Annotated in this window: 47 protein-coding genes, 1 tRNA gene and 1 pseudogene (1 of these 49 only partly in view); 13 read left to right on the top strand and 36 right to left on the bottom strand. The window is 75.3% G+C overall.

All coding sequences use genetic code 11. From position 1 onward, the window contains the following. The 7 genes from kynU to ACFW6A_RS06235 form a co-directional block, all read right to left on the bottom strand. Positions 1–403, bottom strand: partial view of a kynureninase gene (kynU, locus tag ACFW6A_RS06265; RefSeq protein WP_386639022.1) — the start only. The gene continues 833 nt to the left of window position 1, outside the view; 403 of the gene's 1,236 nt are visible here — the first part of the coding sequence; it begins with the start codon at positions 401–403; its stop codon lies beyond the left edge, outside the window. Continuing rightward, a complete protein-coding gene (locus tag ACFW6A_RS06260) occupies positions 397–1,422 on the bottom strand; it encodes an amidohydrolase family protein (protein WP_351847516.1) in 1,026 nt (341 codons plus the stop codon). The genes kynU and ACFW6A_RS06260 overlap by 7 nt, the downstream gene beginning before the upstream one ends. Then, positions 1,419–1,991 (bottom strand): 3-hydroxyanthranilate 3,4-dioxygenase, encoded by a 573-nt coding sequence (locus ACFW6A_RS06255; RefSeq protein WP_386639018.1) that lies wholly within the window; start codon positions 1,989–1,991, stop codon positions 1,419–1,421. The genes ACFW6A_RS06260 and ACFW6A_RS06255 overlap by 4 nt, the downstream gene beginning before the upstream one ends. Then, the gene (locus ACFW6A_RS06250) at positions 1,988–2,407 is read right to left on the bottom strand and encodes a RidA family protein (protein ID WP_351847521.1); all 420 of its coding nucleotides are present in this window, start codon (positions 2,405–2,407) and stop codon (positions 1,988–1,990) included. The genes ACFW6A_RS06255 and ACFW6A_RS06250 overlap by 4 nt, the downstream gene beginning before the upstream one ends. Continuing rightward, complete coding sequence (locus ACFW6A_RS06245; RefSeq protein WP_386484524.1) at positions 2,404–3,180, bottom strand: 2-keto-4-pentenoate hydratase; 777 nt, start codon at positions 3,178–3,180, stop codon at positions 2,404–2,406. The genes ACFW6A_RS06250 and ACFW6A_RS06245 overlap by 4 nt, the downstream gene beginning before the upstream one ends. Next, entirely contained in the window at positions 3,177–3,971 is a 795-nt protein-coding gene (locus tag ACFW6A_RS06240) for a 2-keto-4-pentenoate hydratase (protein WP_386639127.1), read from the bottom strand. Before ACFW6A_RS06240 ends, ACFW6A_RS06245 begins: the two co-directional genes overlap by 4 nt. A gap of 116 nt (positions 3,972–4,087) precedes the next feature. Further along, positions 4,088–5,503 (bottom strand): 2-hydroxymuconic semialdehyde dehydrogenase, encoded by a 1,416-nt coding sequence (locus tag ACFW6A_RS06235; protein ID WP_386639015.1) that lies wholly within the window; start codon positions 5,501–5,503, stop codon positions 4,088–4,090. Positions 5,504–5,699: 196 nt separating this feature from the next. Here ACFW6A_RS06235 and ACFW6A_RS06230 point away from each other — a divergent pair, with 196 nt between their 5' ends. Continuing rightward, a complete protein-coding gene (locus tag ACFW6A_RS06230; protein ID WP_351849767.1) occupies positions 5,700–6,668 on the top strand; it encodes a LysR substrate-binding domain-containing protein in 969 nt (322 codons plus the stop codon). On the opposite strand, the gene ACFW6A_RS06225 is transcribed toward ACFW6A_RS06230, so the two are convergent. After that, a complete protein-coding gene (locus ACFW6A_RS06225; protein ID WP_386639124.1) occupies positions 6,637–8,256 on the bottom strand; it encodes an acyl-CoA dehydrogenase family protein in 1,620 nt (539 codons plus the stop codon). The two genes, ACFW6A_RS06230 and ACFW6A_RS06225, sit on opposite strands and share 32 nt — an antisense overlap. Positions 8,257–8,463: 207 nt before the next feature. Next, on the bottom strand, positions 8,464–9,072 hold the full coding sequence (locus ACFW6A_RS06220) for a TetR/AcrR family transcriptional regulator (protein ID WP_386639012.1): 609 nt from the start codon (positions 9,070–9,072) through the stop codon (positions 8,464–8,466). A gap of 184 nt (positions 9,073–9,256) precedes the next feature. Here ACFW6A_RS06220 and ACFW6A_RS06215 point away from each other — a divergent pair, with 184 nt between their 5' ends. Next, entirely contained in the window at positions 9,257–10,210 is a 954-nt protein-coding gene (locus tag ACFW6A_RS06215) for a hypothetical protein (RefSeq protein ID WP_386639009.1), read from the top strand. Here the strand turns inward: ACFW6A_RS06215 and ACFW6A_RS06210 are convergent. Beyond that, entirely contained in the window at positions 10,200–11,669 is a 1,470-nt protein-coding gene (locus ACFW6A_RS06210) for a cellulose binding domain-containing protein (RefSeq protein ID WP_386639006.1), read from the bottom strand. The two genes, ACFW6A_RS06215 and ACFW6A_RS06210, sit on opposite strands and share 11 nt — an antisense overlap. A 545-nt stretch (positions 11,670–12,214) precedes the next feature. On the opposite strand from ACFW6A_RS06210, the gene ACFW6A_RS06205 reads away from it, so the two are divergent. Beyond that, positions 12,215–12,868, top strand: a complete 654-nt coding sequence (locus ACFW6A_RS06205; RefSeq protein WP_386639003.1) for a 1,4-alpha-glucan branching protein — start codon at positions 12,215–12,217, stop codon at positions 12,866–12,868. A gap of 21 nt (positions 12,869–12,889) precedes the next feature. On the opposite strand, the gene ACFW6A_RS06200 is transcribed toward ACFW6A_RS06205, so the two are convergent. The 7 genes from ACFW6A_RS06200 to ACFW6A_RS06170 form a co-directional block, all read right to left on the bottom strand. Then, positions 12,890–15,865 carry an AAA family ATPase gene (locus tag ACFW6A_RS06200; protein ID WP_386639000.1) on the bottom strand — a complete coding sequence of 992 codons (2,976 nt, stop codon included), beginning with the start codon at positions 15,863–15,865 and terminating at the stop codon, positions 12,890–12,892. Between the two features lie 210 nt (positions 15,866–16,075). Next, entirely contained in the window at positions 16,076–17,770 is a 1,695-nt protein-coding gene (locus ACFW6A_RS06195; RefSeq protein ID WP_386639122.1) for a S8 family serine peptidase, read from the bottom strand. Between the two features lie 662 nt (positions 17,771–18,432). Continuing rightward, complete coding sequence (locus ACFW6A_RS06190; protein WP_386638997.1) at positions 18,433–19,299, bottom strand: GNAT family N-acetyltransferase; 867 nt, start codon at positions 19,297–19,299, stop codon at positions 18,433–18,435. Between the two features lie 314 nt (positions 19,300–19,613). After that, positions 19,614–20,513 (bottom strand): hypothetical protein, encoded by a 900-nt coding sequence (locus ACFW6A_RS06185; RefSeq protein ID WP_386638994.1) that lies wholly within the window; start codon positions 20,511–20,513, stop codon positions 19,614–19,616. After that, positions 20,510–21,520 carry an SPFH domain-containing protein gene (locus tag ACFW6A_RS06180; RefSeq protein ID WP_386638991.1) on the bottom strand — a complete coding sequence of 337 codons (1,011 nt, stop codon included), beginning with the start codon at positions 21,518–21,520 and terminating at the stop codon, positions 20,510–20,512. Before ACFW6A_RS06180 ends, ACFW6A_RS06185 begins: the two co-directional genes overlap by 4 nt. Positions 21,521–21,720: 200 nt before the next feature. After that, the gene (locus tag ACFW6A_RS06175; RefSeq protein ID WP_351849754.1) at positions 21,721–22,872 is read right to left on the bottom strand and encodes a DMT family transporter; all 1,152 of its coding nucleotides are present in this window, start codon (positions 22,870–22,872) and stop codon (positions 21,721–21,723) included. After that, a complete protein-coding gene (locus ACFW6A_RS06170; RefSeq protein WP_386638988.1) occupies positions 22,869–23,753 on the bottom strand; it encodes a phosphatase PAP2 family protein in 885 nt (294 codons plus the stop codon). Before ACFW6A_RS06170 ends, ACFW6A_RS06175 begins: the two co-directional genes overlap by 4 nt. Positions 23,754–23,940: 187 nt before the next feature. Here ACFW6A_RS06170 and ACFW6A_RS06165 point away from each other — a divergent pair, with 187 nt between their 5' ends. Together ACFW6A_RS06165 and ACFW6A_RS06160 are read left to right on the top strand one after the other, a co-directional pair. Then, the gene (locus ACFW6A_RS06165) at positions 23,941–24,543 is read left to right on the top strand and encodes a TetR/AcrR family transcriptional regulator (protein WP_351849750.1); all 603 of its coding nucleotides are present in this window, start codon (positions 23,941–23,943) and stop codon (positions 24,541–24,543) included. A gap of 29 nt (positions 24,544–24,572) precedes the next feature. Beyond that, entirely contained in the window at positions 24,573–24,935 is a 363-nt protein-coding gene (locus tag ACFW6A_RS06160) for a DUF488 domain-containing protein (protein ID WP_386638985.1), read from the top strand. A 67-nt stretch (positions 24,936–25,002) separates the two neighbouring features. Here ACFW6A_RS06160 and ACFW6A_RS06155 read toward each other — a convergent pair whose 3' ends face one another. After that, the gene (locus tag ACFW6A_RS06155) at positions 25,003–25,518 is read right to left on the bottom strand and encodes a DUF309 domain-containing protein (protein WP_386638982.1); all 516 of its coding nucleotides are present in this window, start codon (positions 25,516–25,518) and stop codon (positions 25,003–25,005) included. 105 nt (positions 25,519–25,623) lie between these two features. On the opposite strand from ACFW6A_RS06155, the gene ACFW6A_RS06150 reads away from it, so the two are divergent. After that, positions 25,624–25,697: transfer RNA gene (locus ACFW6A_RS06150), tRNA-Pro, on the top strand. A gap of 308 nt (positions 25,698–26,005) precedes the next feature. On the opposite strand, the gene ACFW6A_RS06145 is transcribed toward ACFW6A_RS06150, so the two are convergent. Next, a complete protein-coding gene (locus ACFW6A_RS06145) occupies positions 26,006–26,968 on the bottom strand; it encodes a glycoside hydrolase family 16 protein (RefSeq protein WP_351849745.1) in 963 nt (320 codons plus the stop codon). Positions 26,969–27,357: 389 nt separating this feature from the next. On the opposite strand from ACFW6A_RS06145, the gene ACFW6A_RS06140 reads away from it, so the two are divergent. The 3 genes from ACFW6A_RS06140 to ACFW6A_RS06130 all read left to right on the top strand — a co-directional run bounded on the left by ACFW6A_RS06140 (position 27,358) and on the right by ACFW6A_RS06130 (position 31,178). Then, a complete protein-coding gene (locus ACFW6A_RS06140; RefSeq protein WP_351849743.1) occupies positions 27,358–27,594 on the top strand; it encodes a hypothetical protein in 237 nt (78 codons plus the stop codon). A 234-nt stretch (positions 27,595–27,828) separates the two neighbouring features. Continuing rightward, complete coding sequence (locus tag ACFW6A_RS06135) at positions 27,829–29,904, top strand: glycosyltransferase (RefSeq protein ID WP_351849771.1); 2,076 nt, start codon at positions 27,829–27,831, stop codon at positions 29,902–29,904. 2 nt (positions 29,905–29,906) lie between these two features. After that, positions 29,907–31,178 carry an acyltransferase family protein gene (locus ACFW6A_RS06130; protein ID WP_351849741.1) on the top strand — a complete coding sequence of 424 codons (1,272 nt, stop codon included), beginning with the start codon at positions 29,907–29,909 and terminating at the stop codon, positions 31,176–31,178. A 62-nt stretch (positions 31,179–31,240) separates the two neighbouring features. On the opposite strand, the gene ACFW6A_RS06125 is transcribed toward ACFW6A_RS06130, so the two are convergent. Together ACFW6A_RS06125 and ACFW6A_RS06120 are read right to left on the bottom strand one after the other, a co-directional pair. Then, the gene (locus ACFW6A_RS06125) at positions 31,241–32,956 is read right to left on the bottom strand and encodes an ABC transporter ATP-binding protein (protein WP_386638977.1); all 1,716 of its coding nucleotides are present in this window, start codon (positions 32,954–32,956) and stop codon (positions 31,241–31,243) included. Further along, complete coding sequence (locus ACFW6A_RS06120) at positions 32,953–34,788, bottom strand: ABC transporter ATP-binding protein (RefSeq protein WP_386638974.1); 1,836 nt, start codon at positions 34,786–34,788, stop codon at positions 32,953–32,955. The genes ACFW6A_RS06125 and ACFW6A_RS06120 overlap by 4 nt, the downstream gene beginning before the upstream one ends. 149 nt (positions 34,789–34,937) lie before the next feature. Between ACFW6A_RS06120 and ACFW6A_RS06115 the strand changes: the two genes are divergently transcribed. Genes ACFW6A_RS06115 through ACFW6A_RS06105 form a run of 3 tightly spaced genes read left to right on the top strand, consistent with a single transcriptional unit; the run spans position 34,938 to position 38,052 of the window. Further along, positions 34,938–35,624, top strand: a complete 687-nt coding sequence (locus tag ACFW6A_RS06115; protein WP_386478325.1) for a TetR/AcrR family transcriptional regulator — start codon at positions 34,938–34,940, stop codon at positions 35,622–35,624. Positions 35,625–35,668: 44 nt separating this feature from the next. After that, entirely contained in the window at positions 35,669–37,360 is a 1,692-nt protein-coding gene (locus tag ACFW6A_RS06110; protein WP_386638969.1) for a serine protease, read from the top strand. A gap of 59 nt (positions 37,361–37,419) precedes the next feature. Then, positions 37,420–38,052 carry a HutD family protein gene (locus ACFW6A_RS06105; RefSeq protein WP_386638967.1) on the top strand — a complete coding sequence of 211 codons (633 nt, stop codon included), beginning with the start codon at positions 37,420–37,422 and terminating at the stop codon, positions 38,050–38,052. Here ACFW6A_RS06105 and ACFW6A_RS06100 read toward each other — a convergent pair. Continuing rightward, a complete protein-coding gene (locus ACFW6A_RS06100) occupies positions 38,007–39,305 on the bottom strand; it encodes an ATP-grasp domain-containing protein (RefSeq protein ID WP_351849731.1) in 1,299 nt (432 codons plus the stop codon). The genes ACFW6A_RS06105 and ACFW6A_RS06100 overlap by 46 nt on opposite strands. 155 nt (positions 39,306–39,460) lie before the next feature. After that, a complete protein-coding gene (locus ACFW6A_RS06095; RefSeq protein WP_351849729.1) occupies positions 39,461–40,672 on the bottom strand; it encodes a pyridoxal phosphate-dependent aminotransferase in 1,212 nt (403 codons plus the stop codon). 100 nt (positions 40,673–40,772) lie between these two features. Between ACFW6A_RS06095 and ACFW6A_RS06090 the strand changes: the two are divergent. Then, positions 40,773–41,126, top strand: a pseudogene (locus ACFW6A_RS06090) (winged helix-turn-helix transcriptional regulator); the annotation flags it as partial. A 95-nt stretch (positions 41,127–41,221) separates the two neighbouring features. On the opposite strand, the gene ectB reads toward ACFW6A_RS06090, so the two are convergent. From ectB to ACFW6A_RS06025, 13 genes are all read right to left on the bottom strand, one after another. Further along, on the bottom strand, positions 41,222–42,472 hold the full coding sequence (gene ectB, locus ACFW6A_RS06085) for a diaminobutyrate--2-oxoglutarate transaminase (protein WP_351849726.1): 1,251 nt from the start codon (positions 42,470–42,472) through the stop codon (positions 41,222–41,224). 82 nt (positions 42,473–42,554) lie between these two features. After that, complete coding sequence (locus tag ACFW6A_RS06080; RefSeq protein WP_386638963.1) at positions 42,555–43,721, bottom strand: amino acid:polyamine antiporter; 1,167 nt, start codon at positions 43,719–43,721, stop codon at positions 42,555–42,557. Continuing rightward, positions 43,718–45,001, bottom strand: a complete 1,284-nt coding sequence (locus ACFW6A_RS06075) for a SidA/IucD/PvdA family monooxygenase (RefSeq protein WP_351849723.1) — start codon at positions 44,999–45,001, stop codon at positions 43,718–43,720. Before ACFW6A_RS06075 ends, ACFW6A_RS06080 begins: the two co-directional genes overlap by 4 nt. 97 nt (positions 45,002–45,098) lie before the next feature. Then, a complete protein-coding gene (locus ACFW6A_RS06070; protein WP_351849721.1) occupies positions 45,099–46,286 on the bottom strand; it encodes an FAD-dependent oxidoreductase in 1,188 nt (395 codons plus the stop codon). Then, positions 46,283–48,259, bottom strand: coding sequence for a class I tRNA ligase family protein (locus ACFW6A_RS06065; protein ID WP_351849719.1), 1,977 nt, complete (start codon positions 48,257–48,259; stop codon positions 46,283–46,285). Before ACFW6A_RS06065 ends, ACFW6A_RS06070 begins: the two co-directional genes overlap by 4 nt. A 44-nt stretch (positions 48,260–48,303) precedes the next feature. After that, on the bottom strand, positions 48,304–48,855 hold the full coding sequence (locus ACFW6A_RS06060; protein WP_351849717.1) for a DUF3291 domain-containing protein: 552 nt from the start codon (positions 48,853–48,855) through the stop codon (positions 48,304–48,306). A gap of 203 nt (positions 48,856–49,058) precedes the next feature. After that, on the bottom strand, positions 49,059–50,315 hold the full coding sequence (locus ACFW6A_RS06055) for an NAD(P)/FAD-dependent oxidoreductase (RefSeq protein ID WP_386638958.1): 1,257 nt from the start codon (positions 50,313–50,315) through the stop codon (positions 49,059–49,061). Between the two features lie 68 nt (positions 50,316–50,383). Beyond that, positions 50,384–51,094 carry a rhodanese-like domain-containing protein gene (locus ACFW6A_RS06050; RefSeq protein ID WP_351849714.1) on the bottom strand — a complete coding sequence of 237 codons (711 nt, stop codon included), beginning with the start codon at positions 51,092–51,094 and terminating at the stop codon, positions 50,384–50,386. Further along, complete coding sequence (locus tag ACFW6A_RS06045) at positions 51,085–52,719, bottom strand: AMP-binding protein (protein WP_386638955.1); 1,635 nt, start codon at positions 52,717–52,719, stop codon at positions 51,085–51,087. Before ACFW6A_RS06045 ends, ACFW6A_RS06050 begins: the two co-directional genes overlap by 10 nt. Next, positions 52,716–53,633: an alpha/beta hydrolase fold domain-containing protein gene (locus ACFW6A_RS06040; RefSeq protein WP_351849710.1), complete on the bottom strand. Its 918-nt coding sequence runs from the start codon at positions 53,631–53,633 to the stop codon at positions 52,716–52,718. The genes ACFW6A_RS06045 and ACFW6A_RS06040 overlap by 4 nt, the downstream gene beginning before the upstream one ends. Then, positions 53,626–55,266 carry an amino acid adenylation domain-containing protein gene (locus tag ACFW6A_RS06035; protein WP_386638951.1) on the bottom strand — a complete coding sequence of 547 codons (1,641 nt, stop codon included), beginning with the start codon at positions 55,264–55,266 and terminating at the stop codon, positions 53,626–53,628. The genes ACFW6A_RS06040 and ACFW6A_RS06035 overlap by 8 nt, the downstream gene beginning before the upstream one ends. Continuing rightward, a complete protein-coding gene (locus ACFW6A_RS06030; RefSeq protein WP_386638948.1) occupies positions 55,263–55,742 on the bottom strand; it encodes a GNAT family N-acetyltransferase in 480 nt (159 codons plus the stop codon). Before ACFW6A_RS06030 ends, ACFW6A_RS06035 begins: the two co-directional genes overlap by 4 nt. Further along, positions 55,733–56,209 (bottom strand): hypothetical protein, encoded by a 477-nt coding sequence (locus tag ACFW6A_RS06025; protein ID WP_351849704.1) that lies wholly within the window; start codon positions 56,207–56,209, stop codon positions 55,733–55,735. The genes ACFW6A_RS06030 and ACFW6A_RS06025 overlap by 10 nt, the downstream gene beginning before the upstream one ends. Positions 56,210–56,601 lie beyond the last annotated feature (392 nt).

The following is a 56,601-nucleotide window of genomic DNA, read 5'->3' as shown; positions in this document are numbered from 1 at the left end:
CCACCGAGTCGGCGATGTACTGGTCGGTGGGGAAGTGGTCGGGGTCGGTCAGCAGCAGCCGGCGCCCGGGCCGCAGCCGTGCCGCCGCGAGGAGGGTGTTGAACAGCTGGACGCTCGTGGAGTCGCCGGCGACGACCTGCCCCGGTGCGGCGCCGATCAGCCGGCCGACGGCGTCTCCGGTCCTGGTCGGCGCCTCCCACCAGCCGTTGGCGTTCCAGGAGCGGATCAGGTCGGTGCCCCACTGGCGGTGCACGGCGTCCTCGACGGCCGCCGGGACGGCGGCGGGCAGCGCCCCCAGCGAGTTCCCGTCCAGGTAGACCACCCCCTCCGGGAGCAGGAAGCGGGAGCGGACGTGGGCGAGGGGGTCGGCCGCGTCCAGCGCGGCGGCGCGCTCGGTCAGCATGCGGGGGCTCCTTCCGGCAGCCGGGTCAGTCCGAAGAAGCGGACGGCGTTGCCGCCGAGGACGGCGGCCTTCTCGCGGTCGGTGAGGGCGCTGTCGCGCACCAGCCGGCCGATCTCCTCCTCGCCGAGCGGGAAGGGGTGGTCGGAGCCGAGCAGCACCCGCTCCGCGCCCATCACGTCCACGAGGAGGCGCAGCGCCCCGGGGTCGAAGACGGCCGAGTCGACGGAGAACCGGTCGGTGTAGTGCGAGGGCGGGTGCGGGCTGTCGGCCCGGACGAGGTCGCGCCGGTGCCAGGCGTTGTCGGCCCGGCCCAGCAGGTACGGGAAGCTGCCGCCGCCGTGCGCGAAGAGGAGCCGCAGCGAGGCCGGGAGGCGCTCGAAGGCCCCGGAGAGGATCAGCGACAGGATCGTCAGGTGGGTCTCCCCCGCCATGCCCGCCAGCCAGGCCAGCATGTAGCGCGCGTGGCGCGGTCCCGAGGGCATGTCCCACGGGTGGACGAGGACGGCCGCGCCCTCGTGCGCGCAGTGTGCCAGGAACTCGGTCAGCGCCCCGTCGTCGAGGTCGCGGTCGCCCAGGTGGTTGCCGATGTGGACGCCGTGGAAGCCCTGCCGCATCGCCTCGCTCACCGTCTCGCAGGCCGCCTCGGTGGACTGGAGCGGCACCTGGCACAGCGGGGCCAGCCGGCCGGGGGCGTACGCGGCGTACTCCAGCAGGTGGGCGTTGACGGTCCGGCACCAGTCGGCGGCGCGCCCGGCCTCCAGGCCGTAGCCGAAGAGCAGCGGGGTGCTGGAGAGGACCTGGACGTCGACGCCGAGCCGGTCCAGGTCGGCGACGCGGGCGGCCGGGTCCCACAGGGTGCGTCCCACCGGCCGGTACTCGGTGGCGCCGGCCATCATCATCCCGGCGTCGGGTCCGTCGGTGGTGCGCAGCCAGGGGCCGTCGTCGGAGCCGGTGAGCCGGCGGGACTCGGCGCGGCCGAGGGCGGGGAAGACGTGCGCGTGGACGTCGACGACGGTCATGCGCCGCCCGCCCCGTCGCGGCGGGTGCGGGGGCGCAGTTCCTCCGGCCAGTCGCGGCCGGGGTGGAGCGCGCCGCAGCGTCCGCAGGTGCGGGCGGCCTCGTCGGCGTAGAAGGCGCCGAAGACCGGCGGGAGGTCGTCGACGATCGAGGTGAGCTGGACCTCGCTGCGGTGCACCAGGTGGTGGCACTCCACGCAGTACCACTCGAAGGCGTCGAGGCTGCCGCGCGGGCGGGCGAACTCGACGACCAGGCCGATGCTGTCCTCCTCCGGCCGCTGCGGGGAGTGCCGCAGGTGGGCCGGGGCGAGGAAGACGTCGCCCTCGCGGATGTGGAGGTCGCGCGGGGGCCGGCCCTCCTTCTCCATGACGCGCAGCACCATGTCGCCCTTGAGCTGGTAGAAGAACTCCTCGATGGGGTCGTCGTGGAAGTCGGTGCGGCGGTTGGGGCCGCCGACGACCGTCACCATCAGGTCGGCGTCCCGCCAGATCTGGACGTTGCCGACCGGCGGCCGCAGCAGGTGCCGGTGCTCGTCGATCCAGGCGTGGAGATTGAACGGTCTCATCGTCATCGGCGCTGTTCCTCGCTCTGCGGGAGGTGGGCCACCGCGCTGATCTCGATCAGCAGGTGGGGGTGGGGGAGTTGGTGGACGGCGACGGTGGTGCGGGTCGGGCCGGTCTCGTCGAAGTACTCGGCGTAGACCTCGTTGTAGCCGCCGAAGTCGTTCATGCTGACCAGGTACGCGGTCACCGACACGAGGTCGTCGAGGCCGCCGCCCGCCGCCGCCAGGATGCCCGCGATGTTGTCGAGCACCGCCCGGGTCTGGACCCGGATGTCGAGGTCCGTCACACCCATCGGGTCGGCGCTCGCGCCGGCGAAGCCGCCGTCCGGCCGGCGGGAGCTCGTACCGGACACGAAGACCAGGTCGCCCGCGCGCCTCAGGTGCGGGAAGCGCCCGCGGGGCGGGGCGGCGCCGGGGACGATCACGCCGCCTCCCCGGTGGTGAGGGAGACGGTGCCGAGGCGGGCGACCGTGGCGCGGACGTGGGTGGCGGGCGGCAGGGGTACGGCGGCGGTGGCCGCGCCCGCGAGGATCACCGTCCCGGCGGCGAGCGGGCCGGCGAGCCGGGCCGCGGCGGCCAGGGCGCGCAGCGGGTGCCCGAGGATCGCGGCGGTGGAGCCTGTCTCGGCCGGCCGGCCGTCCAGCTCCAGGACCACCCCGAGGTTGCCGAGCGCGCCGAGGCCGCCCAGGTCGCGCGGCGCGGTCCACGGCCCGACCGCGTAGGCCGCGGCGGAGGTGTTGTCGGCGATCACCTCGGGGAGCGAGAAGCGGAAGCCGTGGTAGCGGGAGTCGATGACCTCCAGGGCGGGGGCCACCGCTGCGACCGCCGCCGCGGGGTCGCCGCCGGGGGCCAGGGTGGCGCCGAGGAGGAAGGCGAGCTCCGGCTCGACCCGCGGGTGGATCAGCCCGGCGACCTCGCACCGGCCGCCGTCCGCGACCTCCATGCGGTCCGTCAGTCGCCCGTGGATCAGGTCGGCCACCCCCATCTGCCGCATCTTGGCGAGGCTGGTGAACCCCAGCTTTACGCCGGTCGGCCGCTCGCCGCGGGCCAGCCGCCGCGCCACCAGCGCCTCCTGCACCTCGTACGCCCCGGCGACGTCCGCCGGGACGCTTCCGCCGCCGGGCAGCGGGCGCGCCTCCAGGGCCGCCGTGTCCAGGGCCTCGGCCAGGTGCGCGGCCTGCTCCGTCGTGGTGCTCATCGTGTCTTCCCTTCCGGCCCGGCGGGCCCGAAGGCCGCGCGCACCGAGCCGAGTCCGTCGATCCGGGCTTCGAGCACGTCCGCGGGGGCCACGTCCGCCAGGGGCCCGAGCGGGCCGGTCAGCACGGTGTCGCCGGCCCGCAGCGGGGTGCCGAGCCGGACGAGCGCGTCGGCCAGCAGCACGGCCGCGTGCAGCGGGTGGCCGAGGCGGGCGACGCCCGCGCCGGTGGAGACGGGCTCCCCCCGCCGCTCCAGCACCATTCCCGCCGTCCGCAGGTCCGTCCCGCGCAGCGGGACGGGGCGGGTGCCCAGGACGTACGCGCCGCCGCAGGCGTTGTCGGCGGTGGCGTCGACGGCCGTGACGTCCCAGTCGCGGATCCGGCTGCCGGCCACCTCGATCGCCGGCAGCGCGAAGGCGACCGCCCGGATCACGTCGGCCACCGTGTGCCGCTCGTGGACGAGGTCGTGCTCCAGGACCAGCGCCACCTGGGCCCCGGCCTTCGGCTGGAGCACCGTCCCCCAGGGGATTTCGGCCCCGTCGGGCACCGCCGCGTCGTCGAGGAGGACGCCGAAGCAGGGCGTGCCGGAGCCGGTCCCGTCCCCCGCGGCCGGGGAGGCCGGGCCGGTCTTCCAGCCGGTGACCCGGTGGCCGGCGGCGATCCGGCGTCCGGTGACGAGGGCCCGGACGGCGTGGGCCGCGTCCAGGTCGCCGGGCGGCAGCAGGTCCCGCACCGGGGCGCAGGGGACGCCGGTGCGGTGCGCCTCCCGGAGCCGCTCGGCGGCGGCGGCCACGGCCGCCGTGTCCGGGCCCGCCGTGCGCGCGCCGGGCGTGCCCGGGGCCGTCGTGGTCGCCTCGGGCGGGGTCGTGCCGGGCGCGGTCGCCTCGGGCGGGGTCGGGTTCGTCGTGGTCACAGCTTCACGCACACGTTCATCGGCTCGGAGAAGAAGTCGAGGGAGTGGTCGCCGCCCTCGCGTCCGATCCCGGACGCCTTCACCCCGCCGAAGGGGGTGCGGAGGTCCCGCAGGTTCCAGGTGTTCACCCAGGCGACGCCGACATCGAGGGCGGGTGCGACCCGGTGGGCGCGGCTCACGTCGCCGGTCCACACCGTGGCGGCCAGCCCGTACGGGCCGGCGTTGGCCAGGGCCAGCGCCTCCTCCTCGGTGTCGAAGGGGGCCAGGTGCACGACGGGGCCGAAGATCTCCTCCCGCACCGCCGGGTGGTCCTCCGGCAGTCCGGCGAGCACCGTCGGCTCCACCCAGAAGCCGCCGTCCCGCGCGTCGCCGAACGACGGCACCCCGCCGCCCGCCAGGACCTCGCCGTCCGCGGCGGCCCGGGTCAGATGGCCGAGGACCTTGTCGCGGTGGGCGGCGGAGATCATCGGGCCGTATCCGGCCAGGTCCTTCGCCCCGGCCGCGAGGGCCCCGGCGAACTCCTCGAACACCGGCCGCTCCACGTACACCCGCTCGGTGCACAGGCAGACCTGGCCGCTGTGCGTGAAGGACGAGCGGAGGGTCCCCTCCACGGCCCGCTCCAGGTCCGCGTCGGCGAAGACGAGCCCGGCGTTCTTGCCGCCGAGCTCGAAGGAGACCGGGGCCAGCCGGTCCGCGGCGGCCCGCATGATCGTCGAGCCGGTACGGGACTCCCCGGTGAAGGCGACGGCGTCCACCCCGGGGTGCTCGGTCAGCCACTGCCCGGCCGCGTCCGCCCCCGGGCCGTGGACCAGGTTGAAGACGCCCGCCGGCAGCTCCGCCCCGGCGATCACCTCCGCCAGCAGGCAGGCCGTGGACGGGGTGAGCTCCGACGGCTTGGCGACCACCGCGTTGCCCATGGCGAGGGCCGGGGCGAGCTTCCAGGTGAGCAGCAGCAGCGGCAGGTTCCACGGCGAGACCACCGCGACCACGCCGAGCGGCTTGCGCACCGTGTAGTTCAGCGCGCCGCGCCCGTCCGGGGTGGCGGTGTGCCAGGACCGCTCGCCACGCCCCGCCAAAAGGTCCGCGTACGCCCGGAAGTTGGCGACCGCCCTCGGCACGTCGACCGTCGAGGCCAGCGCACGGGGCTTGCCGGTGTCCGCGCACTCGGCGGCGACGAACTCCTCGAAGCGGGCCTCGACGCCGTCGGCGATCCGGTGCAGCGCCCGTGACCGCTCCGCCGGGCTCCACCCCGCCCAGGGCCCGCGCAGCGCCTCCCGGGCCGCGCCCACCGCCCGGTCGACCAGCTCCCGCGAGGCCGCGGGCACCTCTCCGACGGTGCGGCCGGTGACCGGGTCGACGAGCGGGAACGGCACGCCGGACGCGTCGAACCCGCCTCCTACGTAATGCCGCACGGGTGAACTCACCTTGCAGACCTCCGTTGCTGGGCCGGGGGCTGTCCGAAAGTCGCCCCCGGGGCGTGCCGGTATAGTGCGCCCACCCAGCTATGCCGATCCAATGCCGATCGGTGCGAGAGGTATAGCGATCCTGGTATGCGGCGGTCGGGGCGCGGCCCGCCGCCGTCGCCCCTCCCGGAAGGAGACGGCTCCGATGGACCTCCTGGACGGCCGGCTGAAGTTCCGGCACCTGACCCTGCTCCTCGCGGTCTTCGAGCACGGCAGCGTGGTGCGGGCGGCCGAGACCCTGCACCTCACCCAGCCCGCCGCGACCCGGACCCTGCGGGAGCTGGAGGCCATCGCCGAGCTGCCGCTGTTCACCCGCGTGCCGCGCGGGATGCGGCCCACCGTCTACGGCGAGGCCCTCGTCGCCCACGCCCGCGCGGTCGTCGCCGAGGTGCGGCGCGCCGAGGAGCACCTCACCGGACTGCGGCAGGGCCAGGACGGCACGGTCACCGTGGGCACCCTGCTGGCCGGGGCCAACGTGCTGCTGCCCCGGGCCGTCGCCCGGCTGAAGCGGGAGCGGCCCCGGCTCACCGTCGTCGTCCGGGAGGGCACTTCGGACGTGCTCCACCCGGCGCTGCTCGGCGGCGAACTCGACCTGATCGTCGGCCGGTTGGGCGGCGCTCCGGCCGAGGGCGAGAAGGTGCGGCAGCGGATGCTCTACCGCGAGCCCATCCGGCTCGCCGTCCGCTCCGGGCACCCGCTGCTGGCGGAGCGGGCGGTCACGCTCACGGACGCGCTCGGCTTCCCGTGGATCCTGCCGGTCGAGCAGACCGCCCTCCGCCACGAGGTGGGGGCGCTCCTCGTGGACCGGGGACTCGCGCCGCCGGCGGACCGGGTGGAGTGCACGTCCATCCTGACCATGCGGGCGCTGCTGCTCCAGACCGACATGGTCGCGCTCCTGCCGGAACTGGTCCTGCGCGACGACGAGCACCTGGCGGCGCTGCCGGTCGAACTCCCCTCCGTGGGGCGCACGGTGGGCGTCACCGAAGCCGCCCACCGCACCCGCACCCCGGCGCTCGCCGCGCTCCTGCGCCACCTCGACGAGGAGGCGGCCGTCCTGCGCGAGACCCTCGGCGCGGGACCCGTCAGACCGGCAGGCGGTCCAGCAGTCCGGTGAAGTCCGTCGCCGGCGGGAGGGTGCCGAAGGCGAGCCCCCCGTCGCCGGAGAGGCGGGAGGCGCAGAAGGCGTCGGCGACCGCCGCCGGGGCGTGGCGCACCAGGAGGGAGCCCTGGAGCACCAGCGCCGCCCGTTCGGCGACCCGGCGGGCCCGCAGCGGGGCGTCCTCGGTGAGGCGCAGTTCGGCCTGCAGGCCGGTCCAGGCCGCGTCGAGCCGCCGGTCGGCCCCGGACGCCGCCCCGACCTCGGAGCGGAAGGCCTCCAGGGCTTCCGGCTCGCGGGCCAGGGCGCGCAGCAGGTCCAGGGCGCTGACGTTGCCGGAGCCCTCCCAGATGCTGTTGAGCGGGGCCTCGCGGTACATCCTCGGCATGCCCGACGCCTCGTCGTAGCCGTTGCCGCCGAGGCACTCCAGGGCCTCGGCGACGGCGGCGGGCTGTCGCTTGCAGACCCAGTACTTGCCGACGGCGGTGGCCAGGCGCAGGAAGGCCCGCTCGCCCTCGTCGCCGAGGCGGGCGCGGTCCGCGGCGCCGGCCAGCCGCAGGCCGAGGGTGGTCGCGGCCTCCGACTCCAGCGCCAGGTCGGCGAGGACGTTGCGCATCAGCGGCTGGTCGATGAGCGTGGCGCCGAACGCCGAGCGGTGGCGGGCGTGATGGGCCGCCTGGGCGAGCGCGCCGCGGATGCCGGCGGCGGAGCCGAGCACGCAGTCCAGGCGGGTCATCGTCACCATGTCGATGATGGTCCGCACGCCCTTGCCCTCGGCGCCGACCAGCCACGCCACCGTGTCGTCGAACTCCGGCTCGCTGCTGGCGTTGGAGCGGTTGCCGAGCTTGTCCTTGAGCCGCTGGATGCGGAAGGTGTTGCGGCTGCCGTCGGGCAGGACGCGCGGCACGAGGAAGCAGGAGAGGCCGCCGGGCGCCTGCGCGAGGACGAGGAAGACGTCGTTCATCGGCGCGCTGGTGAACCACTTGTGGCCGCGCAACCGCCAGCTGCCGTCCGGGTGTTCGGTGGCGGTGGTGGTGTTGGCGCGCACGTCGCTGCCGCCCTGCTTCTCGGTCATGCCCATCCCGGCGAGCAGCCCGGACTTCTCCGCCGGGGCGCGCAGCCCGGGGTCGTACGAGCGGCTGGTGAGCAGCGGCACGTACGCCTCGGCCAGCTCGGGGGAGTGCCGCAGCGCCGGGACCACGGCGTACGTCATCGAGACCGGGCACAGGTGGCCCGCTTCCAGCGTGCCGGCGAGCATGAAACCGGCGGCGCGCGCCACGTGGGCGCCGGGCCGGTCGTCGGCCCAGGCGGCGCCGGCGAGGCCCTCGCCCACGGACAGGGCCATCAGCCGGTGGTAGGCCGGGTGGAACTCGACCTCGTCGATCCGGTTGCCGTACCGGTCGTGGGTGCGCAGCTCGGGCTCGTGGCGGTTGGCCTGGTCCGCCCAGCGCTGGGCCTCCTCGCTCGCGACGGCGCGGCCGAAGCGGTGCAGGTCCGCCAGGTGCCACCCGGCGCCCTCCCGCTCGACGCCTTCGAGCAGCACCGGGTCGTCGGCGGCGTCGTGACCGGTCAGCGGCGGGGCCTGGTTGGTGACGGCGTGCGTCACGGCGGCGGGGCGGCTCCGGGGCGCGGCCGCGGGGCCGTCCGGGGTGGCGGTGGCGGTGTCGGTGGGGGTGGGGGCGCCGGGGGTCGTGGTCACGGTGGTCGCTCCTCCGGAGGGTGGGGTGGGGACGGGGTCGTTGTGGTGCGGTGCGGTGCGGGCCGGGCGCGCCCGGCGTGCGGCGGCGGGCCGCGGCGCCGCACGGGCGGTGGCCTACGGCGCGGGCGCGCCCGCGCAGCGCAGCGCCATCGCGGTGAGGTCGGCGAGGAGCGACTCGGTGGTGGTCCCGTCGGGGGCGCCGAGCGGGTCGACCAGGACCTCCCCGACCGCGCCGGTGAGCGCGGCGGCGGTGAGTTCGCCGTTCTGTTCCGGCAGCACCCCGTCCGCGATCCCCTCGCGCACCACGGCGGCGAACAGCGCGCGGTAGCGGCGCCGGAAGTCGAGCCGCTCGGCGCCGACGGCGGGCTCTGCCGGGGCGGCGAGCAGGGCGTAGGCGAGCCCGCGGTTCTCCAGGGCGCGCCGGGCGAAGACGTGGACGCCGCGGCTCAGCCGCTCGACCGGGTCGCCGGGCGCGGCCAGCACCTCGCCGAGCACCTCCACCTCGCGCCCGGCGGCGCGCCGGAAGACCTCCACGGCGAGCGCCGCCTTGGAGGGGAAGTGCTGGTAGACGGAGCCGGCGGCGATCCCGGCGGCGTCGGCGACGGCGGTCACGGACGCCTGGGACCAGCCCACCTCGGCGACGACGGAGGTGGCGCAGGCGACCAGGTGCTCCCGGGCCGCTTCGAGCCGGCGGAGCTCGGCGGGGGTCTTGCGGTAGGCCATGGAAGAAGTGAACCATCATTCAGAGTTTCCCGCCACGGCCGGTTTCCTCCGGGCCGGCCGAAGCCGAAGTCGAAGTCGAAGTCGGGGAGGGGGCGGGGAACGGCGAACGGTGAACAGCGAACGGGGCGCCGGTCCCCCCGGGGCGCGTGCGGCGCTGTCGGTGCCGTCTGGTTCCATGCCCGGCATGGACCGACCGAACGAGCACGACGAGGAACAGGCCGGACTCCTCGCCCGCGTACGCCGCCTGGCCTGGGCCGACACCGGCGAACTCCGCTGCGGCGAGCCGGACCACCCCGACGGTCACGTCTGCCTGCCGGCCCCGATCGGGGAGGACGCGCTCGACGCGTTCCGGCGGGCCCTCGTCGAGCGGTACGGGGAGGCGCGCAGCCTCGCCGCGGACGGCCGCGCCGACCCGACCGCGACCACCCACACCGGTCTGCCGCTGCTCACCCCCTTCGGGGACCGGCTCGTCGCGATGCGCGGCTGGTTCCACGGCGGCCGGTGGATCGGTCTCGGCGCGATCCGCCGCCCGTACGGCCCGCTGCCCGTGCTCCTCGTCGCGGAGGGCCGGAGCCCGGCGGACGACCTCCCCGAGGGGGCCACCTGGCTGGGCGGGGTCGTCGCGGCCACCGGCCGGGACCTCGCCGCGCCCCGCCACCCGGTGGACTGGGCGGACGCCGAGGCCCGGCTCGGCACGGCGCTCCCCGCCGACTACAAGCAGCTCGCCGAGGTCTTCGGCGAGGGCGCCTTCGACGACCACCTCCGGCTGTACGTCCCCGGGTCGGACGCGCACGGCTCCGACCTCGTCGGGAACGCGCTCCGGTCGGCCGAGTGGGCGCGGACGAGGGGCGCCCGCCTGTGGGAGCCGTACGGCGTGTACCCCGCGCCCGGCGGCCTCCTGCAGTGGGGCGACACGGAGCAGGCCGACACCTTCCACTGGCTCACCGAGGGCGACGACCCCGACCGGTGGCCGGTCCTCGCCTGCTCGGACGACCACGACTCCTGGACCCGGTTCGACGGGACCGTCACCGAGTTCCTCCACCGGGTCCTCACCGACCGGCAGCACCCCTACTCCCTGGCCCGCCACTTCGACGGCCACTGGTTCACGCCCTACGGGGAGGACGGCCTCACGGCGTGACCGCGATGTTGGTCAGACCGCTCGTGGCGCCCCGCACCGTGTTGGAGGCGTGCACCACGTTGAGCCGCCCCGGGCACTTGGAGGTCGACGTGATCCGGACGGCGTACGCGCCCACCCCGCCCAGGTCGGAGGAATTGCCGCGCCACACGTTGCCGCAGCCGTTCGGGAAGGCCGGCGTGGTGACGGGGTTGTGCGTCTCGTAGCCGTTGGCGAAGGTGCCCGGCGCGGTGAAGGTGCCGGTGTTGCCCTCGATCAGGTAGTCCACGCCCTTCACGTCGATCCAGGAGTCCGCCGAGTTCTGCCCGGTGATCCCGCGCCCGTCGAAGGTGTTGCCGCGGATGATCCCGCCGAAGGTGCCCTCCTTGACGTCGACGGCCTCGGCGGCGACGTACGGGCCGATCCGGTTGTTCTCCACGAGCACCCGGTCGGAGCGGTCGGCGCCGCCCTCGGTGCCGTGGCAGCCCCAGTTGGAGCCCGCCGAGCCGATGTAGACGCCCTCGCCGTAACCGGGCTGGACCAGCCCCGTCTCCTCGACCGTCGAGTTCCGGAGCACGCCGTCCGCCGAGGAGCGGCGGAAGTGCACGCCCTCCTCCTCGACGCGGTGCACGTACAGTCCGTCCGCCGTCACGTGCGGGGAGGCGTCGACGACCACGCCCTTCTTGGAGTCCCGGACGGTGAAGCCCTCCAGGTTCCAGTACGGGGCCCGGTACAGCCACAGGCCGTAGCCCGGGTCCCAGCCGGCGGTGGGGACCGGGCAGGACGGGCCGCTGCCGGACGGGCCGTCGTTGACGAGCACCGCCGTGCGGGGGCCGGTCAGCGTGATCGGCCGGTCCGCCGTGCCGGCGCGCTGCGCGACGAAGGAGCCCCGGTACTCGCCGGGGGCCAGCCGGATCGTCTGCCCGGGCGCCGCCGAGTCCAGCGCGGCCCGGAGCTCCGCGGCGGTGGCGACGTCGACGACGGGGCCGGCGGGCGGGGTGGTGGTGGAGGTCGGGGTGGGCGTGGGCGTGGGGGTCGGTGTCGGGGTGGGGGTGGGGGTCGGTGTGGGGGTGGGTGTCGGGGCGCCGCCGTCGCACGGGGCGCCGTTGACCGTGCAGTTGAGGGGCAGGCCGAGGCCGCTCGCGTTGAAACCGAAGCTCTGCGTCCCGCCCGGCGCGACCGAGCCGTTCCAGGAGACGGGGGTGAAGGTGTAGTGGCGGCCGCTCTGGGTCTTCGTCGCCGACCAGTGGCTGCTGACCGAGGTCCCCTCCGGCAGGTCGAACTCGACCCTCCAGCCGCTCGCCGGGGCGTCCCCGCCGTTCGTCACGGTCACGTCGGCGCCGTAGCCGGTGCTCCAGACGCTCGCCCGGGCGATCGAGGCGGTGAGGGCGGGGGCGGCGTCGGCCCGGGCCGACGGGGTCAGGAGCCCCGCGCCGATCAGGACGGCGGCGGCCGTCGCGGCCGCCGGAATCGCTCTGCGCATGAGGGATCGTCTCCTCCTGCCGGGTGGCGGCCGGCCGGTCGGTGATGGTTGACAGGAAACCTTCCTTACCGTCGCGTCGGCGTCAATGGAGACGACGGATCCGCCCGACGTTCTCCCGCGGCCGGGCGCGGGCCGAGCGCTTCCCGAACGCGCCCCGGACGGCGCTCACTTCGGACCAGGGAAGGAGCGCGGACGGGGCGCGGACGGGCCGCGGACGGGCCGCGGGGCCGCGGACGGGGCGCGGACGGGCTGCGGGGCCGGGGGACCGCCGTCCCGCCGCACGCTCCCGCGCCGAACGCCCCGCCTGCGGACCCGTTTTACGCCCCGAACGCCCCGCCTGCGGCCCCGCCTTCCGCCCCGAAGGCCTCGCCCCGAAGGCCCCGCCCCGGCCGCCCTCGCCGGCGGCCCGGCGCGCCGACTCCCGCATCGCGGCGGCGCGTTCGCGGGCCGTGCCCCACGAGGCCGCGGGCGGGCCGGACTTCACCCGGCGGGGCCCTCTGTTACGTTGGCGGTTTCCCGCCCCCAGGAGAGGAAGCGACCTGCTCATGGCCCTCATCCACCGCACCACGATGACGCCGACCAAACTGGAGCTCATCGCCGGCTGGCTGCCGACGCGGGCCTGGTACGCCGGAGGGGCGGACGGGCCACGGCCGGTGAAGGCCGGCGGGTTCCGGCTCGACGACCCCGAGGGCGAGGTGGGCGTCGAGTTCATGGTCGTCACCGACGGCGAGGGGCCGGAGGCGGTCGCGTACCTGATCCCGATGACGTACCGGGGCAAGCCCCTCGACGGCGCCGGGCACGCGCTCATCGGCACCTCCGAGCACGGGGTGCTCGGCACCCGGTGGATCTACGACGGCGCCCACGACCCCGTGCTCGTCCGGGAGCTGACCGCACTGCTCGCCGGACGGGCCGTGCCGCAGCAGCAGTCCGTCAGCGACGCCGTCGACGAGACCGTCGCGGTCGCCGCCGTCCCGGGCCTGCGCGCCGCCGAGCCGCCGGCCGCCGTCGACGGCGGCGAGCACACCGACGTCGAGGTGCGGGCGGAGGAGGACGCCGGAGCCCTCGTCCTGCGGCTGCACCGGGTCCTGCGGCCGGGCGCCGGGGAGGGCGCGCTCGGGGGCGTCACCGCCGAGTGGGTCCCGGCGGGAGCCGAGGGCGCCGCCGTGCGCGGGACGTACGTCTCCGTCCACCGGGCCTGACGCGGGCGGCGCGCTCCGTCCTCAGGGGCGGAGCGCCGTCGCCAGCTGGGCGCGGGAGCGCACGTCCAGCTTCTGGTAGATGCGGGTCAGCCGCGCCTCCACCGTCTTCACGCTCAGGAACAGCTTCGCCGCCGCCTCCTGGTTCGAGGCTCCCTGCCCCACCAGCCGGGCCAGCCGCAGCTCCGCCTCGGTCAGCGAGGCCAGCGCCGTCGGGGCCTCGTCGCCGCCCGCCGCCGTCCCCGGCAGCTCGCCCGCCGGGGCCTCCGTGGCCAGCGCCAGCCACGGCACCGCCCCGGCCCGCTCGAAGAGCGTGGCCGCCGTGTGCAGCGCCGTCTGCGCCGCCGACCGCCGCCGCCGCTTGCGCTCCACCCGGGCCAGCGCCATCAGTGCCCGCCCCTGCTCCAGCGGCAGCCCCGCCTCCGCGAACCGGACGGCCGTCCCGGTCAGCAGCTCCGCCGCCTCGTCCGTCCGGCCCTCCGCCGCCAGGCACAGCGCCTGCACCCGGTCGCAGCCGAGCAGCACCGTGGAGCGGCCCAGCCGCCGGGCCACCGGGCGGACCTCCGCGAGCAGCGCCAGGGCGTCCTCGACGGCGTCGTGCGCGAGCAGCGCCTCCGCCAGCTCCTCGTGCCAGCGCAGCATCGACGGGTCGACCGTGGACTGCGCCCGCTCGTCGGCCTGCACCCGGCGCAGGGTCTCCAGGGCCGCCGCCACGTCGCCGTTGACCAGCTGGACGCGCCCGAGGGCGTACCGGCTGCGCGAGAGGAAGACCCGGTCGCCCTCCTCCTCGGAGGCCTGCACGCTGCGCCGCGCGTAGCTCGCCGCCCGGCCCAGGCTGCCGCCGGCGGTCTCGGCGAGCGCCAGCGCGTACCAGGCGGGGCCGGGGGACAGGCCGGCCTCCAGGGTGAGCGCCAGCGACTGGCCGGCGTGCGCCAGCGCCGCCGCGCACGCGCCGATCCGCGACTCGATCTCCGCGAGCGTGCGGAACAGCTCGATGGCGTCCTCGACCGAGCCCCGCCGCTGCACCAGCGGCAGCAGGGCGTTCAGCTCGTCGCGGGCGTCCGTCAGCCGGTCGTCGAAGAGGGCGTGCCGGATCGTCAGGATCTGGGCGGCGTTGCGGATGCCCAACGGCCTTTCCGTCAGCTCCAGTTCCCGGGCCCGGGCCAGGACCGGCTCCGCGTCGGGGGTGCCCAGCGCCCGCTCCATCCGCGCCTGCACGGTCAGCGCCTGCGCGGCCGTACGCGGGTCGCCCACCGAGGCGGCGAGCGCGGCCGACTCCATCGCGGCGGTCCTGGACCGCTCCGGATCACCATCGGCCAGCACGTACTTGACGGCCAGCCGGAGCTGCACGGCGGCCCGGAGCGCGGTGTCGCCCTCCGAGTCCTCCATGGCGTGGACGTACATGTCGTCCAGGTCGGTGAGGCCCTGCCCCGCCGTGTCGAGGACCGCGAGGCGGGCCCGCACCCGGTCGGTGGGGGAGGCGTCGCGGGCGAGCAGGTCGGTGGCGGCCCGCATCGCCAGGTCGGCCCTGGCCGCCCGCGCGGCCTCCTCGGCCGCGTCCACGAGGCGCGCGATGCGCCGCGCACCGTCCCGGCCGGGGGTGGACTCGGCGGCCAGCAGGGCCAGTTCGGCGGCGAGCGCGTTGTTCCCGCGGCGCCGCGCGGCCTCCGCAGCGGCCGCCACCTCGGCGGCCAGCTCCTCGTCCGGCCGGTCGGAGGCCAGCGCCCGGTGCCGGACCGCCTCCACCGGGTCGTCCACGACCTCGGCGAGCGCGGCGTGCCCGGCGCTGCGCTCCGCCCAGCAGGCGTCGTGCACCAGCGTGGACGGCAGGAGCCCCGCCGTGAAGGCCAGCGAGCCGTCCTCGGCGAGCGACACCAGGCCGGCCCGCTCGGCGGCGGCGAGGTCCGCCTCCGCGTTGGCCCGTCCGGCCCGCCGCACCAGGGTCGCCGAGGGGCGCAGGGCGAGCGCCGCGAGCAGCAGCGTGGCCCGGACCGGCGGGGGAGCGGCGCCCAGGAGCTGGCGGGCCAGGTCCCGGGCCCGGCCGGAGAGCGTCAGGGCCTCCGCGTGGTGCACGGGGGTGCGGGCGTCGGCGAGGGAGCGGCCGACGGCGAGCGCGAGCCGGGGGTTGCCGCCGCTGGCGCGGTGGATGCGGCCGGCCATCCGGGACGGCAGCCGGTGGTGGATGAGGAGTGCGGCGATCTCGTCGGCCTGGAGCGGCGGCACGAGGAGCAGGTCGGCCTCGGACGGCACCCACAGGTGGGCGGTGCGCCCGACGCCCGCCCGGCCGGGGGCGCCGGCGGCGGGCTCCGGCGCGTCGGCGCCGTGGGCGTCCCCGTACGGCTCCGGGGTCTCGACCGCGATCACCCGCAGCGACGGCGGGGCGAGGTGGAGGGCGAAGCGGAGCAGGTCGGTGCTGTCGTGGTCGAGGAACTCGGCCCCGTCGACGACGAGCAGCACCGGCCCCCGGGAGGCCAGCGCGCGCAGGATGCGGGCGATGCCCAGGCGCAGGGCGATCGGGTCCCAGCCGCCCTGCTGGATGGGCGCCTCGCGGCAGAGCATGGCGACGGCGGTGCGCTGGGGGCCCGGCAGGTCGTCGAAGACGCCGGAGGCGAAGACCCCGGAGGGCAGGGCGCCGGGGGAGCCCGGGAGGGGGGCCGGGCCGTCCTCGGCGGCGGGGGCCGGCTCGGCGCGCGGGCCCGGCCGGGTGACGGTGGACGCCACGGAGGCCACCAGCGCGGCCGCGGCGGCGCCGGGTATCGCGCGGTCGGCGGGAAGGGCCGCGAGCCACAGCACGGTCTCGCCGCGGGCCTCGGCCCGGGCCGCGGCGGCCAGCGCGACCTCGGTCTTGCCGACGCCTGCGGGGCCCGTGAGCAGGGCGCGGCCGCGGGAGTGGAGGACGGATTCGAGACGGGCCAGCAGCTCCTCGCGGCCCACCGGGGCCGGGGGCCCCGCGACTCCGGGAGCACGTGGGGGCAGGGGGCCGCTCGGAACCGTCGTCACCTGGTCGCCACCTCCGCCCGTGGGCCCCGCCCATGAGCCCTGCGCAGAGGATACGGAGCCGGGGCGCTCCGTCCAGGCCCCTTGTCCGGCATGCGGACACGCCGCACCGCGCGGTCACCCTTCCCCACGCCAGGACGCGCCCGTGGTGTAGACCACGAGCGCGTCGCTGACCAGCAATGATGCTGATGTGGGGGGTGGTTGAGCGGTGGATCAGAAGGTGAGGCTCCACGAGTCGATGTAGCCGGTGTCACCCGTGGCCACATCGCGGACCTGGAGCTTCCAGGTGCCGTTGGCGACCTCGTTGGAGGCGTCGACCGTGTACGTCGCGATGACGTTGTCGGCGCTGTCCGAGGAGGAGGACGCCTTCAGGTTGCGCACCGTGCCGTCGGGGGCGACCAGGTCGACGACCAGGTCCCCGCGCCAGGTGTGCTTGATGTCCACGCCGACCTTGAGGGCGGCGGGGGCGTTGCCGGTGCGGCCGGTGACGGCGATCGAGGACGACACGGTGGTGTTGTCGGAGATCGTGACGTCGTTGGCGTTGGTGAAGACGGTGCCCGGCTGGGTGGTGCCGGTGACCGCGTTCACGGTCTTGGCCGCGTCGGCGATGCCGGTGCCGCAGCCGCCGGAGCAGGTGCCGGGGAGCGGACGGGCGTTCGTCTTGATCGCCGACTCGATCTCGGCCGGGGTGAGGGTGCTCTTGGCCGACTTCAGGAGGGCGGCGAGGCCCGCGATGTGCGGCGCGGCCATGGAGGTGCCCTGGTAGGGCTTGTAGTTCTCGGTCGACTGGGTCGTCGTGCCCGAGTTCAGCGTGGAGTAGATCGCGTTCTCGGGGGTGGTGACGGTGCCGGGCGTGTCGGTGGCGTTGCGGGTCTCGCCGCCGGGGGCGGACACGTCCACGAGGGTGCCGTAGTTGGAGTAGTACGACCGGGAGCCGGCGCGGTTGGTCGACGCCACGGTGATGACGTTCGAGCAGTTCGCGGGCGTGAAGCCGGAGGTGTTGGCGTTGCTGTTGCCCGCGGCGACGACGACGGTGGTGCCGCGCGAGACGGCGCCGTTGATCGCGGTCTGGTAGACGCTCGGGCAGGTGGAGCTGGCGCCGCCGAGGCTCAGGTTGATGACCTTGGCCGGCGTGGGGTTGGCCGGGACGCCCGACACGGTGCCGCCGGAGGCCCAGGTGATGGCGTCGGCGATGTCGGAGGACGAGCCGCCGCACTTGCCGAGCACCCGCACGGGCTGGATCTTCGCGTTGTACGCGATGCCCGCGATGCCCTTGGTGTTGTTCGTGACGGCGCCGATGGTGCCGGCCACGTGGGTGCCGTGCCAGGAGGAGGTCGACGCCTTGGAGCCGGTGCCGCACTCGCCGTCGGTGGCGTTCCAGTCGCCCTCGTCCTTGGCGTCCGCGTCGCGGCCGTTGCCGTCGCGGGCGTCGGCGGAGGCGGAGATGAAGTCGTAGCCGGAGACCACGTTGGACGCGAGGTCCGAGTGGGCCGCGTAGCCTGTGTCGATGACGGCGACGGTGACGCCCGAGCCGGTCGTCTTGTCCCAGGCGGACGGCACGTTCATGCCGCCGGTGGCCTCGAAGAGGTCCCACTGCTTGGCGTAGTCGGTGTCGTTCGGGGCCACGGCCATGGCGTAGGCGCGGATGTCCGGTTCGACGGTGGCGACGGACGGGTCGGCGCGGAAGGCGGCCATGACCTCGTTCACGTCCTGCGCGGTGGCGGAGTCGCCCAGGTCGACCAGGGCGCCGCCGCCGGAGAGGCGGCGCTCGAAGGCGAGCGCCTCGCCGGTCTTCGCGGCCTTCTCGGCGGTGTCGGACTTCGCCGCCGCGTTGGAAGCGGCCTCGGCGGCCTGGCTCTTGTAGGTGACGATGACCTTCTCGACCGGGGCGCTGGGCAGCGCCCGCATCGCCTGCGAAGCCGGGGCGGGCTTCGGGGAGGGAGCGGCCGGGGCGGCGGCGAACGCCCCGGTGGTGGTGGCAGTGGCACCGATGATCGCGGCGGTGGCGACCACGGATATGACTCTCCGCCTGGAACCGTTCAAAGTGGGTGGCCCTTTCGAGTACGACGTGGTTGCGGGCAGTGGCGGCGGCGCGGGAGTCGCGGTGCGAAGTGGGGTCGCGGCCGTGGTCCCTGGGCTGGGGGGCCCGTGCGCCGCCACCGGCGCCGACGGCCCGGGTCAAGGCCGTCACCGGCGGTGGTCTCCCCGCATGCACCTGTCAGATGCGCTGCGGGGGATGATATCCGCCGGTGCGGAGGACAGTAGGGAACGGGGAGGTGAACGCGATACGGGGAAAACCCTTGTCGCCCCTCAGGGGCGGGGAGGGGGTCCCCCCTCCGGGGCGGCCGGAGGGCGTCGGCGCGGCGGGCGCGCGGAGGGGCGGCCGGGCCCACCGCCCCGCTCCGGGCGGCGAAGTGGCGCGATCCGACCCGCTCGCGGGCACGCGAGCGGGTGCGGAGCGAGGGCGCGGGGAGCGTGCGGGGCGCGCGGGGGAGCGGCGAGGGGTCGCGAGGGGTGGGGCGTCGGAGCCGGGTGCCGCAGGGCGGATCCCGGCCGGTTCCGGCCCGTCCTCAGCCGAGTTCGAGGGTGGTGACGCCGAAGACGCGGTCCGTCGCGATCGGCCGTACCGGGGCGGTGTACATGCGGGCCGTCTCGAAGGTGGGGGTGAGGCCGCGCTCCTCGGCGAGCCGGGCCGCCGCCGGGTTCGTGTCCGGCATGTCCACGGCGACCGACCGCGCGCCGAAGCCCCGGGCCTCCTCCGCCAGCGCGTCGAGCAGAGCCGCCGCGTCCGCCGGACCGTCCGCGAACAGCGGCCCCACCCGCGCCTCGTCCTGGCAGGGCCGCACGACGCCGTAGCCGGTCACCCGGCCGTCCGCCACCCTCGCGAGGGCGCGGTGCCCCGGGGTCGTGAGCCAGGCGGCGAGGAAGCGGGGCCGTTCGGCGTGGTGGCAGGCGGAGTCGTACGCGGCGAGGAGCGCGCGATCGACCCGCCCGGCCGGCACGATCCCGGCCACCGGGCGCCCGGAGGACGGGACTTCTCCGACATAGCGGGCGGTGCGGTAGGCGGTCGCGAAGCCCGAGCGCCGGTAGTTGTCCTGCTGGGCGGGCACCCCGTCCAGCCCCACCGCGCGCCCGCCCGCGTGGGCGAGCCCGGCCCGCCAGGTCGCCAGCCCCAGCCCCCGCCCGCGCAGTTCGGGCCGGACGAGGTAGAAGCCGAGGAAGGCGTACGCGTCCCCGTAGGTCACCACCGAGACGGCGGAGACCGGCTCGCCGCCGACCCGCCCCAGGAAGAACCCCTCCGGGTCCTGCGCGAAGAAGGCGTCCCCGTCCGCCCGCCCGGGGTTCCACCCCTCCTCGGCCGCCCAGCCCCGCACGAGCTCCCACTCGGCGCGGGTGGCGGGGGCGACGGCGATCGGACCGGCGGAGGAGAGGGTCATGGAGGAGCCTTTCGAACGACACCGCACACCAAACAAAACGGTCAAAGCGCCCCACCGTAGCGCCTCCTGACCCCCTCCCGGCGTGCCGCCGATCGATTCCGGCCGCCCGGCGAACGCCCGGCGGACGCACCGGCGTCCGTCGGGACGGGCGCTTCCGACGGCCGTCCCGACGGACGCCGGCGCGGGTCGTTCCGACGGACGCCGGTGCGGATCGTTCCGACGGACGCCGGTGCGGATCGTTCCGACGGACGTCCCCGAGGGCCGCCCCCGGAGTCCGCACCCGGCGGCGGGGGCGGAGTGGCGGGTCGGGTCACTCAGGTCACCAGGTGGAGGCGGGTGTCGGCCACGGAGAGGCGGACGGTCTGGCCCCAGGTCAGGTCGAGGGCGTCGGACTCGACGCCGTCGCCGAAGGCGACGAGGCGGTCGGACTCGACGGTCAGCCGCAGCCCCTGGCCGGGACCGAGGAGCCCCTCGACCCGGCTCGTGCCGGTCGTGGGGGAGGGCCAGGCCTCGCGGACGAACCACGCGAGGCGCGGCTCCGCCGGCGCGGGCAGCGCCAGCGCGCTGGAGCGCTGCTGCCAGAGCGAGCGGAGCCAGCCGGTGGCGCCGGTGCCGGTGCCGGCCAGCACCCCGGAGGACGCCTGGGCCTCGGGCCCCCGGTCGCCGCCCTCCGCGTCCAGGGTGTAGCGGGCGGTCTGGTGCCCCGGCGGGCCCACGTAGATCTCGTTGAGGGCGAGCAGCCGCTGGCCGTCGTCCGTGGTCGCCGCGACCATGGTCAGCTCCTCGGCCCCGGCCCCCGGCCCGGCCGCGTGCGGCAGCAGCCGGCGGGCGTCGGCCGGCCGGTGCCGGACGAGCACGCCGGGGTTGCGCCCGGGGTCGGCGTCGATGCCGACGACCGGCTGGCCGGAGAGGTACTTGGCGGTGTTGGCGACCAGCCCGTCCTGGCCGACCACCACCACGACGTCCTCCGGCCCGAAGAGGAACCTGTCCAGATCGGCGCGCTCCACCCGGGTCTGCCGCCAGGCCAGCGGCACGGCCCCGGCGACGGCCGCGAGCGCCCGCAGCGCACGGTCGTGCCGTTCGCGGACCTCGTCGGCCGAGCGCCCGCGGGCCGCCAGGAAGAACGCGGCCTGCCCGTGCGTCCCGTGCCGGGCGATCAGCTCCTCGTACTCCGTCCTGCGGTGCACGAGGACCGCCCGCGGGGCGAGGCTCACGCGCCTTCCCCGCCGCTGCCGCCGAGCTTCGCGAGGAGGCCGGTGAGGACGTCGGGGGAGAGGGTGAGGTGCTCGATCCGGGGCAGCTGCTCGGCGGCCCGGGTGAGCGCCAGGGCGTGCAGGACGGCGGGCTCGGCCGCCGCGTGCGCCTGGAGCCAGGCCGTCTGCGCGGCGGCCCGGGCCTCGCCGACCTCGCGCGCCGCCTCCGCCTCGGCCCGGGCCAGGCGCACCTTCCGCACGGCCTCGGCCTCGGCCCGCACCGCGTCGGCGGCGGCGGACTCCTCCGCCTCGCGCCGCGCGTTGGTACCGCGCTGCTCGACGAGCCGTTCCTCCTGGCGGGCCAGCTCGATCTTGCTGGCCAGCTCGTTCTCCGCGATCGTCCGCTCCCGCTCGACCGCGACCGCGCGGCGCTCGTAGGTGGCCCGGTCGGCCTCCTGCTGGATCTGCTCCCGGGCCGGGGTGCGCAGGGCGCGCTCGACCTCGGGCTCGGGGCGGAGCGCGACCACGCGGACGGCGACCACCTCGATGCCGGTCGCCGGCAGCCGCGGTTCCGCGGCGAGCCCGTCCGTGATCCGTTCCCGCACCGCCGCCACGCCGTCCACCAGCGCCCGGGCGAGCGTGGTGCGCGCGAGGACGTCGAGGGCGTGCTGCTGGGCGGTCTCGGTCAGCAGCGTCGCGATCTGCTCCAGCGGGGTCCCTCGCCAGACGCCGGTGTCGGGGTCGATGGAGAAGTCGAGCCGCGCGGCGGCCGTCGCGGGGTCCCCGATCCGGTACGTGACGGTGGACTGCACGCTCACGTCCTGGAAGTCGGCGGTGCGCGCGTGGAAGGCCATCGCCAGCTCCCGGTCGTCCACCGGCACTTCGGACAGCGCGGCGCTCCGCGGCCGGAACCAGAAGCTGAGCCCGGCCCCGTCGTGGGCGAGCCGCCCGCCCCGCTGGTGGCGGATGTGGGCGGTGGGCGCGGAACGCAGATGGCGCCAGCCTGCGCGCCGGGTGATGTCGGCCATGAGAGAACCCCCTTGTCGTCACCATGACGATAGGGCCGGAGGCCGTTTGTCGTCAAGGTGACGCGAAGGGGGTCGTGGGGCGCGGCCGGACCGGTGGGGCGGGAGGGACGGCCGGGGTGGAGGGGCGGGAAGGGTGGCCGGGCGGAGGAGCAGTCGGACGGAGGAGGGGCGGCCGGGCGGAGGAGATGCCTCCGCCCCGCTCAGCGGGCCGGCTCCGCCTCCCGTACGGGGGCGAGGACCTCCCCCAGCGCCTCGGCCAGACTCGGCGCCGTGGGCACCGCGGGTACCGTCGGCACCGCGGAAGGTTCCGGTGCGAAGGTGCCGGAGGGGCCGGGGGTACCGGGGATCCCGGGCGTGCCGGGCGACCCGAACGGCGGCCTCGCGGTGGCGGCGGCCGGCCCGGACCCGGCCGTGGAGCCGCTGACGGGCCCGCTCGCGGGCTCGGACTCCGGCTTCGGGGGCGTCGGGTCGCCCGCGGTGAGGAGGACGACGCCCCGGGCCGCGACCAGGGCCGCCGCGGCGGCGGCCGACCAGCCCCAGGCGCCCGCGCGGAACGTCTCGCCGAGCAGGGCCACGCCGATGACGGCGGCGGCCGCCGGGTTCGACAGGTTCACGACCGCCAGCGGGGCGGCGAGCCCGCCCCGGTAGGCGGTCTGGGAGAGGAGCAGGCCGCCCAGGGCGAAGGCCGAGATCAGCACCGCGAGCAGGACGGTCTGCCACCAGGACGGCCGCCCGCCCGGGAGGCCGAGGGCCAGCGCGGCGGTGAGGGTCTGGGTCAGGGCCGAGCCGACGCCCGAGGCGATGCCGGAGGCGGTGGCGTGCCCGAGGCCGTGGGCCCGTACGCCGCCCTCCTCGCCCCCGGCCCGGCGGCCGGCGCCGGGCAGCCGGCCGCCGGCCAGGACCGCGATCAGCAGCGCCGTCGCCCCGGCGACCGCCAGGGCCTCGGCCATGCTCAGCGACTCGCCGGGCGCGGCGGGCCCGGTGACCGCGACGAGCCCGACCAGTCCCGCCAGGGTCCACAGCGCCCCGCGCCACTCGGTGCGGGTCACCCGCCGGCGGGCCGTGCGGGCGCCCAGCGGCAGCGCCGCCACGAGGGTCAGCGCGCCCAGCGGCTGCACCAGCGTCAGGGGCCCGTAGTGCAGGGCGGCGACGTGGGCGAGGGCTCCGGCGGCGTTGAGGCCGACGGCCCACCACCACTGGCCGCGCGCGAGCAGGGCCCGCAGCGCCCCGCGCCCCGAGGGGGCGGAAGGGGCGGCGGCGAGCCGGGCCTGGGCGACGGCGGCGAGCGCGTACCCGGCGGCGGAGACGAGTGAGAGGAGCACCGCGAGCAGGGTGCCCGCCGCGCCGCTCATCGCCGCACCTCCGAAGGGGCGGACGCGGACCCGGCGGACGCGGGCCCGCCGCCGGCCCGCTGCCGGGGCACGGCGGGCGGCGCGTCCGACGGCGCGGGCGGCGCGACCGGTCGTACCGGCGCGACCGGTCGTACCGGCGCGACCGGACGTACCGGCGTCGGTACGACGAGCAGGGCGAAGCCCAGCAGGACCGCGGCCGCGAGCGCGTCCGTCCAGTAGTGGTTGGCGGTGCCGACGACCACGAACAGGGTCAGCGCCGGATGCAGCAGCCACCACCACCGCAGAGGCGAGCGGGTCGCGGCGATCAGCCCGATCGCGACCATCAGCGCCCAGCCGAAGTGCAGCGACGGCATCGCGGCGAACTGGTTCGCCATCGAGTCCGCCTCCGGGACGGCCCCGTACACGGACGGGCCGTAGACCCGCGCGGTGTCCACCAGGCCCGCGGAGGCGAGCATCCGGGGTGGCGCGAGCGGCACCAGGATGTGCAGCGCCAGCGCCGCGCCGGTCAGCAGCGCCAGGACGCGCCGCGACCACACGTAGTGCGCGGGGCGGCGCCAGTACAGCCAGGCGAGGAAGGCGATCGTGGCCGGGAAGTGCACGGCCGCGTAGTAGGTGTTCGCGACCCGGACCAGCGGCTCGCCGTGCAGCAGGAGCTGCTGGACCGCGCCCTCGCCGGGGAAGTGGAGGGCGCGCTCGGCGTCCCACACGAGGTCGGCGTTGCGGAAGGCGGCGGTCTCGTGGCCGTTCGCGAGGAGCCGGCCGAACTTGTAGACGAGGAAGAGCCCGGTGACGAGCAGCAGCTCGCGCGGGAGCGGTGGCCGGCCGCCCTCGGTGCGGGCGGCCGGACGTATCCCGTCCGTCCCGCCTGTCGGGGTAGCCATGGCGCGGCACTTCCCATCCGTCAATCGGTCAAATCTGCAACAAACGGAGGAACTCTAGATCCGATTTCATCGAGACGCAAGCGTCTCGATACGTTTGCGTCTCGATTGTGCGCCCCCTACTCTCGTATGTGCAGAGAAGGGCGCCCTCGTCCCCCGCGGAGGGCCCCGAGGTTTCCGGGAGGAACCGATGTCCACGCAGGCCGCCACCGCCGCCGCCCGCCGCAGCAAGATCACGCCGGAGCGCGAGGCGGAGCTGTACGAGGCCGTGCTCCGCCTCCTGCGCGAAGGCGGCTACGACGCGGTGACCATGGAGGGCGTCGCGGCCCGCACCAAGTGCGGCAAGGCGACCCTCTACCGGCAGTGGGGCACCAAGCCGCGGCTCGTCACCGCCGCCCTCGCCGCCCGCCGCTGCGCGATCTTCACCGGCATCGACACCGGCAGCCTCGCCGGCGACCTCCACGAGGCCGCCCGCATCGCCTCGGCCCGCCGCGAGCACGACACCGAACTCATGGAGGCCGTCGCCCAGGCGTACCTCCACCACCCCGACCTGCGCGGCTGCATCCGCGAGACCGTCATCGCCCCCGAGGTCGCCGCCCTCGACGCCGTCGTCCAGCGCGCCGTCGACCGGGGCGAGGTCGCCGCCGACAACCCGGCCATCGCCTTCGTCGCCCCCAGCTTCATGGGCCTGCTCCGCATCGAGCGGCTGCTGGAGGACCGCTTCCCCGACGCATCCGCCGCCCGCGCGTTCGTCGACGCCGTCCTGCTGCCCGTCCTGCGCGTCGACGGGTGACGCGCGCCGGGGGCGCGCACCCTGGAACCATGCCCGCCCCCGCCGTCCGCGTCCGCCGCGTCTACGACCCGCCCGCCCCCGACGACGGCGTCCGCGTCCTCGTCGACCACCTCTGGCCGCGCGGCCTCGCCAAGGCGGACGCCCGCATCGACGCGTGGCCCAAGGAACTCACCCCGTCCACGGAACTCCGCCGCTGGTACCACGGCCCGGGCGAAGGCGACCACGAGGAGTTCCGCCGCCGCTACGAGGCCGAACTCGCGGCCCCCGAAGCCGCCGCCGCCCTCGACCGCCTCCGCGCCCTCGCGAAGACCGCCACCCTCACCCTCCTCACCGCCACCAAGCACCCCGAGACCAGCCACGCCGCGGTCCTGGAGGAAGAACTCACCGCCTAGCCCGCACCACCGGCCTTTCTCAGCCGACCCCCGCCAGCCGAGGCCCTCCGCCAGCCGAGGCCCTCCGTCAGCCGAGGTTCCCCGTCAGCCGGGGGGCCTCGGCTGCGGCGTCCGGGGGAGCGGCCCCGCGCTCCACCCGGCCGGCCAGCTCCCCCGCCCAGGCCACGAGCCCGGGAACGTCCAGGCCGTACGTCTCGCCGCCCCCGTCCGCGTACCCTCCGGCCCGGCCGGCCCCGCGCCGCAGCAGCCGCGCCCCGCCCGTCGCGTTCCCCCGCGCGGCGTGCGTCAGCCCCACGGCCAGCTGCGCCAGCCCCTGCCACAGCTCCCGCTCGCCGTCCGGCCCCGACTTCCACGCGTCCTCGAAGACCTCGTGCGCGTGGAACGGCATCCCGGCGTCCAGCAGCCGCTGCGCCTCCCGCACCGTCTCCCCGGGCGTCCGCACCACCCCCTCGGGCTGGCGCGCCACGCCCGCCGCCCCGTACGGCAGCGGCCGCCCGAGCCCGTCCCGCGGCCGCGCGCTGCGCGCCCGCCCCTCCGCGTCGCGGTCCCGGCCGCGCCCGTTCCCTCCGGATGCCTCGCTCACCCCGCCATTCTCCGCCCCCGCGCACGCGTGTGTGATCTCCCCCCGCGGAGTGAGGTAATGTTCTCCTGCACGCCGACGCGGGGAAACCCCGCCGCCGACGCGCACCGGGACGTGGCGCAGCTTGGTAGCGCACTTGACTGGGGGTCAAGGGGTCGCAGGTTCAAATCCTGTCGTCCCGACTCGAGAGAGTCGTAGACCGAGGGGCCGTTTCAGAGGAATCTGGAACGGCCCCTCGGTCGTTCCGGAGGACCGGTCGGGAACCAGTGGGGTACCAACCCGCCTCGACCGGGCGGCGGGCGACCGCGACGGCGCTCGGCAGGGGCCGGGTGCGCGGGGCGCGGTGAGGTGTGCCGGCGGCCGTGTTCCGTGGACGCTCGTACCCGAGCCGGGCGACGAGGTCGTCCCGGACGGGGCCCGGCTGCGCGGCCGCCCGTTCCGTCCTCCCGCGGCCGAGGCCCCCGGCCTCGGTTCCGGTGCGTGGGTGGGGTCAGGGCTTCGGGACGGTGTCGACGTGGTCGGTGCCGGTGTTGCGGAAGCCGTCCACCGTCTTCTGGACCTCCGCCGGGGAGACGGCCTCGCCGGCCTTGTGGTAGACCCAGTCGACCTTCATGTCCCAGGTGCGCGGGCCGCCGGTGAAGGGGAGGTCGATGAACCAGTTGCTGAAGTGGACGTCCATCCGCTCGCGCGGGACGTACTTGCCGGAGCTGGTGAACAGCTTCTTGCCGTCCAGGGAGTACGTGACCTTTCCGTCCATGGCGGTGATCACCATGGTGTGCCAGCCGCCGAGGCGCCGTTCGAGGCTGCGGTGGACCCGGTCCGGCGGGTCGGCCCTGTGCCAGCTGACGGTGTCGAGCTGCGGACCCACCGAGCCCCAGCCGCCGTTCGGCAGGTACTCGAAGTCGAGTTCGCTGTAGTTCTCCGAGGAGTCCGAGGGGGAGATCGGGAAGAAGGTCTGGACGACGTGGTCGCCGTCGCGCCCGCTCGTGGGCTCGTCGCTGAGGTGGACCCGGGCGGCGAAGGTCCCGGTGAGGAAGTTGCGGCTCGTGGTCTGGATCTCGACCTGCGCGGTGCCCTGCTTCGTGCCGTCGGTGGTGGAGCGCAGACGGAGGACCCTCCCGCCCTCGGCCGTCGGGTCGGAGGGGAAGGAGACGCCGTCGGCGCTCCAGCTGTCCCTGATCCCCGGGCCGCCCCCGCCGGTGCGGATCTCCCAGCCGCGCGCGGCGAGGGAGGGGTCGTCGGCGCCGGTGTAGTCGAAGTCGTCGAACAGGGTTCCCGGCGGACCGGCGGGCGTCGGCGAGGCCTCCCGCGCGGGCCCGGCGGCGTCGGCGCCCCCGCCGGTGCCCCCGTCGGCTGCGGGGCCGGCGGAGCACGCGGCGAGCGCGCACAGGAGGGCGGGCAGCGTGAGAGCCGTCCACGCGCGGCGACGAGAGGTGCGGCGGGGCTGGCTCACGCGGGCTCCTTGGGTGCGTAGGGCGCAGGGCTTGGGGCGCAGGGTGTGGGAGGGGAGGGCGGGTGGGTGCGCTCCTCGCCGGGTGCGCGCGCCGGTTGCCTGAGGGCGGCGTCATCCTAGCGAAGGGTTCCGGCCATCATGCCGCGTGTGTTCGAACCGGCCGTTCTCGGGGCGGGGTGCGCCCGTCGACATACCGATCCGGTTACGACATTCGATCGGATCATGTCAAAACCGGATATCGCACACCAATCGCTCGGGGTCGCTCGTTAGGGTTCGCTCTACGCTTCAGCCGTTTACGTCCCTGCACAAAAAGGCCACACGAGATGCGCCAAGCCTCCCCACCCTTCGGGCGCAACCCGGTGTACCCGACGCAGTCGGCTCGACCCGACGTGTCTGAAACCAGCCCCCAGGAGCCCGTTCCGGTACCGGTGTTCGTCGACCAGTCGGGTCTGCGCAGCCGCCTGTTCCGGCGCTTCGGCTGGCCGGTCTCCGTGGTCGGCGCGTTCCTGGCGGCCGCCATGGGCAGCAGCCTGGTCGGCATGCAGTCGCAGGCGCCGGCGATGGAGGTCCCGCCGGGGCCCGCGTACCTGCCCACCAGCGGGCCCCTGCCCCCCTTCTGGCCCTAGAGGACGCGGCCCCCGCCGCACCCCACCCGAAGCGTCCGGCCCGCACGCCGGACGCCCCGACCCTCCCCGGCACACGCGACCGCCGTGTCGCCCGGAGCAGCGCCCGCGGGCCGGCCGAGCGCGCCTGATCGTCCGCACCACCCATCTCCAGGAGCGCCCTTGTCCCGCCACCAGCGTCGCCGGCAGTCCCTGCTGAGACCACGCCGACTGGCCGCGCCGCCGCTGCGCTTCGTCATGCCGCTGTCCCTGCTGGCCTGCCTGCTCGTGCTCCTCGTCCTGCGCGGCCTCGCCACCAACGAGGCGTTCCACGACACCCGGATCGCGACCTCGGTCGACAAGACGACCGTGCCGGAGAACCTGCTCAAGGGCGGCCCGGTCATCGACGCGCGCGGTGACAGGAACGAGCACCCGGTGAGCTACCGGATCCCCGACCGCACCGTGGTCCTGAGCTTCGACGACGGGCCCTCGCCGGAGTGGACCCCGAAGATCCTGGACGTGCTCGCGGCCCGCGACGTCCACGCGGTGTTCTTCGTGACCGGCGCGATGACCACCCGCCATCCCGAGCTGATCCGGCAGATCGTCGCGGGCGGCCACGAGATCGGCGTGCACACCTTCACCCACCCCGATCTCGTGTACCAGTCCGAAGCCCGGATCAGCTGGGAGCTGGCGCAGACGCAGCTGGCGCTGGCCGGCGTCGCGGGCGTCCACAGCGCGCTGTTCCGGCCGCCGTACTCCTCCGACGCCTCGGCGCTCGACGACTGGAACTACCCGGTGATCAAGTACGTGGGCTCCCGCGGCTACCTCACCGCGTTCATCGACCGCGACACCGACGACTGGAAGCGGCCCGGCGTCGACGCGATCGTCGAGGCGGCGATGCCGCGCAAGCCCGGCGCGGGCGAGCTGGTCCTGCTGCACGACGCGGGCGGCGACCGCGCCGAGACCCTCGCCGCGCTGGAACGGATCATCGACAGGCTGCAGGGCGAGGGCTACCGCTTCGCCACCGTCTCCGAGGCGCTCGGCGCCACCGACGCCACCGTGCCGGTGCACGGCTACCAGCTGTGGGCGGGCAAGGTGTTCATCTGGGCCAGCCAGGCCGCCGTGCTCACCCTGCCGGTCCTGGTCACGCTGCTGGCCGTCGTCGGCTTCCTCAACTTCGGCCGGTTCGCGCTGATGCTCGTCCTCGCCCCGCTCCACGCCCGCCGCTCCCGGCGGCGGGACGCGTGGGGACCGCCCGTCACCGAACCGGTCACCGTCCTCGTCCCGGCCTACAACGAACGCGAGTGCATCGCGAACACCCTCGCGTCGCTGGCCGCCAGCGACTACCCGATCGAGGTCATCGTCGTCGACGACGGCTCCACGGACGGCACGGCGGACATCGTCGAGGCGATGGCCCTGCCGTTCGTCCGGCTGATCCGCCAGGCCAACGGCGGCAAGTCCAGCGCGCTCAACACCGGCATCGCGGCCGCGTCGTACGACATCGTCGTGATGATGGACGGCGACACCGTCTTCGAGCCGTCCACCGTGCGCGAGCTGGTCCAGCCCTTCGGCGACGCGACGATCGGCGCGGTCGCGGGCAACGCCAAGGTCGGCAACCGCGACAGCCTGATCGGCGCCTGGCAGCACATCGAGTACGTCCTCGGCCACAACCTGGACCGCCGGATGTACGACATGCTCAACGTCATCCCGACCATCCCCGGCGCGGTCGGCGCCTTCCGCAAGGAGGCCCTGCGGCGGGTCGGCGGGATGAGCGACGACACCCTCGCCGAGGACACCGACATCACCATGGCGGTGCTCTGCGACGGCTGGCGGATCGTCTACGCCGAGCGCGCCCGCGCCTGGACCGAGGCCCCCGCCAGCATCCAGCAGCTCTGGTCCCAGCGGTACCGCTGGAGCTACGGCAGCATGCAGGCGATGTGGAAGCACCGCCGCGCCGTGACCTCCCGCGGCCCGGCCGGACGCTTCGGCCGGCTCGGCCTGCCGCTCGTCGTCATGTTCGGCGTGGTCGCTCCGCTGCTCGCGCCGCTGGTCGACATGTTCCTGCTGTACGGCGTGCTCTTCGCGGACGCCCCGATCACCCTCGCCAGCTGGGGCGGCTTCATCCTGCTCCAGGCCGCGCTGTCGTGGTACGCCTTCCGGCTCGACGGCGAGAAGCCCCTGCACCTCATCAGCCTGCCGATCCAGCAGGTGGTCTACCGGCAGCTGATGTACATCGTCCTGCTGCAGTCCGTGATCACGGCGCTGACCGGTGGCCGGCTGCGCTGGCAGAAGCTCCGGCGCACCGGCGAGGTCGCCGCACCGGTGGAGGCCTGACCATGACCGCGTCCTTCGAATCCGTGGGCTCCCAGGAGACCCTCCGGCTGCGCGTCCCCGCCGCCCTGCGGCGGGAACCGGCACGGGAGCCGGAGCCGGCACCGGACCCCACGGCACCGTCCCGGGCCAAGGGCGGCCGGGACCGCTACTTCGACCTGCTGCGCGCCCTGGCACTGGTCCGCGTGGTGATCTACCACAACTTCGGCTGGTTCTGGCTGCCCGTCGTCTTCCCGTCGATGGGCGTGATGTTCGCGCTGGCCGGACTGCTGATGGCCCGTTCCCTCGGCCGGCCCGCCCTCGGCGTCATCCGCGGCCGCCTGCGCCGCCTGCTGCCCCCGCTGTGGCTGTTCGGCGCGATCGTGGTCACCGCCCAGATCCTCGACGGCGACGGACCCGACGCCGAGGGGCACCCCGCGTGGTGGTGGGGCAAGCTGATGTTCTGGATCCTGCCGCTGGGCACCCCGCCGTACGCCGAGGCCCTGAACGGCTTCGACCACCTGGTGGGCCAGGGCTGGGCCGTGCAGATCATCGTCCCCCTCTGGTACCTCCGCGCGTACCTCTGGTTCGTCCTGCTGTCGCCGCTGATGCTGTGGGCGCTGCGGCGGATGCCGGTGGTGACGCTGTGCGCGCCGCTCGCCCTGGTGACCGTCATGCACACGTTCTTCCTCGACCAGGAGTTCCTCTACGGCCGGGTCTGGGAGAACACCAGCGACTTCGCCACCTTCGGCTCCTGCTGGATCCTCGGCATGGCCCACCAGGAGGGCCTGCTCAGGAAGATCCCGCAGTACGTCGTGCCGTCCGTCGCGCCGCTGGTCATGGTGGCCGGCTGGTGGTACCTCCAGACCCGGCCGGTCGACCCGACCGTGCACACCGACATCGAGAGCTGGCCGGTGGCCCAGGCCCTGTGGTCCTTCGGCTTCGTCGCCCTCCTGCTCCACGTCAGCCCCTCCTGGGAGCGGTGGCCCCGGCCGCTGGAACGCTGGAACGGCCTGATCAGCCTGCTCAACGCACGCGCCGTCAGCGTCTACCTCTGGCACCAGACCGCGCTGGTGGCCGCCATCCCCCTGATCGACCCCCTCTGGTCCGTCGGCTTCGTCTACGAGCACTTCCGGTGGCTGCTGGCCAGCCAGTGGTTCCCGCTGCTGGTGGCGGTCCCGCTGATCGGACTGCTGGTGCTGACCTTCGGCTGGATCGAGGACGTCGCCGCGAAGCGCCCCGTGCGGCTCTTCCCGTACCCCCGCCGCGTGCGGGGCAGACGCCGGGCCGGCGTCTGACGCGCGGGCCGGTCCGGAAGCGTCCGGACCGGCCCGCGGCCGTCGTCCCGGCGGGCGGCGGTTCAACCGTGCGCGGCCGGTCCCAGGGCGGCGTTCCAGAAGGCGGCGTAACGGCCGCCGAGGCGCAGCAGCTCGTCGTGGGTGCCCTGCTCCACGATCCGGCCGCCGTCGAGGAAGACGACGCGGTCAGCACGCCGGACGGTGCGCATCCGGTGCGCGACGGTCACCACCGTACGGCCCGCCATCAGACGCTCGACGCCTTCGTGGACGGCCGCCTCGTTCACCGGGTCCAGCGCGGAGGTCACCTCGTCCAGCAGGACGACGGGCGCGTCCCTGAGGAGGGCCCGGGCGATCGAGACGCGCTGGCGTTCGCCGCCCGACAGGAGCGCGCCGCCCTCGCCGACCGGGGCCGACCATCCGCCGGGCAGCCGCGCGACGACCTCGTCGAGGCGGGCCGCCGTCGCCGCCGCCCGCACCTCGGAGGGGTCGGCGTCGGGCCGGCCGAGGCGGACGTTCTCCTCGATCGTGCCGTCGAAGAGGCGGACGTCCTGGAAGACGACGGCGCACCGCTCCCTCAGCGCGTCCGAGCCGATCGCCCGGACGTCCACCCCGCCCACGCGCACCGCCCCGGCGTCCACGTCGTGGAACCGCGCGATCAGCTGGAGCAGGGTGCTCTTGCCGGAGCCCGACGGGCCGACCACCGCGAGCCGCCGGCCCTGCGGCACGGACAGCGAGAGGCCGTCGAGCACGGTGCGGTCACCGCGGCGGAAGGTGACCGACGCGAACTCCAGGTCGTGGCGGACCGGGGAGACCGGTACGGCCGGTTCGGGTAGCGGCTCGGCGCGCAGCACCGCGTCGAGGCGGTCCAGTTCGTGGCGCGCCTCGCGGAGCCGGCCGCCGAGCTCCGACAGGGAGAGGAGGGGGTCGGCGCAGCGGGCGGCCAGCACCAGGACGGCCAGGAGCTCCGCCGCGCCGATGGTGCCGCCGAGCGCGAGGTGGGCGCCCAGGGCGAGCACGGCGGTGAACGCGGCCTGGACCACGAGGGTCAGACCGACCACGCCCGGCAGCGCCGACAGCGCGGTGCGCCGGGAGGCGCGCCGGACCTCCCGCAGCGCGTCGTCCAGCAGGCGGAAGCGCTCGGCGGTCCGGCCGCCGGCCCGCAGCACCGGCTGGGCCTGGAGGTACTCGACGACCCGTCCGGCGGCCTCGTGGTCGCGCGCGTGCCGCTCCGCGTCGGCGGCGGCCGTCGAGCGTCCGGTGCGCGTCCGGATCACCGCCACGAACGGGACGGCCGCCGCCGCGGCGAGGCCCAGCCGCCAGTCGGCGGCCAGCATGACGCCGACGATCGCCAGCGGGGTCACGGTGGCGGAGACGAACGGCGCCAGCAGGTGCGCGATCACGCTCATCGCCCGCAGGACGCCCCGGCCGGCCAGGACGGACACCTCGCCGACGCGGTTCCCCTCGTACCAGCCGAGGGGGAGGCGGGCCAACTGGCCGCCGAGGCGGTGGTAGGTGCCGCGCAGCAGCGTGGACCCGACCCGGAAGCCGGACAGGTCGGCGGCGTAGCGGAGCGCCGAGTGGACCGCGACGGCGGCCCCGAAGGCGATCAGCCAGGGCCGGGCGTCCTCGGGCGCGCCGCCGAACAGGGCGCGCAGCAGGGGGAGCAGCAGCGCGTAGGAGAGTCCCTCGGCGAGGGCGGCCGCCGTCATCAGGGCCACGGTGCGGCGCACCGGCCGGGCGTGCTCGTGCCCCAGCACCCGGAGCAGCGTGCGGATCATCGGACCTCGTCTCCTCGCGGTACGTCGTCGGGGGCGCCGGCCCGGTCGGCGGAGGGCCGCCGGGCCGACCAGAAGGCGGCGAACCTGCCGTTCCCGGCCAGCAGTCCTGCGGGATCGCCGCGCTCGACGACCACCCCTTCGTCCAGCATCACGACGGTGTCGGCGCCGGCGACGGTCTCCGGGCGGTGGGCGATCACCAGGACCGTCCGGGTGCCCTCCCGCGCGGCCAGGGCGCGGCGGACCGCCTGTTCGGTCTGCGGGTCGGCGAAGGCGGTCGCCTCGTCGAGGACGAGGACGGGCGTGTCGGCGAGCAGGGCGCGGGCGAGGGCGATCCGCTGCGCCTCGCCGCCCGACAGGCCGGCGTCCTCGCCGATCACCGACGCGTAGCCGCGGGGGAGTGCGAGGATCCGTTCGTGGACGTGCGCCAGCCGGGCGGCGCGGACCACGTCGTCGAAGCCGGCGTGCGGCACCGCCAGGGCGATGTTGTCCGCGACGGACGCGCGCAGCAGCCGGACGTCCTGGAAGACGAAGGAGATCCTCCGGTACAGCTCCCGGGCGTCGAGCTCGCGCAGGTCGATGCCGCCGAGGGTGACCGAACCCGCGGTCGGGTCGAAGAACCGCGGCAACAGCCGCACCAGCGTGGACTTTCCGCTTCCCGACGGACCGACGAGGGCCGTGACCGTCCCCGGTTCGAGCACGAGGTCGATCCCGCGCAGCACCTCGCGGTCCGCGTCGTAGCCGAAGCGGACGCCCCGCAGCTCCACCCGGTTCCCGTCGGGCGCGGCCGGGTGCGCCGGCTCCGGCAGGGGGCGCACCTCCAGCACGTCCCGGATCCGGCCGACCGCGCGCCGCGCGGCCCGCAGGTCGTCGAAGCCGTGGCCGAGGGCCGCCACCGGAGCGGTCAGGCCCATGCCGAGCAGCAGGAAGGGCAGCAGGTCGGCCGCCGCCATGCGGCCGGTGGTGAGGAGCACCGTGCCGCCGGTCAGCACGGCGAGCAGGACGAACGGCGGCGACAGCGCGACCTGCATCGCCGCGGCGGGTCCGGCGAGCCCGCGGACCATCCGGAGGAAGGCGCCGACGAAGTCGTCCACGGCGGTGAGGAAACGCCGGTGGACGCGCTCGCTCCCGCCGAACGCCTTGACCACCGCGATGCCCTGGACGAACTCGACGACCGCGCTCGCGATCCGGCCCATGCCCGCGTCGAACTCCTCCTGCTCCCGCTGCCGGGCAGGCGTCGTCATCAGGGGGACCAGTGCCGTCGCCAGCAGCACCGGGACCAGGGTGACGAGGGTGAGCCGCCAGTCGACGGCGAACAGGTAGACCAGCGAGGCCAGCGGCACCACGAAGGCGGAGACCAGCTCGCCGGGCGTGTGGGCGATGAACGGGTGCACGGCGCTGACGTCCTCCCCGACCACCTTCGTCAGCTCACCGGTCCGGCGCCGCGAGAACCAGCCGAGGGGCACGCGCCCCAGGCGCGCGGCCAGCAGCCGGCGGAGCGTCAACTGCACCCGGCCGTCCAGCACGTGGCCGAGACCGGACGACGCGGCGGTGAACAGCAGCCGGACGGACAGGCCGGCCGCGCCCACGGCCACGGCGGTCCATACCCGGCCGTGATCGGCCGGGCCGAGCGACAGCAGGACGCGGCCGAGTTCGACGACCGCGAGCAGCGGCAGCAGGCCCGCGAGGGCGCCGATCACCTGGAGGATCACCACGACGGCGAAGCCCGCGTAGTACGGGCGCAGCGGCCCGGCCGTGCCCGGTCCCGCAGGGGAGCCGTCGCCGGGCGGGAGCGCGGAGGACTCCCGTGCCGGGGCGGTTTCGGTGGTGGTCATGGCCCTCCTCGACGACGAAGTCCCTTGCGGGCTCGGCCCGTTAAGTTTCCGAACATGTTCCGAAAGTAGCACGGGGAAGGTCCCGGGGGCACGGGAGCCGCGGCCGCACCCGTTTCGCCGCCGGGGAGGGCGCGGGGCATGATGGGACGATGTCCCGAGCGCCCGCCCCGCACGGCCGCACCGGCCGACCGCCCCTGACCTCCCGCGCGCAGATCCTGGTGGCCGCCCGCGCGCTCATCGACCGGGACGGCTGGGAGAAACTGACGATCCGCCGCCTCGCCGCCGAACTGGGCGTCGGGGCGACGACCCTCTACCACCACATCCGCAGCAAGGACGAACTGCTGCTCCTGCTGGTCGACCACCACATCCGGCAGGCCGGACGGCCCCGCCTCCCCGACGACCCGCGCGAGCGCGTCGTCACGGCCGCCCTCGCGATGCGCGACGCCCTCCGGGCCTGGCCGTGGGCCGCCGAGGTGCTGTCGGCCGACGGCTTCGTCGGCCTCCTCGACGAACCCGCGATGTGGATGGTCGAGGCCATCGTGGCCGGAGCCCGCGACCACGGATGCACCCACGAGCAGAGCGTCGACCTCTTCCGCAGCGTCTGGTACCTCACCGTCGGCGAAGTCCTCGTGCGCGCCCGCTCCGCCCGCCGGCAGGACGAGGGACTGCCCTTCGCCCAGCGCGACGACCTGGACCCGGCGCAGGTGCCCCACCTGGCCGACATCGGCGTCGACTGGGCCCCGCTGGCCGCGCGCGACATCTACCCCCGGACGCTCGCCACCCTCGTCGACGCGCTCCTCGCCCGCGCTCCGGAGGAGGACGCGCGAGCGCTGTGACGCGGCTCACGGGAACCCGGGGCCGGGCCGGGCCAGTACCCGGCATGAACGTCTCCTCCTCGAAGCCCTCGTCCACCATCCCGGGCGCGCCCCTCCCCTCCGGCGACCGCCCCCGGACGTCGACCCGCCGGTCCGTGCTGCGCGGACTCGCCGCCACGACGGCGGCCGGCACCGCCGCCGCCTGCCTCCCGGCCGGGCCCGCCCACGCCGCGCCCGCCGGAGGGCGGCCGCGCGCCGCCTCCGGGACGCACGCCCTGACCCTCGTCCACCTGGGCCGCGACGGCGCGCCCACCACCGCCTACCGCACCCTGCTGACCGCGCTGTCCGGCCCCGACGCCGGCGGTGGCCGGGAGGTGAAGGACTCGCCCGCCACCGTCACCGTCCGGGTGCCCGCCGGGCGCTACCTGCTCGACTCCACGATCTCCACCGGACCGGCGGGGGACGGGAGCCGGGGGAACGACTGGCTCGTCCGGCCCCGGCTGGACGTCGACCGCGACCTGACGCTGGTGCTCGACGCCCGGGCCGCGCGCCCGGTGGACATCCGGCCGCCGGTCGCGGACGCCCGCTTCGAGCAGGGCGGGGCGTTCGCCGAGGTGACGTACGAGGGGGTCACCGGGTTCGCGAACCTGATGGTGATGTCGCCGGACCTGCGCGTGGCGCACCTGGGCCCTGCTGCCGAACGCGGTGCCGTGCGCACCTGGGTGGACACGTACTGGCGCCGGCCGGGCGGCGTCTGCGCCCTCGGCTACGCCTTCCGGGGCGAGCGGGCGCTGACCGGTCTGGTCCGGCATCCGGCCCCCGGCGACCTGGCCACGCTGGTGGTGCGCGCGGGCGTGCCCGCCTCCGGCGAGGGCGCGGCCCGCGTCGACCTCTCGCCGTCGGCGGGCCCTTCCCCGGCGCTGTCGCTCCCGGTGCCGCCGGGGGGCACCGGGACCTTCCTCTTCACGGCCGAGCGCGGCCCCTGGGACCTCGTGTACGGCGCGCCGGCCGAGCCGGAGGGGCCCTTCCGGGGCTACTTCGTCCTCGGGCGCGCGTTCACGCCCGGCTCCACCACCGTGCACACCTTCGACGCCCCGGTCTTCGGCCCGGCCCTGGACTCCTCGCCCGGAGCCCGGTCCGTCGCCCGGCGCACCGGCGACACCCTGGAGCTGAGCGTGCCGCTGCTCGCCGACGGCGACGGCCACGCGCCGTCCGCGCCGCTGTTCACCGCGTCGACCGTCACCCTGCACCGCGACGGGGCGCCGTTCGCCGTCCGCCGGGGCGAGCAGCCGGGGCACGCCTCGTTCACCCTGCCGCCGGGGCGGGCCTCGTACCGCCTGACGGCGAGCGCGACGCGGCCGCGCGGCAGCGTCACGGCGGCCTGGACGTTCACCTCCGCCGCGACGGCCACCCCCACCGAACTCCCGCTCAGCGCCGTACGGTTCACCCCCGACCTCGCCCTCGACGGCACCGCCCCGCCGCACACCGCCACCCGGGTGGGGGTGGCGGTGCGGGGAGCGGCGCTCGCGGCCGGGGTGCGCTCGCTCGCCGTGTCCGTGTCGACCGACGGGGGCGCGACCTGGACGCCGGCGCCGGTGACCGGCGGACGGATCGCGGTGACGACCCCCGCGCCCGGCGGGACGGTGTCCTTCCGGGCGCGGCTGACGGACGCCGACGGCAACACCCTCACCCAGACCCAGCTCGACGCGTACGTCACGCGCGCCGCCGCCGGGGCACCCGGAGCCCCGGCGCAGTAGGCTCGGACGGCCCGCGCGGCCGTCCCCGGACCCGCACCCCGCACAGCTCAGGAGCCCTCGTGCAGCACTACGACGTCGAGACGCTGGCGGTGGGGCGGTGGCGCAACGGCGGCGGCGCCACGCGGGAGATCGCCTCCCGGCCGTCGGGCGCCGGGGAGTTCGAGTGGCGGGCGAGCGTGGCCGACATCGAACGGGACGGGCCGTTCTCGGCGTTCCCCGGCGTCGACCGGACGTTCACCGTCCTGTCGGGCGACGGGGTGCGGCTGACGGCCCCCGGGGCCCTCGACCGGACGGTCGGCGCGGAGGAGCCCCTCGCCTTCCCCGGCGAGCTGGAGCCGGCCGCCGCGCTGCGGGGCGGCGCCTGCCGGGTGCTCAACCTCATGGTGCGGCGCGGCCGTTGGACGGTCCGGGTGGAGCGGGTCACCGGCCCCGTCGTGCCGCCGCGCGGCCACGCCGGGGTGCTCCACGTGCTGCGCGGCCGGTGGCGGGCCGGCGACGGGGGGCCCGTCCCGGCCGCCGGGCAGGGCGTGTGGTGGGACGCGGGCGACGGGGCGCCGGGCCGGGGGCCGGTCCCCCTCTCTCCCGGCGCCGTCGCCCTGTGGGCGGACCTCGCGCCGTCGGGCCCGGACCGCCCGGCCCGGGGCGGTCAGGCCGGGTCCTCCTCGATGGTCAGCTCGACGCGCTCCGCGTAGGCGCGGACCTCGGTGTCGGGGTCGGCGTCCCACGGGAGGTCGGCGACGACGTACGCCGAGCGGCCGGAGGAGTCGGCGAGGGTGCCCAGGCGGGAGCCGCGCGGGAGTCCGACCATGACGGACGCGCAGCGGGCGGGGGCGTCCGGGGCGGTGGCCTCGACGGTGGGCCAGACGGCGTCGTCGGCGATCCAGGCGACCGGCTCGCCCTCGTAGCGGACGTCCGTGAGGCGGCCGGGACGGTGCTCGACGAAGCGCTGGACGGCCCGCCGGGTGGGCGTCGGGTAGTCGGGACGCACGCCGAGGGCGAGGTCGACGATGGCCGGTTCGATCGGCTTGCCGGTGGCGAGGTGCCACATCATGGTGATGGCGTCGCCGGGGAGGCGGGCCGCTATCTCCATGAGGACCGGCTGACCGTCGCGCAGCCGGAACTCGGCGTGGGTGATGCCGCTGTCGAAGCGGAGGGTCTTGAGGATCGCGGCGTTGGCCGCGACCAGCGCGTCCGTGTGGGCGAGCGGGAGGTCGGCCGGGCTGGTGTGGCCGATCTCGGTGAAGAAGCGGCTGCTGTCCTCGTTGGTGAGCTTGGCGGTGACGCCGCTCCAGAGCAGCTCGCCGTTGTGGACGAGGGCCTCGACGGAGAACTCGGGGCCCTCGACCAGCTCCTCGACCAGGATCGTCTCGTCCGGTCCGTAGGCGGTGAGCGCGGCCCGCAGCTCCTCGTCGTTCTCGACGCGGACGACGCCCGAGCTGAACATCCGGCCGGCCGGCTTGACGACGCAGGGGTACGTGTCGGAGGCGGCGGCGTCCCGCTGGTGCGGGGCGAAGGCCCGCCAGGCGGGGCCGTGGTCGCGGAGCAGGACCCGCTGCATGACCTTGTCCCGGCAGACCCGGGCCGCCCAGGTGCCCGGGCCCGGCAGGCCGAGGGCCTCGGAGAGCACGCCGCAGGGGTCGACGAAGACCTCGCCGCTGCAGATCACGCCGCGGACGTCGTAGTCGGCGACCCAGTCCTGCACCGAGGCCAGCACGCCGGCGATCACGGCGTCGGGGAACTGCCGGACGGCCTCGATGCGGGACAGCGGGTGGGCCGGGTCCGCGATGTGACCGGTCAGCTTGGGCAGGTCGGTGGTGGGGCCGACGACGACGAGCGGAGCCAGGCCGCGCTCCGCGATGTCGGTGATCAGGCGGTGCTGGCGGGCGAGGGCCGCCAGGTCGCTCATGACGATCACGGCGGGCGGGCGTTCGCTCTGACGGTTCAACGGAGCTCCTCCGGTGGGATGCACCACGGGTGCCGGGTGCGAGGAACGGTCACTGGATGATCTAGCTTGCCCGCCCGTGGTGTCCACGGCCCGGCCTTACGTCAATCGGAGTGCGTCACAACGGAATTGGCCGGAACCGGATGCCCGCCCTCCCGCTACTGGCGGTAGGTGGAGAGGAAGCGGCCGATGCGGTTGATCGCGGTCTCCAGGTCGTCGGCGCGCGGCAGCGTGACGAAGCGGAAGTGGTCGGGGCGGGGCCAGTTGAAGCCGGTGCCCTGGACGAGGTGGATCTTCTCGCGCAGCAGCAGGTCGAGGACGAGCCGCTCGTCGTCGACGATCTTGTGCACGTCCGGGTCCAGCCTGGCGAAGGCGTACAGGGCGCCCTTCGGCTTGACGCAGCTCACGCCCGGGATCTCGTTGAGCGCCCGCCAGGCGACGTCGCGCTGCTCGGTGAGCCGGCCGTTCGGCAGGGTGAGGTCGTGGATCGACTGGCGGCCGCCGAGCGCGGCCTGGACGGCGTACTGCGCCGGCACGTTCGGGCACAGCCGCATGCCGGCCAGCATGGTCAGGCCCTCCAGGTAGTCCCCGGCCTGTTCCTTCGGGCCGGAGACGACCAGCCAGCCGCTGCGGAAACCGGCCACGCGGTAGGACTTGGAGAGGCCGTTGAAGGTGAGCGTGACCACGTCGTCGCTGAGCGCGGCCAGGCAGTGGTGCTCGGTGCCGTCGTAGAGGATCTTGTCGTAGATCTCGTCGGCCAGCACCATCAGGCCGTGCCGGCGGGCGAGTTCGAGGATGCCCTCCAGGAGCTCCTTCGAGTAGACCGCGCCCGTCGGGTTGTTGGGGTTGATGACGACGATGGCCTTGGTGCGGTCGGTGATCTTCGAGGCGATGTCGTCGAGGTCGGGGAACCAGTCCGCCTCCTCGTCGCACAGGTAGTGCACGGCCCGGCCGCCGGCGAACCGCACCACGGCCGTCCACAGCGGGTAGTCGGGCATCGGCACCAGGACCTCGTCGCCGTCGTCCACCAGCGCCTGCACGGCCATCTGGATCAGCTCGGAGGCGCCGTTGCCCAGGTAGACGTCGTCGACGGTCACGCCGCCGACGCCGCGCTGCTGGTAGTACTGCATCACCGCGCGCCGGGCCGGCAGGATGCCCCGGGCGTCGCTGTAGCCGTGCGCGTTGGGCAGGTTGCGGATGATGTCCTGGAGGATCTCCTCCGGCACCTCGAAGCCGAACGGCGCCGGGTTGCCGGTGTTCAGCCGCAGGACGCTGTGACCCGCCTCCTCCAGGGCGTTGGCCTGGTCGACGACCGGGCCACGGATCTCGTAGCACACGTCCTTCAACTTGCTGGACTGTCGAAAATTCATCTGCGGCCTCCCGACCGTGACCGTCATCCGCGCCGCCGTGGCTGCTTTGTTCTACCAAGTAGGCACTTGGAAAGTCCAACCCTTTGGTTATGCTGGCCCCATGCCACGCCGAAGCTACGACCAGTACTGCGCCGTCGCCCGAGCCCTGGACGCGGTGGGGGAGCGCTGGAGTCTGCTGATCGTCCGGGAGCTCCTGCACGGCCCGCGGCGGTACACCGACCTCCACGCCGACCTCCCCGGCGTCTCCACCGACATCCTCGCCAGCCGGCTCAAGCAGCTGGAGGGCGAGGAACTGGTCGAGCGCCGCCGCCTGGAACGGCCCGCCAACGCGACCGTGTACCAGCTCACCGGGCGCGGCGCGGAACTGCGCCCGGTCGTCGAGGCCCTGGCCGGCTGGGGCCTCGACGCGCTCGGCGAACCGCGCCCCACGGACGCCGTCCGCACCCACTGGTTCACCGAACGCGGCCCCTCCGGGGAGGCCGCGGCCCGCACCCCGGAGACGGCCGCGCTGCCGGGCGCGTGACCGGGGGGCGTCTCCGCGCCCGGGGCTCAGCCGCCGGTGGTCGCGGCCACCGCCTCGCCCAACAGGGAGATTCCCTCGGCCAGTTCGTCGTCGGTGGCGGTCAGCGGGGGCAGCAGCTTCACCACCTCGTCCTCCGAGCCCGAGGTCTCCACCAGGAGCCCCCGGGCGAAGGCCGCGTCGGCGACCCGCCGGGCGACCGGCGCGTCCCGGAACACCAGGCCCCACGCCAGGCCGCGCCCGCGACGGCCGGAGACGTGCGCCGCGTACCGCTCGGCGAGCTCGCCCAGCCGCTCGTCGAACAGCGCGGCCCGCACCTCGGTCTGCTTCTCCAGGGCGCTGTCCGCCCAGAACTCCCGCAGCGCCGCCGCCGCCGTCACGAAGGCCGGGTTGTTGCCCCGGAAGGTGCCGTTGTGCTCGCCCGGCTGCCAGACGTCCAGCTCGGTGCGGAAGAGCGTGAGGGCCATCGGAAGCCCGTATCCGCTCAGGGACTTGGACAGGCAGACGATGTCCGGGGTGATCCCCGCGGCCTCGAAGCTGAAGAACGGACCGGTGCGCCCGCAGCCCATCTGGACGTCGTCCACGACCAGCAGGATGCCCCGGCGGTCGCACAGCTCCGCGAGGTCGGCGAGCCACACCGGCCCCGCCGGGTTCACCCCGCCCTCCCCCTGCACCGTCTCCACGATCACCGCCGCGGGCAGGTCCAGCCCGCTGCTGCGGTCGGCGAGCATGCCGTCGAGCAGTTTCAGACCGGACACCTGCCCCCCGGCGAAGCCGTCGTACGGCAGGCGCCAGGTGTGCCCGAGCGGCACCCCGGCGCCCGCCCGCTTGGAGGCGTTCCCGGTGACCGCGAGGGAGCCCAGCGACATGCCGTGGAAGGCGCCCGTGAAGGCCACCACCGTCTGCCGCCCGGTCACCTTGCGGGCCAGTTTCAGCGCGGCCTCCACGCTGTTGGTGCCCGTCGGGCCGGGGAACTGCACCCGGTAGTCCAGCCGCCGGGGCGCGAGCACGCGCGCCCCGAACTCGGCCAGGAAGTCCTCCTTGGCCGCGGTCAGCATGTCCAGGCTGTGGGTCACGCCGTCCCGCTCCAGGTAGTCGAGCAGCGCCCGCTTCAGCACCGGGTGGTTGTGGCCGTAGTTGAGGGCGCCGGCGCCGGCGAAGAAGTCCAGGTGGGCGCGCCCGTCCCGGTCGGTCAGACGGCTGCCGCGGGCCCGGTCGAAGACCACCGGCCAGTTCCGGCTGTAGCTGCGGACCTCGGATTCGAGGGCTGAGGCGTTCATGAGGGGTCTCCTCGGAGATGGGGGGTGGAAAGGGAGCCGTACGGAAGGGGGCGGCGCGCGGGTACGGGCCCGGGGCCGGCGTTCACGCGCCGGACAGGGCCGGCCCGCCGAGCACCGCCAGGCCCGCGAGCACCACCAGCAGCAGGGCCCCGGCACACCGCAGGAGCGGCCCGCCGTGCCGTACCGCCGCGGCGGCGCCCAGCGCGTAACCGGTCAGCGCCGCGGCCGCCGGACCGAGCAGCAGCAGGGGTACGCCGCCGTCCCGCGCCCCCGCCCAGGCGAAGGCGCAGCAGGCCGCGCCGACGGCCGCGACCAGGGCCCGGGCCGGGCCCCGCCCGGCGGAGCGCCGCCCGGCGGGGTACAGCCGGGCCGCGATCCGGGCCGCCGTGCGCACGTTGGTGAGGACGTAGGAGGCGAGGACGACGGCCGTCGCCCCGGCGAGCGCCCAGCGCAGCGGCCCCGGAGCGGGACCGGGGGAGGCCCGGCCCTGGACCGCCGCGAGCCCCAGGTAGACCACGGCCACGGCCGCCGTCCCCAGGAGCACCCCCGCCGCGGTCCGCCCCGGCCCGGCGCCGGCCGCGGGGGCGCCGCCGGTGACGGCCTCCCAGCCGACGCCGGCGAAGAACAGCGCCGCGAGCGCCAGCCACAGCGCGCCCTGCGACGAGAGCCCCGACGGCGCCAGCGCCGTGCCGTGCCACGTCGCCGGGTCGCCCGGCCACGCCCACGCGGCGCACGCCAGGGCCAGGACGCCGGCAACCCAGGGGCGCCACCGGAGCACCGCCGCCGGGAGCGTCCACGGGCCGAGCGCCGCCGCCCCGGCCGCCACGAGCACGCCCAGGGCGAGCGGCAGGCCGTCCGGCCCCGCCCGGGGCGGGGCGCCGTCCGCCGCCGTCAGCAGCGCCGTCGCGGCGAACCAGGCGATCGCCGCCTGCCCCGCGGTGAAGGCGACCGCGAAGACGCCGTCCACCACCCGCTCCGCCCAGGTGCCCAGCAGGGCCCCGACGGCCCCCGCCAGGGAGGCCGGGCCGACCCGGGCGCGGACCAGCGCGGCCAGCACCAGGGCGACCGCGCCGCCCAGCAGGACGTGCGCCGTCCAGACGAGCAGCCCGTCCCCGCCCGCCAGCGCCACGACGACGGGCGGCATGACGAGCATCCCGGCGCCGAGGACGCCCCCGGCCACCGTGGCCGCGAGCGCCGGGACCGGCCGCCGCGCCGCCTCCGCCCCGGCCGCCTCCGGAGGCTCCCTCACGACAGGCGCTTGCGGAGGCTCTCCGCGATGACCTTGGCCCGGAGCGACAGCAGGCTGAAGGAACCGGCGTCGCCGATGCCGTGGCTGGACTCGCACAGGCCGTTGAGGAAGAGCGCAGGGGTGTCGGGCGCCACCGGCCGCACCTCGTAGTCCGGGCCCACGGACAGGTAGCCGTGCGCGTCGAACGCGAAGTCCCCGGCGATCCCGCCCATCAGCGCCGGGACGCGCTCCTGGTGGGCGGCGGGACCGAGGTCGCGGAAGCCGGTCGCCAGCACGACGAAGTCCGCCTCGTGCTCCTCCGACTCCCCGGTGTTCAGCTCGTCCACGGTCATCCGCACACCGGTCTCGTCCACGGCGAGCGCGCGGACCTGGCGGCTGCCGCTGACGAAGACCCGCTGCTCGCCGTCGAGCCGCTGCTCGTAGATGAGCCGGTACAGCTCGCGCAGCACGTCCCCGTCGGCCGACGAGTAGTTCGTCAGCCGCATGTACCGGTCGATGGCGTCCTTCCGCTCGCGCGAGGCGCCGTAGTAGTAGTCCGTGAAGCCGGGGAAGTACCCCTCCTCGCTGAACGGGCTGGTGTCCTTCTCACGGAGCGTCAGCGACCGCACCAGCGTGGTCACTTCGGCCCGGGGGTAGCGCCGGGCGAGGTCGAGGGTGAGCTCGACGGCGCTCTGGCTGCCGCCGACGACCGTCACCCTGCGCGGCGCCCCGTCCCGCTCCTCCAGCTCCCGCAGGGCCGGCAGGTAGCGCGTCAGGTGGAAGACGCGGGGGGAGTCCACGGCGTCGAAGGGCTCCGGGACGAACGGCGCCCGCCCGGTGCCGATGACCAGGGCCCGGGCCCGGAGCGTCTCGCCGGCCGAGGTGGAGACGGTGTAGTACGGCCGGCCCTCGGCGTCCCGGTCCAGGGCGACGCCGGTGACGCCCGTCCCGTAGTCGACCAGCCGCTCGAAGTGGCCGGCGGCCCAGGTGACGTACTGCGCGTACTCCTTGCGCAGCGGGAACTCCACCGGGAGGTTCAGGTGGTCGAGCAGCCTCCCCTGCTCGAAGAGGTAGTTGATGAAGCTGTAGCGGCTGCGCGGATTGCGCAGGGACACCAGGTCGCGCACGGGGTGGTTCTGGATGTCCGAGCCGTCGAGCATCATCGCGCTCTGCCAGGACGGGCCCGGCCGGGCCTCCAGGAACCGTATGTCGAGGTCGTGGCCCTCTTCTTCCAGGGCGATCGCGAGAGCCAGGTTGGCCGGACCGAAGCCGATGCCGAGCACGTCGTGGCAGCGCGTCACTGTTCCCCCTTGATGGGATGCGGACAGAAGTGGTGGAGCGGCCGGCGGCGCCGAGGGCGGCCGCGGGCGGTCGAGCGGGGCCGTGCGGTCAGCCGGGTCAGGGCCGGGTGCCGGGACCCGTGGTGCTTCCGGCGGCACCGGAAGCCGTGTCGCCTCCGGCGTCGCCGGGGCCGGCCAGGAGCGCCGCGGCGATCCTGCGGCCGGCCTCCGGAGCGGTCTTGACGCCGCCGCCGTTCCAGCCGCGCACCGCCCACACGTGCGGCACGCCGGTGCCGGCCAGCAGCCCGGCCGCCGGGCCGCCGCCGTCCGCGGGCGGGCCGTAGGCGTCCGCCGCGCGGACCGTGTCGAGGTGCGGCGCGGTCGCCAGCCACGGGAAGTGGGGGGCGAGCGCCGCGAGGGTCGCCCGTGCGTGGGCGGGGTCGGGACGGGCGTCGACCGCCGCGTCCCAGACCAGGTGCGGCATGCCGATCAGCGTCCGGTCCGCGCCGACCGGCTTGGCGTACAGACCGGTCCGCAGGTCGACGAAGGTCCCGTGGGCCGGTGCGTCGGGACCGCGCCCGACGATGCTCACCTGGATCGACCGCGAGCGGACCGGGACGGCCGGCCGCAGCCCGGGCACCGGGTCGGCCGCCCACGGCCCGACCGCCGACACGACGGCCCCGGCCCGGACCGTGCCCGCGTCGGTGACCACCGCAGGACGCCCGCCGCGCGCCTCCACCGCCCGGACGCGGACCCCGCAGCGGACGACGGCGCCGTCGGCGCGCGCCTGCTCCAGCCAGTCCTCCGTGACCTCCGCCGGGGCCACCCATCCGGCCTCCGGCTCGACCAGGGCGATCCCGCCCGCCAGCCGGACGCCCGCCGCCTCGGCGGCCCCCGTCACCACGTGCGCCGGGGTGCCGAGGGCCGCGTCGATCCGCCCGGCCGCCACCCGTAGGGCGGCCTCCTCGGCGGGGTCGGCGACGGTTACCGCGCCGACCGCGCGCAGCGGCGCCCGGCCCGACGCCCAGCGCGCGGGGTCCCGGTAGGCCGCCAGGCCGGCCAGGGCCAGCGCGGCGGTCGCCGGGTCGGGGTCGTAGGCGCGCACCATGCCGCCGGAGTGCCCGGTCGCCCCGGCGCCCGGACGGGGCGCCTGCTCCAGGACGACGACGGACGCGCCCCGGCGCGCCAGGTGGTGCGCGACGGCGGCGCCGGTGATCCCGGCGCCCACCACCACGACGTCCGTGACGGCGGGCAGTTCCCCGCCGTCACGCGGGCCGGCCGGGCCGGCCCCGTCGGGGTCGCTCACGACCGCCCGCTCGCGGCGGACACGGGTGCGGAAGCGTTCGCGGGCGCGGCGACGGGCGCGGGCGCCGCGCACCGGGTGCCGGAGGGCAGGAAGGACCAGTCGGCCTCGCGCACCGGCGTGCCCGGCAGCCCCAGCCACCCCCACACCCGCTCGGCCAGACCGGGCGTGACCGGCCAGGCCAGCGCGGCGAACACCTTGGCCGCCAGGTACTCCAGGGCCAGGCTGGTCCGTGCCTCCTCCGCCAGCGACGGGACCCGCCGGGCCACCTCCTCCGTCGCCCGGAACTCGGCGCAGCGCCTGACGAAGGACTCCAGGAGGTCGACGTAGCCGCGCGCGCTGAAGGCCTCCGGCAGGACCAGGCCGTCGAGTTGACGGGTCATCAGGTTGAGGTGGCGGTAGAACTCGCGGTGCGCGTCGGTCCAGGCGCCGGTGCCCGGCACCACGCCGTCGCCCAGCGCCGCGAAGCCGTCGAGCCAGGCGTGCGCGGCGAGGTACAGCGGGTCCTCGGTCAGCCGGCCGGCGCGCTCCTCGGTGATCCGGGTGACGCGTCCCTCGGGGGCGTCGCGCAGCAGCGCCAGGCGCACGGCGTCCGGACCGGCCGCGGCGAGCGCGTCGTCGGCCCAGACGGCGTGGCCCCGGCTGGTGGAGAACTTCTCGTCGCCCAGGTGCAGGAACTGGTTGGTGACGAACGCGGCGGGCAGGTGCTCGCCGAGTCCGGCCGCGAAGGCCAGGACCGGCAGCAGCACCGCGTAGTAGAAGCTGTTGTCGTAGCCGAGGAAGAGCGCGATCCGCGCCGGGCCGCCCTCCTCGGACTCCGACCGGGCGGCGTCCAGGAAGGTGAGGGCGAGGTCCGCCCAGGCGTCCAGGGCCAGGCCCCCGCCCAGGTCGACGCCCCACTCGGAGGTCCGGGCGAGCCGGTACGGCGGCAGTCCCTCGTCGAGCAGCCGCTCGACGAGGATCCGCAGGTCGGGCGAGGTGGACGAGACCCGCAGGTACTCCCGCAGCTCGTCCGCGTGGGCGTTCAGGTCGAGCCACAGGGCCCGCTCCGGCCGGGTGACGGCCGCCGTGCCGCAGATCCGGCACTGGACGCCGGTCAGCTCCCGGGCCTCGTTGGGCCGGCCGCACGCCTCGCAGATCTCCCCGTCGCTGGCCGCCCCGCAGTGCGCGCACGCCCCGCGGGCGAACGCCTGGTGCAGCGACAGCTCGCAGCTCGGGCAGTACGCGGTCTCCCGCTCCTCCTCCGTCACCGCGGGCGACGCGGCCACCAGGTCCAGCAGCTTCCGGATCCGGCCGGCGTGCTCCGGGTCCCCGGCCGGGCGGGTGAGCCGGTCGACGCCGATCCCGGCCGCGCGCAGGGTCGCCACGATCGCGTCGCCCTCGGCGGTGGCCACCTCCGCCGGGGCCGTGCCGCGCAGCCGGGCGGCGGCGGCCACGTACGACTGGTGGTCGTCGGTCCCGGTGACATACCGGGCGTCGCGGCCCATGCTGCGCAGCGCGCGCACCAGCATGTCGGCGCGGACGTACGGCCCGGCGAGGTGGCCGAGGTGGAGGCCGCCGTTGGGCGTCGGCGGCGGGCAGAACACCAGCGTCCGGTCCGCCAGCTGATCGCGCGGCGGCGCCTTCTCCAGGACCGCGACGGCGCTCGGGATGTGCTCCCAGTACACCGAGACGATGTCGAAGGGCTCGTCGTGGTCGTTGCGGATCTCGTGGAAGCCGAACGGCGACAGGTAGCAGACCTGGCCGGGACCCAGCTCGCGCTCCTCGTCGCCGAGCACGACGACGGCCCGGCCGGCCAGGACGATGAACATCTCGCCGTCCTGGTGGGCGTGGCGCTTCGACACGGTGTGCCCGGGGACGCTGCCGAAGACGGAGCCGAAGGGCAGCCCCTCGATGTCGGCCGCGGACAGCATGGGTTGCAGGTGCATCTCGTAGGACCAGCTCATCGCCGACCGGTCGAAGGCGCGCGTGATCAAGGGGACCCCCTGGTGGAGTGGTTGGGACGGAGCGGTGTGCGGCGTCAGGAGCCGGCGCCGCGCCGCTCGGCCGGGCCGAGCCGCGTCGGGGCGCCGTCGGCGTCGAAGGGCCGGCGGAACGAGAACGCGAACGGCGAGGGCCCGTGGTCGTGCAGGTGCTCCAGCCGGGCGCAGGCGTCCGCCCAGGTGGGGGTGGTGTCGTCGGAGACCCACCAGGCGGCGTACGTGGGCCACTCGGGCTTGAGGAACCACTCGTGGCGACGGCTCAGGGTGGAGCGGTGCAGCCCGTCGTAGACGAAGGCGAAGACGGAGTCCAGGTCGGCCCAGAGGGAGAGGGTCGACGCGCGGCTGTCCGTCTCGTTCGTCCGGCCGCCGGTGTAGAAGCGCGGCACCTCGAACTTGCCCCAGTCGCCCCAGTCGCGCTGGAAGTTGGTGAGGTGGCTCTGGCCGGGGTCCTCCTTCGCCCGGGCGACGAACCCCGGACTGCGCTCGGCCTCCTCGAAGGTCGGCGGCGTCAGGTCGTCGAACTCCTGCACCTCGGGGTTCCCGTACGGCTTCTTCAGGATCGCGAACGTCGTGAAAGCGACACGCGACATCGGCCTCTGTTCCTTTCCCGCGGATGTTCCGGTGGTGTTCCGGTGCTTTTCCGGCTGCTTTTCCGGTTCTTGTTCCGGTGGTTTTTCCGGTGACGGCTCTGGCGGTTTTCCCGGGGGTTCTCCTGGTGGTGTTCCGGTGACCCCCGTGGCGATGTCCCGCGATTCCCCGGACCTTTCCGGCGCGACGGAGGGACGCCCGTCCCCTATTTCCGCGCGCCGCCCGAACCGCGGGCCATCAGACCCCGCATGAACGCGCGCTGGAATTCGGCGGGCAGCACCATGCGGCCGGTCAGGGCCAGGTACTGCCGGCTCAGTTCCGGGTTGCCGCAGATGGTCTCGAACATCCTGCGCCGGGTCGCCTCGTCCTTGTCGACGAGCGAGTCCCCGCAGATTCCCTCGGCGTGCGGCAGGAGGGTCTTCTCGAACCGCTGCCGGTAGTCCTCCAGTCCGTCCCGCACGCCCTCCGCGTCCAGGGCGCGTCCTGCGAAGGCGTGGGCCAGCAGCTGGGCCGAGAGCAGCGCGAAGCCGCAGCCGACGCCGCTCATGGCGTCCAGCGACAGGGCCGCGTCGCCGACGAACGGCACGGAGCCGGCGACCGGGCGGCGGATCAGGCTCGGGTAGTCGCCGTAGCCCAGCAGGGGCCCCTCCGGGACCGCGTCGGCGACCGGGGGCGCGTCCGGCAGTCCGTCGAAGTACTTCAGGAACTCCTGCATCCGGCCGTCCGCGCCCCGCCACCCCTCCACCCGCGACTTCTCCGCGAAGAGGACGAGCTCGGTCCTGCCGTCGACGAGCGGGTAACTGCAGGCCAGGTCCCGGTCGTTCATCACGAAGACCGAGCGGTTGTCGGCGGGCGCCGGGATCCCCCGGAAGTAGCCGAAGAGCGCGGCGCGCTCGTTGGGCCTGCTCTCCGCCTCGTTGCCGAGCAGCCCCGCCAGCCGGGAGCGCCGGCCGTCCGCCGCCACGACCAGCCGGGCGCGGTACCGCCGGGGCCCGGACTCGTTCCGGGTCTCCAGGGTCCAGCCGGAGGCGTCCCGTTCGACCGCCTCCACGGAGGTGGCCTCCACGAACCGGGCGCCGTGCTGCCGCGCGGACTCCCGGATCGCCGGGTCGAGGACCCGCCGCTCCAGGTTGAGCGCGTACGAGTCCGGCCGCTCGGGGTCGTAGCCGGTGCCGGGCGTCTCGACCACGCCGCCGGGCGTGACGAAGACGGCCTTGGTCGCCACCGACCAGGACGGTTCGCGGAGGTGGGCCAGCCCGAGGGGGGCCAGCAGGGGCACGGTGTGCGGCTGCACGAAGTGGGTGCAGAGCTGTTTGTGGTACGCCTCGGGCGTGGCCTTCTTCTCGAAGACCGCGACCCGGTACCCCATCGTGCCGAAGTGGACGGCGGTGGCGCAGCCGGCGAGGCTGCCGCCCACCACCGCCACGTCCAGCGGCGCGTCGTCGTACTCCTCAGTGCTCATCTTCCTGTACCCCACTTCTCGTTCGGACGGGCTTCTGCGGCGACCGCTCGGCTCCGGCGCGGAGCCGGTCAGCACCCGCAGGCGGCGTGGTGGGTGTGGTCCGGGGCGGCGTGGCCCTCGGTCGGGTGGCCGTCCCGCTTCCACCAGTCGAGGCCGCCGATCAGCTCCTTGACCCGGAAGCCCGCCGTCGCCAGCTTGATCGCCGTCTTGGTGGAGGCGTTGCAGCCGATGCCGTCGCAGTACGTCACGTACAGCGGCGCCCTGGAGAGGCCGGCCAGCGAGTCCTGGGAGATCGAGCGGTGCGGGATGCTGATCGCGCCCGGGATGTGCTCCGCCGCGTACGACTCGCTGCTGCGCCCGTCGACGACGACGAGGTCCTGGCCGGCGGCGAGGGCGTCCAGGAGGTCGGCGGAGTCGGTCTCGTAGGCCAGCTTGGCCTGGTAGTAGGCGAGCTGGGCGCTCTGCTCGCCCGTGCCGGCGCCGGCCGCGGGGGCGGCTGCGGGCTGCGGGGCCTCCGGCTCGCCGAGGAACCGGTCGGCGATGGCGTACAGGTCGCCGAGGGTGCTCGGCGTGACGAGCGAGTCCGCGTGCTCGCCCAGGTCGACCCCGCAGTCCTCCAGGAGGGTGACGAGGACGCTGATGGTCAGCAGCGAGTCCAGCCCCAGGGTGTTGAGCGGGGTGGTGTCGGGCAGCGGTGCGAGGTCCACCGGCTTGCCCAGCGCCGTCTCCAGGTACTCGGCGACCTTCTCCTTGACCGTGTCGTTCACCGCTACGGGCATGTCTCCACCTCATCGATAGGCTCGGCGGCGCCGTCGGCCGACAGCGCGACGTACGGGGACTGGGAGTGTCGGGCCGCCTCCGCTAGCCACCGGACCAGCTCCGCGTCCCCGGGCTGCGGGGCCGGGGCGGCGGGCGTCCGGGCCAGCAGGACGGGGCGCAGGGGTTCGGGCAGGTGGCCGCGCAGGTGCTCCGCGACCTCGGCGAGGGTGCGGGGGTCCTTCGAGGCGACGGCGAGGGCGACCGCGTCGCGCCCGTCGCGCCGCACCGGGGCGGCGACGGCCCGCTCGACGCCGGGACAGCGCAGGGCGGCCCGGCCGATCTCGGCGAGGTGGGTGCGGCGCCCGGCCAGCCAGGTGACGCCCTCGTCGTACCGGCGCAGCAGGAGCGCGCCGTCGGCGTCGTACGCGCAGAGGTCGCCGGTCCTGAACCACCGGGTCCCGTCGGCCTCGACGACGACCCGGGCGGTCTCCCCGACCTGGTCGAAGTAGCCGCGCATGACCTGCGGTCCGCCGACCCACAGCTCGCCCTCGGCGCCCGGGCCCTCGACCACGGCGCCGTCGCGCACCAGCCGTGCCCGGACGCCCCGCAGCGGTCTGCCGACGGGGCAGGGGGTCGTGCGGTCCGCGTCCTCGGGGCCGACCGGGTGGCTGAAGCCGAAGATCGTGGCCTCGGGCGGGCCGAAGGCCTGGACGATCCGGGTCTGCGGCAGTCCGTGGACCCAGGCGCGCAGGACGTCGGGGTGGCAGACCTGGGCGCCGGTCATGACCACTTCGAGGTCGGGCAGTTCGGCCCGGGTGATCCGGCGCCCGTCGCCGGTGATCAGGCCGAGCAGCACGGTGACCGCGAGCAGGTGGGTGACGCGCTGCCGGGCGATCACGGAGCGCATGACGGCGCCGGCGGGAAGGCCGCGGAACTGGTGGACGAAGGCGCCCACCGACAGGGGGAGCAGGGTGTCCAGGAGCGACACGTCGAAGTGGAAGGGGGAGAGGCTCAGCACCCGGGAGTCCGGTGTGCAGCGCAGCACCTCGTTGTGGCCGGTGAAGTGGGCGAAGAGGCCGGAGGCGGTGATCTCGGCGCCCTGCGGCTCGCCCGTCGCCCCGGAGGCGAAGACGATGTACGCGGCGTCCTCGGGTCCGTGCGCCACGGTGGGGTGCGGGGCGGCGGGTCCGGCGAGCACCCCGGCGAGCCGTTCCCCGCCGAGCAGGCGGGCGCCGGGGGCCGGCGGCTCCCGGTCGCCGAGGGTGAGGACGGCGGCGGGGCGCAGCCGGGCGAGCAGGCCCCGCAGCCGCTCCTCGGGCTCGGCGGGGTCGAGGGGGACGTAGACGGCGCCGCGCTTCCAGATGCCCATGATGATCATGGGCATGACAGCCCGTTTCTCGGCGAGGACCGCCACCCGGTCGCCCGGGCCGACCCCCTGGCCGGCCAGCCAGGCCGCCACCGCGAGGGCGCCCTCCTCCAGCTCGGCGAAGGTGTGCGCCACCGTCCCGTCGTCGATCGCGGCGCGGTCCGGCCACTTGCGGGCCGGCGCCGCCAGCAGATCGCCCGGGGCGGGCGGCGGACCGGCCGTGCCGGCGGTATCGGTCGACCACGGCGGCAGTGTCACCGCACCGGTTCGGGCTGTCACGGGCGACCCCGTTCTTCGAGAGGGAAGGCGGTCCTGGCGATCTCGGCGACGGCGCTCCCGGCCGAGGCCAGCCGTCCGGCGTACAGGCAGAAGTCGTGCGGGAGGTCGGGGAAGTGCCGGTGGCGCAGGCCCGGCGCGCGGGCGGCCGTGGACGCGGCCCAGGCGAGGCCCTCGTCGCGGAGCACGTCGCAGCCGGCGGTCACGATCGAGCAGGCGGGGAGTCGGGCCAGCTCGCTCTCCGGCAGGTCCATCGGGTCGAAGCCGCGGGCCGCGAAGAAGGGGGCGAGGAAGGAGGTGAAGAGCCGCATGGCGTCGCGGTCGAGGAAGTGCCCCTCGCCGAAGGCCCGGTAGGACGGGCGCTCCGTCCGCAGGTCGAGGACCGGGTAGAGGAGCACGATCCGCGCGAACGCGCCGGGCAGGACCCGCAGGGCGAGGTAGAGTGAGAGGAGTCCGCCGACGCTGTCGCCGGCCAGGACCACCGGACGGCCCGCCAGGGCCCGGCAGCGCGAGGAGATCCGTTCGGCCAGCAGCCCCACCGCCTCCTCCACGGTGTGCTCCGGCGCCTTCGGGTAGTCGAAGGCCTCGACGGGCGACCGGAGTTCGCCCGCAAGCCTGCGTAAGAAGGGCTGGAAGACGGCGGTCGAGTAGTAGACCATCCCGCCCCCGTGGACGTAGAGCACCCAGGGGGCGTCCGCCTCCTCCCGGGCGGGCCGGACGGTGACCGAGTGCGGCCCCGTCTCGACCGTGGCGCCGTCGTCGGGGTCGGCCGCGCCGCCGAACCGGGCGATCCAGCGCTCGGCGTTGGCCCGGTCCTCCGTGAGCGAGCCGGTGGAGCCGGGTGCCCCCATGATCTTCCGGGCGGCGGCGAGCCGCCCGAACTCGGGGTGCAGCACGGCCCGTTCCGCGTCAGGCATGGCCGTCCTCGCCGACGGGCTCGACGTCCCCGTCCGGGGTGAGGACGAAACGGGTGGCGCTCGCCTCGCGGACCGCCTCGGCCAGCCGCCCCATCAGCAGCTTCTCGTCGGTCTTCCCGGTGGAGGAGACGGTGAGTTCGGGCGACCAGGCGATCACGGTCGGCAGCATGTACGCGGGCAGCAGTTCCGCCAGCCGCTTCTCCGCGTCCGCGATCACGGCCCGGTCCGGCGCCATCACCACGAGGGCGATCACGTCGTGGCCCAGGCGCTGGACGAGGGCGACGGCGGCCCGCTCGACGCCGGGGCAGCTCAGCACGGTCTGCCGGATCTCGCCGAGGTGGATCCGCCGCCCGGCCAGCTTCACCTCGTCGTCGTTCCGGCCGCGGAAGACGATGTCGCCGTTCTCGTCGTAGCTGCACAGGTCGCCGGTGCGGTAGTGGCGGACGCCGTCGACCTCGACCACGCGCCGGGCGGTCTCCTCCGGCTGGCCGTAGTAGCCGCGCATCACCTGCTCGCCGCCGATCCACAACTCGCCGACCCGGTCGGGCTCGTGGACCTCGGTGCCGTCGTCCACGATCCGGGCCGTGACCCCGCGCAGGGGCCGGCCGATCGGGTACGAGCCGACGCGCTCCGGGTCGGCCCGCTCGATCTCGTGGGCGACGCAGACGATCGTCGCCTCGGTCGGTCCGTAGACGTTGATCACCCGGACCTCGGGCAGCCCTTCCTTCCACACGTTGATGACGCCGGGGTCGCAGACCTCCGCGCCCGTCATCACCATCTCGAGGCGCGGGAAGTTCTCCCGGGTGACGTGCCCGCCGCCCTCGGTGATCATCGTCAGCAGCGTGGAGACCGCGATCAGATGGGTGATCCCCTCGCGGGCGATGACCGCCCGCATCACGGCCCCGGCGTGCATCCCGCGGAACTGGTGGACGTACGCGCCGAGAGACAGCGGCAGCAGCGTGTCCTCGATCGACACGTCGAAGTGGAACGGCGACAGGCTGAACACCCGCGACTCCGGCGTGAACCGCAGCACCTCGTTGTGGTTCCCGAAGTACGCGACCAGGTTCGCGACCGTGATCTCCACGCCCTTGGGCTCGCCCGTGGAGCCCGAGGTGAAGATGATGTACGCCGTGGATTCGGGACCGTGCGGCACGGTCGGCCACTCCCGGGCCGGCCCCGACAGGACCCCGTCCAGCTCCGCGCGGCCCGCCCAGCGCGCCCCCTCGGCCACCGGCTCCCGGTCGTCGAGCGCGAGCACCACCCGGGGGCCGAGCCGGCCGAGCAGCCCGCGCAGCCGCGGCTGTGGGGCCGTGCCGTCGAGCGGGACGTAGACGGCGCCGCACTTCCAGATCCCGATGGCCAGGACCGGCATCAGCGCGCTCTTCTCGGCGAGGATCGCCACCCGGTCGCCCGGGCCGACCCCCTGCCCGGCCAGCCACGCCGCGAGCGTCGTGGCCTGCCGTTCCAGCTCCGCGAAGGTCAGCCCGAGACGTCCGTCGTGCAGGGCCGGGCGGTCCGGCCAGGCGGTCGCCGCCGCGCGGACGAGGTCACCGAGCGCCGGCGCGGGCCGCTCCCGGTCGGCGGGGTCGATCGACCACGGCGGCAGCGCCGCGCGCGGGGATTCCGGGGTCACGCGAGACCACCCGCCCCGACGTCGTAGGAGAAGCGGACCTTGTCCTTGGCGCGGGCGCCCATGCGCCGGTAGAAGCCGATGCCCGTCTCGTTGTCCGGCGGGGTCTGCCACTCCGCCCAGCCGCACCCCTCGGCGGCCGCGAACTCCCGCAGCCGCTCCAGGAAGACGCGCCCGAGCCCCAGGCCGCGGTACGGCTCCTGGAGGTACAGGCAGTCCATGTAGGCGAACCGCTCCGCGCTCCAGGTGGCGAAGTCCGTGGTGACGGTCATGAAGCCACAGGGCCGGCCGTCGTCCAGGGCGACCCAGCCGTGCAGCGCGGGACGCTCCGCGAAGAACGCCGAACGCCAGCGTTCCACCTGGCCGTTCTCCGTGAACTCCGCCTTCTCGTACGCCGCGTGCTCGACGCACAGCGCGAGCAGCGCGTCCAGATGGCCCGGTTCGATCCGCCGGACCTCGATGTCGTGCTTCACACCCACCCCGAGAAGGTCGTCTCCAGATATGCGTCGAGTGCGTCCCGGCCGGTGTTTCCGCGCGCGAGCACGGTGTTGACCCATGCGTCGCGCTCGTACTTCACGACCTCCAGCTCCCAGACGCAGGCGATCAGGTCCCGCTCGGCGAGCGGGGCGAAGGTCGTGTTCCCCTCCGCGTCGGTCACCGCGCCGCGCACCCAGTGCTTGAGCATGTCGGCGTCGTACCACTGGCTCACCAGCAGATACGTTCCTTCCGCGCCGTGGTGCAGGATCAGGAAGCCGGCCGGGTGGTCCCCTCCGCCCGGCGGCCCGCTCAGGACGGTGGCCGCGTGGTGCTCCAGCCACTCCGGCTCCGGCAGGTCGTGGGCGCGCTCCGGGTCGGCGAACATCGCGTACGCCTTCAGCGTCCGCCCGTTCACGTGCACCGGGGGCAGCGCCTTCACCAGACGCGGTGAGTAGGTCAGGGAATTCATGCGGCGGCGGTCTCCGCCCGTGGGTGGTGCTCCATGTCCGTCACGTGCTCTTCGCCTCCGAACCATCGTGGATCATCCGTGCGGAAGTGCCTTGAACAGCCTGGGGAACGCGGGATCCGCAAAGACCGTCTCCCGTACCTGGTCAGGGTACGAAGGTTCCGACGGATCCTCATAAAAGGCGGTACATCAGTGCATGGGGCCGGTGCGCGAGTAAGATCATAGAGATTGAGGGGGCGCCGCGAAAGCCCCCGCTGACCTCGTCATTTGCGTGACACCCCGTCATTTCCGAAGAGTTTCGGCGAACTCGGCACCCGCGCCGCAGACCAACGTAGCGCTCTGCGGAGAACACCGGCACTCTTCCGCCGAAAGCTTCCCCATCCCGTCGGTGAACC

The organism is Streptomyces sp. NPDC058758, assembly GCF_042746075.1.
In the GTDB taxonomy this organism is placed as follows: domain Bacteria; phylum Actinomycetota; class Actinomycetes; order Streptomycetales; family Streptomycetaceae; genus Streptomyces.
Note: the sequence above shows the minus strand (reverse complement) of the source record. Positions and strands in the feature narration are given on the sequence as shown.

Bases quoted from the DNA above. Each gene is read 5' to 3' on its own strand.
- ACFW6A_RS06160 (WP_386638985.1), top strand. From the start codon at position 24,573: ATGCCCGCCCCCGCCGTCCGCGTCCGCCGCGTCTACGACCCGCCCGCC.
- ACFW6A_RS06165 (WP_351849750.1), top strand. From the start codon at position 23,941: ATGTCCACGCAGGCCGCCACCGCCGCCGCCCGCCGCAGCAAGATCACG.
- ACFW6A_RS06180 (WP_386638991.1), bottom strand. From the start codon at position 21,520: ATGGCCGACATCACCCGGCGCGCAGGCTGGCGCCATCTGCGTTCCGCG.
- ACFW6A_RS06060 (WP_351849717.1), bottom strand. From the start codon at position 48,855: ATGTCGCGTGTCGCTTTCACGACGTTCGCGATCCTGAAGAAGCCGTAC.
- ACFW6A_RS06125 (WP_386638977.1), bottom strand. From the start codon at position 32,956: ATGATCCGCACGCTGCTCCGGGTGCTGGGGCACGAGCACGCCCGGCCG.
- ACFW6A_RS06215 (WP_386639009.1), top strand. From the start codon at position 9,257: ATGGACCGACCGAACGAGCACGACGAGGAACAGGCCGGACTCCTCGCC.
- ACFW6A_RS06025 (WP_351849704.1), bottom strand. From the start codon at position 56,209: ATGAATTCCCTGACCTACTCACCGCGTCTGGTGAAGGCGCTGCCCCCG.
- ACFW6A_RS06255 (WP_386639018.1), bottom strand. From the start codon at position 1,991: ATGACGATGAGACCGTTCAATCTCCACGCCTGGATCGACGAGCACCGG.
- ACFW6A_RS06220 (WP_386639012.1), bottom strand. From the start codon at position 9,072: ATGGCCTACCGCAAGACCCCCGCCGAGCTCCGCCGGCTCGAAGCGGCC.
- ectB (WP_351849726.1), bottom strand. From the start codon at position 42,472: ATGAACGCCTCAGCCCTCGAATCCGAGGTCCGCAGCTACAGCCGGAAC.
- ACFW6A_RS06195 (WP_386639122.1), bottom strand. From the start codon at position 17,770: ATGCGGGCGCTGCCCAGCGCCCCGGTCGAGAAGGTCATCGTCACCTAC.
- ACFW6A_RS06230 (WP_351849767.1), top strand. From the start codon at position 5,700: ATGGACCTCCTGGACGGCCGGCTGAAGTTCCGGCACCTGACCCTGCTC.
- ACFW6A_RS06190 (WP_386638997.1), bottom strand. From the start codon at position 19,299: ATGACCCTCTCCTCCGCCGGTCCGATCGCCGTCGCCCCCGCCACCCGC.
- ACFW6A_RS06130 (WP_351849741.1), top strand. From the start codon at position 29,907: ATGACCGCGTCCTTCGAATCCGTGGGCTCCCAGGAGACCCTCCGGCTG.
- ACFW6A_RS06110 (WP_386638969.1), top strand. From the start codon at position 35,669: ATGAACGTCTCCTCCTCGAAGCCCTCGTCCACCATCCCGGGCGCGCCC.
- ACFW6A_RS06245 (WP_386484524.1), bottom strand. From the start codon at position 3,180: ATGAGCACCACGACGGAGCAGGCCGCGCACCTGGCCGAGGCCCTGGAC.
- ACFW6A_RS06260 (WP_351847516.1), bottom strand. From the start codon at position 1,422: ATGACCGTCGTCGACGTCCACGCGCACGTCTTCCCCGCCCTCGGCCGC.
- ACFW6A_RS06055 (WP_386638958.1), bottom strand. From the start codon at position 50,315: ATGAGCACTGAGGAGTACGACGACGCGCCGCTGGACGTGGCGGTGGTG.
- ACFW6A_RS06175 (WP_351849754.1), bottom strand. From the start codon at position 22,872: ATGAGCGGCGCGGCGGGCACCCTGCTCGCGGTGCTCCTCTCACTCGTC.
- ACFW6A_RS06095 (WP_351849729.1), bottom strand. From the start codon at position 40,672: ATGAATTTTCGACAGTCCAGCAAGTTGAAGGACGTGTGCTACGAGATC.
- ACFW6A_RS06210 (WP_386639006.1), bottom strand. From the start codon at position 11,669: ATGCGCAGAGCGATTCCGGCGGCCGCGACGGCCGCCGCCGTCCTGATC.
- ACFW6A_RS06205 (WP_386639003.1), top strand. From the start codon at position 12,215: ATGGCCCTCATCCACCGCACCACGATGACGCCGACCAAACTGGAGCTC.
- ACFW6A_RS06135 (WP_351849771.1), top strand. From the start codon at position 27,829: ATGCCGCTGTCCCTGCTGGCCTGCCTGCTCGTGCTCCTCGTCCTGCGC.
- ACFW6A_RS06170 (WP_386638988.1), bottom strand. From the start codon at position 23,753: ATGGCTACCCCGACAGGCGGGACGGACGGGATACGTCCGGCCGCCCGC.
- ACFW6A_RS06050 (WP_351849714.1), bottom strand. From the start codon at position 51,094: ATGCCCGTAGCGGTGAACGACACGGTCAAGGAGAAGGTCGCCGAGTAC.
- ACFW6A_RS06120 (WP_386638974.1), bottom strand. From the start codon at position 34,788: ATGACCACCACCGAAACCGCCCCGGCACGGGAGTCCTCCGCGCTCCCG.
- ACFW6A_RS06115 (WP_386478325.1), top strand. From the start codon at position 34,938: ATGTCCCGAGCGCCCGCCCCGCACGGCCGCACCGGCCGACCGCCCCTG.
- ACFW6A_RS06040 (WP_351849710.1), bottom strand. From the start codon at position 53,633: ATGCCTGACGCGGAACGGGCCGTGCTGCACCCCGAGTTCGGGCGGCTC.